At 73.5% G+C, this 55,979-nt stretch carries 53 protein-coding genes (1 of these 53 running past the window's edge); 21 read left to right on the top strand and 32 right to left on the bottom strand.

Features of this window, described 5'->3' with window-relative positions; genetic code table 11:
- Positions 1-167: 167 nt before the first annotated feature.
- The 3 genes from ACFWPT_RS17885 to ACFWPT_RS17895 form a co-directional block, all read right to left on the bottom strand.
- Entirely contained in the window at positions 168-695 is a 528-nt protein-coding gene (locus ACFWPT_RS17885; RefSeq protein WP_063349631.1) for a histidine phosphatase family protein, read from the bottom strand.
- A gap of 159 nt (positions 696-854) precedes the next feature.
- Positions 855-977, bottom strand: a complete 123-nt coding sequence (locus ACFWPT_RS17890) for an SGM_5486 family transporter-associated protein (protein ID WP_279634939.1) — start codon at positions 975-977, stop codon at positions 855-857.
- 67 nt (positions 978-1,044) lie between these two features.
- On the bottom strand, positions 1,045-2,331 hold the full coding sequence (locus ACFWPT_RS17895; RefSeq protein WP_380482671.1) for a CynX/NimT family MFS transporter: 1,287 nt from the start codon (positions 2,329-2,331) through the stop codon (positions 1,045-1,047).
- Between the two features lie 135 nt (positions 2,332-2,466).
- On the opposite strand from ACFWPT_RS17895, the gene ACFWPT_RS17900 reads away from it, so the two are divergent.
- Complete coding sequence (locus ACFWPT_RS17900) at positions 2,467-3,141, top strand: FadR/GntR family transcriptional regulator (RefSeq protein WP_371519514.1); 675 nt, start codon at positions 2,467-2,469, stop codon at positions 3,139-3,141.
- 77 nt (positions 3,142-3,218) lie between these two features.
- On the opposite strand, the gene fabI is transcribed toward ACFWPT_RS17900, so the two are convergent.
- Both fabI and fabG read right to left on the bottom strand, forming a co-directional pair.
- Positions 3,219-3,986, bottom strand: coding sequence for an enoyl-ACP reductase FabI (gene fabI, locus ACFWPT_RS17905; RefSeq protein ID WP_371519511.1), 768 nt, complete (start codon positions 3,984-3,986; stop codon positions 3,219-3,221).
- 2 nt (positions 3,987-3,988) lie between these two features.
- A complete protein-coding gene (gene fabG, locus ACFWPT_RS17910; protein ID WP_063349627.1) occupies positions 3,989-4,708 on the bottom strand; it encodes a 3-oxoacyl-[acyl-carrier-protein] reductase in 720 nt (239 codons plus the stop codon).
- A gap of 314 nt (positions 4,709-5,022) precedes the next feature.
- Between fabG and ACFWPT_RS17915 the strand changes: the two genes are divergently transcribed.
- From ACFWPT_RS17915 to ACFWPT_RS17940, 6 genes are all read left to right on the top strand, one after another.
- The gene (locus tag ACFWPT_RS17915) at positions 5,023-6,168 is read left to right on the top strand and encodes an MBL fold metallo-hydrolase (protein ID WP_380482674.1); all 1,146 of its coding nucleotides are present in this window, start codon (positions 5,023-5,025) and stop codon (positions 6,166-6,168) included.
- Between the two features lie 127 nt (positions 6,169-6,295).
- Entirely contained in the window at positions 6,296-7,897 is a 1,602-nt protein-coding gene (locus tag ACFWPT_RS17920) for a TldD/PmbA family protein (RefSeq protein WP_380376491.1), read from the top strand.
- The gene (locus tag ACFWPT_RS17925) at positions 7,897-9,294 is read left to right on the top strand and encodes a metallopeptidase TldD-related protein (RefSeq protein ID WP_380482676.1); all 1,398 of its coding nucleotides are present in this window, start codon (positions 7,897-7,899) and stop codon (positions 9,292-9,294) included. Before ACFWPT_RS17920 ends, ACFWPT_RS17925 begins: the two co-directional genes overlap by 1 nt.
- A 32-nt stretch (positions 9,295-9,326) precedes the next feature.
- A complete protein-coding gene (locus ACFWPT_RS17930; protein ID WP_380482741.1) occupies positions 9,327-9,875 on the top strand; it encodes an RNA 2'-phosphotransferase in 549 nt (182 codons plus the stop codon).
- Between the two features lie 209 nt (positions 9,876-10,084).
- Complete coding sequence (locus tag ACFWPT_RS17935; RefSeq protein ID WP_380482678.1) at positions 10,085-10,480, top strand: DUF3099 domain-containing protein; 396 nt, start codon at positions 10,085-10,087, stop codon at positions 10,478-10,480.
- A 277-nt stretch (positions 10,481-10,757) separates the two neighbouring features.
- Positions 10,758-10,994, top strand: coding sequence for a hypothetical protein (locus ACFWPT_RS17940; protein WP_380376486.1), 237 nt, complete (start codon positions 10,758-10,760; stop codon positions 10,992-10,994).
- A 60-nt stretch (positions 10,995-11,054) separates the two neighbouring features.
- On the opposite strand, the gene moaA is transcribed toward ACFWPT_RS17940, so the two are convergent.
- From moaA to ACFWPT_RS17960, 4 genes are all read right to left on the bottom strand, one after another.
- Positions 11,055-12,044, bottom strand: a complete 990-nt coding sequence (gene moaA, locus ACFWPT_RS17945; protein WP_380482680.1) for a GTP 3',8-cyclase MoaA — start codon at positions 12,042-12,044, stop codon at positions 11,055-11,057.
- A 92-nt stretch (positions 12,045-12,136) separates the two neighbouring features.
- Complete coding sequence (locus ACFWPT_RS17950) at positions 12,137-13,747, bottom strand: cation acetate symporter (RefSeq protein WP_063349621.1); 1,611 nt, start codon at positions 13,745-13,747, stop codon at positions 12,137-12,139.
- On the bottom strand, positions 13,744-14,100 hold the full coding sequence (locus ACFWPT_RS17955; RefSeq protein WP_063349620.1) for a DUF485 domain-containing protein: 357 nt from the start codon (positions 14,098-14,100) through the stop codon (positions 13,744-13,746). Before ACFWPT_RS17955 ends, ACFWPT_RS17950 begins: the two co-directional genes overlap by 4 nt.
- A 261-nt stretch (positions 14,101-14,361) precedes the next feature.
- Positions 14,362-15,405, bottom strand: coding sequence for a zinc-dependent alcohol dehydrogenase family protein (locus ACFWPT_RS17960; RefSeq protein WP_380376478.1), 1,044 nt, complete (start codon positions 15,403-15,405; stop codon positions 14,362-14,364).
- A gap of 158 nt (positions 15,406-15,563) precedes the next feature.
- On the opposite strand from ACFWPT_RS17960, the gene ACFWPT_RS17965 reads away from it, so the two are divergent.
- Positions 15,564-16,559, top strand: coding sequence for a DEDDh family exonuclease (locus tag ACFWPT_RS17965; RefSeq protein WP_380376475.1), 996 nt, complete (start codon positions 15,564-15,566; stop codon positions 16,557-16,559).
- Positions 16,560-16,590: 31 nt separating this feature from the next.
- Positions 16,591-17,397 (top strand): SURF1 family protein, encoded by an 807-nt coding sequence (locus ACFWPT_RS17970; protein WP_063349618.1) that lies wholly within the window; start codon positions 16,591-16,593, stop codon positions 17,395-17,397.
- 47 nt (positions 17,398-17,444) lie between these two features.
- On the opposite strand, the gene trxA is transcribed toward ACFWPT_RS17970, so the two are convergent.
- Both trxA and ACFWPT_RS17980 read right to left on the bottom strand, forming a co-directional pair.
- A complete protein-coding gene (trxA, locus tag ACFWPT_RS17975; protein WP_063349617.1) occupies positions 17,445-17,777 on the bottom strand; it encodes a thioredoxin in 333 nt (110 codons plus the stop codon).
- A gap of 3 nt (positions 17,778-17,780) precedes the next feature.
- Positions 17,781-18,206, bottom strand: coding sequence for a MerR family transcriptional regulator (locus ACFWPT_RS17980; RefSeq protein ID WP_063349616.1), 426 nt, complete (start codon positions 18,204-18,206; stop codon positions 17,781-17,783).
- Positions 18,207-18,384: 178 nt separating this feature from the next.
- On the opposite strand from ACFWPT_RS17980, the gene ACFWPT_RS17985 reads away from it, so the two are divergent.
- Positions 18,385-19,155, top strand: a complete 771-nt coding sequence (locus tag ACFWPT_RS17985) for an SDR family oxidoreductase (RefSeq protein WP_063349615.1) — start codon at positions 18,385-18,387, stop codon at positions 19,153-19,155.
- Positions 19,156-19,197: 42 nt separating this feature from the next.
- Here the strand turns inward: ACFWPT_RS17985 and ACFWPT_RS17990 are convergent, their stop codons facing one another.
- The 9 genes from ACFWPT_RS17990 to ACFWPT_RS18030 all read right to left on the bottom strand — a co-directional run bounded on the left by ACFWPT_RS17990 (position 19,198) and on the right by ACFWPT_RS18030 (position 26,189).
- Complete coding sequence (locus ACFWPT_RS17990) at positions 19,198-19,839, bottom strand: alkaline shock response membrane anchor protein AmaP (protein ID WP_380482683.1); 642 nt, start codon at positions 19,837-19,839, stop codon at positions 19,198-19,200.
- Positions 19,836-20,432, bottom strand: coding sequence for a DUF6286 domain-containing protein (locus ACFWPT_RS17995; protein WP_380376468.1), 597 nt, complete (start codon positions 20,430-20,432; stop codon positions 19,836-19,838). The genes ACFWPT_RS17990 and ACFWPT_RS17995 overlap by 4 nt, the downstream gene beginning before the upstream one ends.
- The gene (locus ACFWPT_RS18000; protein ID WP_380376466.1) at positions 20,429-20,776 is read right to left on the bottom strand and encodes an Asp23/Gls24 family envelope stress response protein; all 348 of its coding nucleotides are present in this window, start codon (positions 20,774-20,776) and stop codon (positions 20,429-20,431) included. The genes ACFWPT_RS17995 and ACFWPT_RS18000 overlap by 4 nt, the downstream gene beginning before the upstream one ends.
- Positions 20,776-20,967 (bottom strand): hypothetical protein, encoded by a 192-nt coding sequence (locus ACFWPT_RS18005; RefSeq protein ID WP_063349611.1) that lies wholly within the window; start codon positions 20,965-20,967, stop codon positions 20,776-20,778. Before ACFWPT_RS18005 ends, ACFWPT_RS18000 begins: the two co-directional genes overlap by 1 nt.
- A 52-nt stretch (positions 20,968-21,019) precedes the next feature.
- The gene (locus ACFWPT_RS18010; RefSeq protein WP_380482743.1) at positions 21,020-21,535 is read right to left on the bottom strand and encodes an Asp23/Gls24 family envelope stress response protein; all 516 of its coding nucleotides are present in this window, start codon (positions 21,533-21,535) and stop codon (positions 21,020-21,022) included.
- Positions 21,536-21,752: 217 nt separating this feature from the next.
- Entirely contained in the window at positions 21,753-22,559 is an 807-nt protein-coding gene (locus tag ACFWPT_RS18015; RefSeq protein ID WP_380376463.1) for an enoyl-CoA hydratase/isomerase family protein, read from the bottom strand.
- Positions 22,560-22,791: 232 nt separating this feature from the next.
- The gene (locus tag ACFWPT_RS18020; protein WP_030059940.1) at positions 22,792-23,025 is read right to left on the bottom strand and encodes a helix-turn-helix domain-containing protein; all 234 of its coding nucleotides are present in this window, start codon (positions 23,023-23,025) and stop codon (positions 22,792-22,794) included.
- A 327-nt stretch (positions 23,026-23,352) separates the two neighbouring features.
- Entirely contained in the window at positions 23,353-24,951 is a 1,599-nt protein-coding gene (gene abc-f, locus ACFWPT_RS18025; protein WP_063349609.1) for a ribosomal protection-like ABC-F family protein, read from the bottom strand.
- Between the two features lie 206 nt (positions 24,952-25,157).
- Positions 25,158-26,189 carry a hypothetical protein gene (locus tag ACFWPT_RS18030; RefSeq protein ID WP_380482685.1) on the bottom strand — a complete coding sequence of 344 codons (1,032 nt, stop codon included), beginning with the start codon at positions 26,187-26,189 and terminating at the stop codon, positions 25,158-25,160.
- Between the two features lie 360 nt (positions 26,190-26,549).
- Here ACFWPT_RS18030 and ACFWPT_RS18035 point away from each other — a divergent pair, with 360 nt between their 5' ends.
- Positions 26,550-27,830: a glycoside hydrolase family 26 protein gene (locus tag ACFWPT_RS18035; RefSeq protein ID WP_380482687.1), complete on the top strand. Its 1,281-nt coding sequence runs from the start codon at positions 26,550-26,552 to the stop codon at positions 27,828-27,830.
- A gap of 22 nt (positions 27,831-27,852) precedes the next feature.
- On the opposite strand, the gene ACFWPT_RS18040 is transcribed toward ACFWPT_RS18035, so the two are convergent.
- The 9 genes from ACFWPT_RS18040 to ACFWPT_RS18080 all read right to left on the bottom strand — a co-directional run bounded on the left by ACFWPT_RS18040 (position 27,853) and on the right by ACFWPT_RS18080 (position 38,718).
- On the bottom strand, positions 27,853-29,013 hold the full coding sequence (locus tag ACFWPT_RS18040) for a GNAT family N-acetyltransferase (RefSeq protein WP_380376453.1): 1,161 nt from the start codon (positions 29,011-29,013) through the stop codon (positions 27,853-27,855).
- Positions 29,010-29,879 (bottom strand): Wzz/FepE/Etk N-terminal domain-containing protein, encoded by an 870-nt coding sequence (locus ACFWPT_RS18045; protein WP_380482689.1) that lies wholly within the window; start codon positions 29,877-29,879, stop codon positions 29,010-29,012. Before ACFWPT_RS18045 ends, ACFWPT_RS18040 begins: the two co-directional genes overlap by 4 nt.
- Before the next feature lie 49 nt (positions 29,880-29,928).
- The gene (locus tag ACFWPT_RS18050; RefSeq protein ID WP_063349605.1) at positions 29,929-31,044 is read right to left on the bottom strand and encodes a glycosyltransferase; all 1,116 of its coding nucleotides are present in this window, start codon (positions 31,042-31,044) and stop codon (positions 29,929-29,931) included.
- Positions 31,041-31,955, bottom strand: a complete 915-nt coding sequence (locus ACFWPT_RS18055; protein WP_380482691.1) for a polysaccharide deacetylase family protein — start codon at positions 31,953-31,955, stop codon at positions 31,041-31,043. The genes ACFWPT_RS18050 and ACFWPT_RS18055 overlap by 4 nt, the downstream gene beginning before the upstream one ends.
- Positions 31,945-33,684, bottom strand: coding sequence for a lipid II flippase MurJ (locus ACFWPT_RS18060; RefSeq protein WP_380482693.1), 1,740 nt, complete (start codon positions 33,682-33,684; stop codon positions 31,945-31,947). The genes ACFWPT_RS18055 and ACFWPT_RS18060 overlap by 11 nt, the downstream gene beginning before the upstream one ends.
- A complete protein-coding gene (locus ACFWPT_RS18065) occupies positions 33,681-34,994 on the bottom strand; it encodes an O-antigen ligase family protein (RefSeq protein ID WP_380482695.1) in 1,314 nt (437 codons plus the stop codon). The genes ACFWPT_RS18060 and ACFWPT_RS18065 overlap by 4 nt, the downstream gene beginning before the upstream one ends.
- Positions 34,995-34,999: 5 nt before the next feature.
- Positions 35,000-36,523 carry a sugar transferase gene (locus tag ACFWPT_RS18070; protein ID WP_363369067.1) on the bottom strand — a complete coding sequence of 508 codons (1,524 nt, stop codon included), beginning with the start codon at positions 36,521-36,523 and terminating at the stop codon, positions 35,000-35,002.
- 378 nt (positions 36,524-36,901) lie between these two features.
- Positions 36,902-38,056: a glycosyltransferase gene (locus tag ACFWPT_RS18075; RefSeq protein ID WP_380482697.1), complete on the bottom strand. Its 1,155-nt coding sequence runs from the start codon at positions 38,054-38,056 to the stop codon at positions 36,902-36,904.
- A 221-nt stretch (positions 38,057-38,277) separates the two neighbouring features.
- Positions 38,278-38,718, bottom strand: coding sequence for an SRPBCC family protein (locus ACFWPT_RS18080; RefSeq protein ID WP_063349600.1), 441 nt, complete (start codon positions 38,716-38,718; stop codon positions 38,278-38,280).
- A gap of 123 nt (positions 38,719-38,841) precedes the next feature.
- Between ACFWPT_RS18080 and ACFWPT_RS18085 the strand changes: the two genes are divergently transcribed.
- Complete coding sequence (locus ACFWPT_RS18085) at positions 38,842-39,735, top strand: HipA family kinase (protein ID WP_380482699.1); 894 nt, start codon at positions 38,842-38,844, stop codon at positions 39,733-39,735.
- A gap of 130 nt (positions 39,736-39,865) precedes the next feature.
- On the opposite strand, the gene ACFWPT_RS18090 is transcribed toward ACFWPT_RS18085, so the two are convergent.
- The 3 genes from ACFWPT_RS18090 to ACFWPT_RS18100 form a co-directional block, all read right to left on the bottom strand.
- Entirely contained in the window at positions 39,866-41,353 is a 1,488-nt protein-coding gene (locus ACFWPT_RS18090) for a S8 family serine peptidase (protein WP_380376432.1), read from the bottom strand.
- A 208-nt stretch (positions 41,354-41,561) separates the two neighbouring features.
- Positions 41,562-42,698: an amidohydrolase family protein gene (locus ACFWPT_RS18095; protein WP_380482701.1), complete on the bottom strand. Its 1,137-nt coding sequence runs from the start codon at positions 42,696-42,698 to the stop codon at positions 41,562-41,564.
- Positions 42,699-42,701: 3 nt separating this feature from the next.
- On the bottom strand, positions 42,702-44,156 hold the full coding sequence (locus ACFWPT_RS18100; protein ID WP_380482703.1) for a glutamine synthetase: 1,455 nt from the start codon (positions 44,154-44,156) through the stop codon (positions 42,702-42,704).
- 530 nt (positions 44,157-44,686) lie between these two features.
- On the opposite strand from ACFWPT_RS18100, the gene ACFWPT_RS18105 reads away from it, so the two are divergent.
- The 9 genes from ACFWPT_RS18105 to ACFWPT_RS18145 all read left to right on the top strand — a co-directional run.
- Positions 44,687-46,462, top strand: a complete 1,776-nt coding sequence (locus ACFWPT_RS18105) for a 3-hydroxyacyl-CoA dehydrogenase family protein (protein WP_380482705.1) — start codon at positions 44,687-44,689, stop codon at positions 46,460-46,462.
- A 209-nt stretch (positions 46,463-46,671) separates the two neighbouring features.
- Complete coding sequence (locus ACFWPT_RS18110) at positions 46,672-47,592, top strand: TetR family transcriptional regulator (protein ID WP_371519426.1); 921 nt, start codon at positions 46,672-46,674, stop codon at positions 47,590-47,592.
- A gap of 366 nt (positions 47,593-47,958) precedes the next feature.
- Complete coding sequence (ccrA, locus tag ACFWPT_RS18115; protein WP_380376421.1) at positions 47,959-49,296, top strand: crotonyl-CoA carboxylase/reductase; 1,338 nt, start codon at positions 47,959-47,961, stop codon at positions 49,294-49,296.
- A 10-nt stretch (positions 49,297-49,306) separates the two neighbouring features.
- Positions 49,307-51,334 carry a protein meaA gene (locus ACFWPT_RS18120; protein WP_063349594.1) on the top strand — a complete coding sequence of 676 codons (2,028 nt, stop codon included), beginning with the start codon at positions 49,307-49,309 and terminating at the stop codon, positions 51,332-51,334.
- A gap of 27 nt (positions 51,335-51,361) precedes the next feature.
- The gene (locus ACFWPT_RS18125; protein WP_363369053.1) at positions 51,362-52,324 is read left to right on the top strand and encodes a CoA ester lyase; all 963 of its coding nucleotides are present in this window, start codon (positions 51,362-51,364) and stop codon (positions 52,322-52,324) included.
- Between the two features lie 11 nt (positions 52,325-52,335).
- The gene (locus tag ACFWPT_RS18130) at positions 52,336-52,839 is read left to right on the top strand and encodes a MaoC family dehydratase (protein WP_380376418.1); all 504 of its coding nucleotides are present in this window, start codon (positions 52,336-52,338) and stop codon (positions 52,837-52,839) included.
- Between the two features lie 165 nt (positions 52,840-53,004).
- Positions 53,005-54,207: an acyl-CoA dehydrogenase family protein gene (locus tag ACFWPT_RS18135; RefSeq protein ID WP_063349591.1), complete on the top strand. Its 1,203-nt coding sequence runs from the start codon at positions 53,005-53,007 to the stop codon at positions 54,205-54,207.
- 535 nt (positions 54,208-54,742) lie between these two features.
- Positions 54,743-55,435, top strand: coding sequence for a phosphatidylserine decarboxylase (locus tag ACFWPT_RS18140; RefSeq protein WP_371519410.1), 693 nt, complete (start codon positions 54,743-54,745; stop codon positions 55,433-55,435).
- Positions 55,422-55,979 carry the 5' portion of a CDP-alcohol phosphatidyltransferase family protein gene (locus ACFWPT_RS18145; RefSeq protein ID WP_030059975.1) on the top strand. Its footprint extends 321 nt past the window's final position, so 558 of the gene's 879 nt are visible here — the first part of the coding sequence; the start codon lies at positions 55,422-55,424; its stop codon lies beyond the right edge, outside the window. The genes ACFWPT_RS18140 and ACFWPT_RS18145 overlap by 14 nt, the downstream gene beginning before the upstream one ends.

Consider the following 55,979-nt stretch of genomic DNA (forward strand, 5'->3'; position numbering starts at 1 on the left):
GGCGGCGGCCGTGGTGCCGGGCTGATGTAGCTCTTATGGCCTTATGCCCCTGTGGGGGGGCGCGGGGCCGTGGCCCCCCCGCCCCTCGTCGTCATCGAAGCCCGAAGCCCGGAGCAACGGAGCCCGGAGCAACGGAGCCCGTACGGAACCCGGAGCTCCGTACCGGGTCAGTCCTGCGGCGTGTAGTACGAGACCAGCGCGGCCGCGCCCGGCTCGACGCCCTTCCACGAGCCGCTGAAGCTGAGCACCGCGATCGCCGCCGTCGGGAAGCCGCCGAGCCGCAGCCGCTCCAGCGCGTCCCGGTCGCCCGCGTCCCCGGCCAGCACCTGGGTCAGGCCCAGCACGCCGGGGTTGTGCCCGACCAGCACCACGTCCGCGTACTCCTCCGGGGTCTCCTGGAGGACGGCGATGATCTCGCCGGGGCTGGCCTCGTAGATCCGGTCCTCGTACACGGTCTTGCGGGCCCGCTTCGGCAGCTCGTGCGCCGCCAGCTTCCACGTCTCGCGGGTGCGCAGCGCGGTGGAGCAGAGCACGTACTCGGGGTTGATGCCGGAGTCGACCAGCCAGCGGCCGGCGTCCGGGGCCTGGTGACGGCCCCGGTCGGCCAGCGGCCGCTCGTGGTCGTCCACGCCGTTGGGCCAGTCGGCCTTGGCATGGCGGAGAACGATGATCCTGCGGGACGTGTCGGCGCTCATACCCAGCAAGCTTGGCAGAAAAGCCGCTCCGGGGCGCGATGCTCCCGGATGCCGCCACTCGCAGGGGTGGCGGGTGTCATCATCCGCCGTTCGTCCGGCCCTTCCGATAAACGGGGGTGGCCGGTGAGCGGCGGTCGTGCGGGGGGGGGATGGACCGGATCAGCCTATGGCGGCGGCGACGGAGGCGATGATCGCCACCAGCACCACGATGCCGGCGATCGCCAGGGCGATCTGACCGAGCTGCTTGCGGCCGTCGGTCGGGTTGGGATCGAGAACGGGCATGTCCGGGATTCTTCCACCCCGAACACGCCCGTCGGTCACCGACCCCTCGGCGTTGGCCGGCCCTTGGTCAGGCCTTGACCTGCGCCACGGGGTGGACCGCCTCGTCCTCGATGTGCCGGGCCATCGCGGCCCGCAGGCCGAACAGCATCTGCGGCACCAGCAGCAGCGCCAGGAAGCCCAGCGGGCCGTACCACTCACCGGTCATCTGGTAGATCCGGCCGATCAGGATCGGGCCGGGGATGGAGATCAGGTAGCCGACGCCCTGGGCGAAGGCGGAGAGCTGGGCGACCCCGCCGGCGGTGCGGGCGCGCAGCCCGATCATCGTCAGCACCAGCGGGAAGGCGCAGTTGGACAGGCCCACCAGGACCGCCCAGAGCCACGGCGCGCCGGCCGGGGCCAGCGCCAGCCCGGCGTACCCGGCGATGCCGCAGGCGGCCAGCACGACGACGAACAGCCGCTGGTCGCCGCGGCGGGCGGCCAGGTTGGGCAGCACGAAGGAGACCGGCACGCCGATCACCATGGTCACCGCGAGCAGCACCCCGGAGGTGCCCTTGTCGACGCCGGCGTCCTGGAAGATCTTCGGCATCCAGCCCATCACCACGTAGGCGCCGGTGGCCTGGAGGCCGAAGAAGCAGGCCATCGCCCAGGCCGTCCGGCTGCGGGTGATCGGCAGCCTGGCGGCGGCCGCCCCGCCCGCGCGCTCGCCGCGCTCGCGCTTGGTCAGCAGCACCGGGAGCCAGAGCAGCAGCGCCAGCGCGGCGAGGCCGGCCCAGACGCCCAGGCCGTAGCGCCAGTCGCCGCCGAGCGCGCTGGTCATCGGCACGGTGACGGCGGCGGCCAGCGCGGTGCCGGCCGACAGCGCCATCGAGTACAGGCCGATCATCGGACCGACCTTGTCCGGGAAGTAGCGCTTGATCACCACCGGGATCAGCACGTTGGAGACCGCCACGCCGGCCAGCGCGAGCGCAGTCAGCAGCAGGAACACCGCGGTGCCGCCGGCGAAGGAGCGGGACAGCACGCCCAGGGTGATCGCGCCCATGCCGGCGGTGATCACGGCGATCGGGCCGATCCGCCGGGCCATCGAGGGCGCGGCGAAGCCGAACAGGCCGAAGCAGAGCGACGGGACGGCGGTGAGCAGCCCGGCGAGCGTCGGGTTCATCCCGAGGCCGGCGCGGACCTGGTCGAGCAGCGGTCCGAGGCTGGTGACCACGGGGCGCAGGTTGAAGGCGGCGGCGGCGATCGCGACGGCGAACAGCCAGCCCAGGTGCTTGCCGGAGGAGGGCGTGGAGGGCCGCTCGGTCTGCGGCCGGGCCTCGGTTCGTGGGGAGGCGGTGGTGTCTGCTGCGGGAGGCATGGGCACCATCATAGAATGATGGGATGAATCGGCGCACCTTCGAATTGGCATGATGTGCCGACCCGCACCCCCACCGGACGCCGGCCCTCCCACCCGCCGGCCCCGTCCATCGAACCGTAGCCGCAAGGAGTACCCGTGGCGCTGTCCTCGCCGAGGCGCACCCCGCTGTCCGACCAGGTGATCGCGCAGCTGCGCGCCCAGATCACCTCCGGGGAGTGGCCCGTCGGCTCACGCATCCCCACCGAGGCCGCACTCGTCGAACAGCTCGGCGTCGCCCGCAACACCGTCCGCGAGGCCGTCCGCGCCCTCGCCCACAACGGGCTGCTCGACATCCGCCAGGGCTCCGGCACCTACGTGCTCGCCACCAGCGAGCTGGCCGGGGTCATGCACCGCCGCTTCGCCGACGCCGACCAGGCGCAGGTCGCCGAGCTGCGGGCCGCCCTGGAGACCTCCGCGGCCGGCCTCGCCGCGGCCCGCCGCACCGACCGCGACCTCGGCCTGCTGGACGCCGCGCTGGGCCGCCGCGAGAGCGCCTGGCACTCCGGCGACGCCGAGGACTTCATCCAGGCCGACGCCGCGTTCCACCAGGCCGTCGTCGCCGCCGCCCACAACGACGTGCTGGCCGCCGTCTACGCCGACCTCGGCGAGGTCACCCGCGCCCACCTGCGGCACGACGTCGGCCCCGAGCTGGTCGCCGAGCGCTACATCGGCCACGCCACCATCCTCGACGCCATCCGGGCCGGCGACGCCCAGCGCGCCTCCGTCGAGGCCGGCCGCGCCATCGGCGCGTGCACCCCCGCCGACGCCTGAGGCGCCCCGGCACGTCCTGGAACGCCGCTGCCCGGCACCCCCACGAGGGTGCCGGGCAGCGGCGTGCGGCGAAGCGGTCAGGCGCCGATGGCGTGCAGACCGCCGTCGACGTGGATGATCTCGCCGGTGGTCTTCGGGAACCAGTCCGACAGCAGCGCGACGATGCCGCGGCCGGCCGGCTCCGGGTCGGTCAGGTCCCACTTCAGCGGGGAGCGGTGGTTCCAGGTGTCCGCGAGGTCGCCGAAGCCCGGGATGGACTTGGCGGCCATCGAGCCGAGCGGGCCGGCCGAGATCAGGTTGCAGCGGATGTCCCGCTCGCCCAGGTAGCGCGCCAGGTAGCGGTTGGTCGACTCCAGGGCGGCCTTGGCCGGGCCCATCCAGTCGTACTGCGGCCAGGCGAACTGCGCGTCGAAGGTGAGGCCGACGACCGAGCCGCCGTCCTGCATCAGCGGCAGCAGCGCCATGGTCAGCGACTTCAGCGAGAAGGCCGAGACGTTCATCGCGGTGGCCACGGACTCCCACGGGGTGTCCAGGAAGTTGCCGCCCAGGGCGTCCTGCGGGGCGAAGCCGATCGAGTGGACGATGCCGTCCAGGGTCGGCAGGTGCTCGCGGACCGTGTCGGCGATGCCCGCCAGCTCCTCCGCGCTGGAGACGTCCAGCGGCAGCACGGTGACCGGCTTCGGCAGCTTCTTGGCGATCCGCTCGGTCAGGCTCGGGCGCGGGAACGCGGTGAGGATGATCTCCGCACCCTGCTCCTGGGCGAGCTTGGCGGCGTGGAAGGCGATGGAGGACTCCATCAGCACACCCGTGATCAGGATGCGCTTGCCCTCAAGGATTCCAGTCATGCTCAGTGACCCATGCCCAATCCGCCGTCCACGGGAATGACGGCTCCGGTGATGTACGCGGCCTCGTCCGAACCGAGGAACCGCACGGTGGACGCGACCTCGGCGGGCGACGCGTAGCGGCCCAGCGGCACGCCCGAGACGATGTCCGCGCGGCGCTCGTCGCTGAGCACAGCGGTCATGTCGGTGTCGACGAAGCCGGGGGCGACCACGTTGACGGTGATGTTGCGCGGGCCCAGCTCGCGCGCCAGCGACCGGGCGAAGCCGACCAGGCCCGCCTTGGACGCGGCGTAGTTCGACTGGCCCGGCGAGCCGGACAGGCCCACCACGGACGAGATCAGCACGACGCGGCCCTTGCGGGCGCGCATCATCAGCTTCGAGGCGCGCTTGACCACCCGGAAGGCCCCGGTCAGGTTGGTGTCCAGGACGGAGGTGAAGTCCTCCTCGGACATGCGCAGCAGCAGGGTGTCGTTGGTGATGCCCGCGTTGGCGACCAGCACCTGGACCGCGCCGTGCTTCTCCTCGATCTCGGTGAAGGCGGCGTCGACCTGCGCGGCGTCCGTGATGTCGCAGCGCACCGCGAGGACGTCGTACTTCTGCAGGGCCTCCGGCACCTCGCCCGAGCGGCTGGTGATGGCGACCTTGTCACCCGCCTCGGCGAAGGCCTGGGCGATCGCGAGGCCGATGCCCCGGTTTCCTCCGGTGACGAGAACCGAGCGGCTCAACGATCCACCTCTCTCCGTGTGTGCGGACGTACGTCGGAACGCGTACGCAGTGTGACGCTATCGGGCGGTCGGCGGTGTCGGCGCATCGGGCTCCCACAGCGCCGCACCGGAGGAACTGTCGCAATCCGACAATCCGTACCCGCAGCGCCCCGCACCTGCTCAGCCGCCCTGACCGAACCACGGCCGGAGCCCAGCCGGCGCCGCCGTACGGGAACAACACGGCCCCGCGCACCCGTTGCCCCCGTGGTGCGGGCCGACCCGGGACCGGCCGTACCGATCCCCGAAGGGTCCCGCGAGGAACGAAGGCAGGGCGCATGACCAAGGCACGGCCCAGGAGCACCCACCGGAACGGACGGCTGCTGGCCCTGACCGCCCTCGCGGCCGGCCTGGGAGCGGCCGCCTGGTCGCTGCGCGACCTGCCGGCGGCGTTCGGCCGGCGGCCGGACGGCGAGCACGAGGAGCGGGTGCGCGACTCGCCGCAGTACCGCGACGGCGTCTTCCACAACGCCCCCTCCACCCTGGCCCGGGCCACCACCGCCCCGGACATCGACCGCGGCACCATCCGCCGGATGCTGTTCGAACGCGAGGGCCGCGTCCCCGCCCACCCCGTGCCGACCGTCCGCCCCGCCGGCGGCCCCGGCCCGGCCGCCGAGGGCGTGGCGATCACCTGGTACGGGCACGCCTCCGCGCTGGTGGAGATCGAGGGCTCCCGGGTGCTGCTCGACCCGATCTGGAGCGAGCGCTGCTCCCCCGCCGCGCACGTCGGCCCCAAGCGGCTGCACCCGGTGCCGGTGGAACTGGAGGAGCTGCCGCAGGTCGACGCCGTGCTGATCTCGCACGACCACTACGACCACCTGGACATGGCGACGGTCAAGCGCCTGGTGCGCAGCCAGTCCGCGCCGTTCGCGGTACCGCTGGGCATCGGCGGCCACCTGCGCCGCTGGGGCGTCCCGGAGCACCGCATCATCGAGCTGGACTGGGACGAGACCTGCACCCTCGGCGACCTGGTGCTCACCCTCACCTCGGCGCACCACTTCTCCGGCCGCGGCCTGACCCGCAACACCACCCTGTGGGGCTCCTGGGTGATCGCCGGCCCCGACCGCAAGGTCTTCTACACCGGTGACTCCGGCTACTTCGAGGGCTACGCCCGGATCGGCGACCGGCACGGCCCCTTCGACGCCGCGCTGGTGCAGATCGGCGCCTACGACGCCGCCTGGGCCGACATCCACATGACCCCCGAGGACGCCGTGCGCGCCCACCGCGACCTCCAGGCGGGCCTGCTGGTGCCGGTGCACTGGTGCACCTTCAACCTGGGCCTGCACCCGTGGGCCGAGCCGATCGAGCGGGTGCTGGCCGAGGCCAAGGCGCAGGCCGTCCCGCTGGCCGTGCCGCGCCCCGGCGAGCGGGTCGACGTGGACAACCCGCCGGAGCTGGACGGCTGGTGGGAGAGCGTCGGCTGACCGACCGGCCACCACGGCGGCGCACCGGCCGAAATGCGCTGGCCGAAACCCCCTGGACCAGCCATGATGCGGTGCGGGCGCCCCTGTGCGGCGCCGCACCGCCACCCTCCGCGACCAGGGAGCACGATTGCCTCCGATCCCTCCGGCCGACAGCGTCGGCGCCCCGCACGGGCGCGCCGTCGACCCGCTGTTCCTCGCCTTCCCGCTGCGCACCCTCGCCGACGCCGCCCTCACCCGGGCCCGCGAACTCGGCGCCGCCCACGCCGACTTCCGCCTGGAGCGGGTCCGCAGCGCCTCCTGGCGGCTGCGCGACGCCCGCCCGGCCGGCACCTCCGACAGCGTGCAACTCGGCTTCGCCGTCCGGGTGCTGCTGGACGGCGCCTGGGGCTTCGCCGCCGGGGTGGACCTCACCGCCGACGCGGCGGCGCGGGTCGCCGAGCAGGCCGTCGCGGTGGCCCGCCTGTCCGGCGGGATCAGCCGGGCCGCCGGCTCCGCCGAACGGGTCGAGCTGGCCGACGAGCCGGTGTACCGGGACGCCACCTGGGTCTCCTCCTACGAGGTGAACCCCTTCGAGGTGCCGGACGCGGAGAAGACCGCACTGCTCGCCGAGTGGAGTTCGCGGCTGCTGGCCGCCGAGGGCGTCTCGCACGTCCAGGCGAGCCTGCTGACCGTCCAGGAGAACAAGTTCTACGCGGACACCGCGGGCACCGTCACCACCCAGCAGCGGATCCGGCTGCACCCCACGCTGGAGGCCACCTCGGTGGACGAGCGCACCGGGGCCTTCGACTCGATGCGCACGCTGGCCCCGCCGGTCGGACGCGGCTTCGAGTACCTCACGGGGGTCCGGGGGCCGTCCCCCGACGGCCGGGGCCTGCCCGCGACGGGCTGGGACTGGGACGCCGAACTCGCCGAACTGCCCACCCTGCTCGCCGAGAAGATGAAGGCGCCGAGCGTCCGGGCCGGCCGCTACGACCTGGTCATCGACCCGTCCAACCTCTGGCTGACCATCCACGAGTCGATCGGCCACGCCACCGAGCTGGACCGCGCCCTCGGCTACGAGGCCGCCTACGCCGGCACCTCCTTCGCCACCTTCGACCGGCTCGGCTCGCTCAGGTACGGCTCCGAACTGATGCACGTCACCGGCGACCGCACCGCCGAGCACGGCCTGTCCACGATCGGCTACGACGACGAGGGCGTCGCCACCCAGTCCTGGGACCTGGTCAAGGACGGCACCCTGGTCGGGTACCAACTCGACCGCGGCATGGCCAAGCTGAAGGGCTTCGAGCGCTCCAACGGCTGCGCCTTCGCGGACTCCCCGGCCCACGTGCCGGTGCAGCGGATGGCCAACGTCTCGCTCCAGCCCGCCGCCGACGGCCCGGACACCGAGGGCCTGTTCGCCGGGGTGGAGAACGGCCTGTACATCGTCGGCGACCGCTCCTGGTCGATCGACATGCAGCGCTACAACTTCCAGTTCACCGGCCAGCGCGCCTACGCCATCAAGAACGGCGAACTCGCCGGCCAGGTCAAGGACTTCGCCTACCAGGCGACCACCACCGACTTCTGGGGCTCGATGACGGCGGTCGGCGGCCCGCAGACCTACGTCCTCGGCGGCGCCTTCAACTGCGGCAAGGCGCAGCCCGGCCAGATCGCGGCGGTCAGCCACGGCTGCCCGTCGGCGCTGTTCCGCAACGTCAACGTGCTCAACACCCAGCAGGAGGCGGGTCACTGATGACCGCGATGCAGCCCCACGAACTGGTCGAGCTGGCACTCGGCCTCGCCCGCGCCGACGGCTGCGTGGTGATCGCCGACGAGGAGTCCACCGCCAACCTGCGCTGGGCCGGCAACTCGCTGACCACCAACGGCGTCACCCGCGGCCGCCGCCTCACCGTGATCGCCACCGTGGCCGGGGCCGAGGGCACCGCCTCCGGCGTGGTCTCCCGCGAGGCCGTCACCCCGGACGAGGTGGAGGGCCTGGTCCGCGCCGCCGAGGAGGCCGCCCGCGCGGCCGGCCCGGCCGAGGACGCCCAGCCGCTGGTGGCCGACCGGCCGTCCTCCCCGGACTTCACCCGGCCGCCCGCCGAGACCTCGATCGCGGTGTTCGACGCCTTCGGCCCGGCTCTCGGCGAGGCCTTCGCCCGGGCCGCCGCGCAGGGCGAACTGCTGTACGGCTTCGCCCGGCACGAGGTGGTCAGCAGCTACCTGGGCACCTCCACCGGCCTGCGGCTGCGCCACGACCAGCCGACCGGAATGGTCGAGATCAACGCCAAGACCGCCGACCTGTCCGGCTCCGCGTGGGCCGGCGCCGCCACCCGGGACTTCTCCGACGTGGACGTCACCGCCCTGCACACCGAGCTGACCAAGCGCCTCGGCTGGGGCGCCCGCAAGGTGGACCTGCCGGCCGGCCGGTACGAGACGCTGCTGCCGCCCTCGGCCGTCGCCGACCTGATGCTCTGCCTCGCCTGGTCCGCCGTCGGCCGCGACGCCCACGAGGGCCGCACCGTCTTCTCCAAGCCCGGCGGCGGCACCCGGATCGGCGACAAGCTCGCCGGGCTGCCGCTCACGCTGCGCACGGACCCGGCCGAACCCGGCCTGGAGTCGGAGCCGTTCGTCCTCGCGCACTCGACCGGCGGGGACATCTCGGTCTTCGACAACGGCCTGCCGATCGACGCCACCGAGTGGATCCGCGAGGGCGTGCTGGCCGACCTGGTCACCAGCCGCCACTCCGCCGGCCTCACCGGCCTGCCGCTGCGCCCGTTCGGCGACAACCTGGTGCTGGAGACGGCCGAGCAGGACAGCGCGCCGACCCTGGACGAGATGATCGCCCGCACCGAGCGCGGCCTGCTGCTCACCTGCCTCTGGTACATCCGCGAGGTGGACCCGGCGACGCTGCTGCTCACCGGTCTGACCCGGGACGGCGTCTACCTGGTCGAGAACGGCGAAGTCGTCGGCGCGGTCAACAACTTCCGGTTCAACGAGTCCCCGGTGGACCTGCTGGACCGGATCACCGAGGCGGGCCGCACCGAGCGCTGCCTGCCCCGCGAGTGGAGCGACTACTTCACCCGCACCGCGATGCCACCCGTGCGTGTCGCGGACTTCAACATGAGTTCGGTCAGCCAGGCCTCATAGCCACTGACCAACGGGGGGATACGAGAGACATGATGGACGAGAAGCGGCTGGTCAAGACGAGCAAGATGCTGTCGCGCATCCTGCGGCACGAACCGGAGCGGGTGGGCGTCACGCTGGACGAGTCCGGCTGGATCCGGATCGACGTGCTCCTCACCGCCCTCGCGGCGAAGGGCAACCGGCTGACCAGGGCCGATCTGGACCACGTGGTGGCGGCCAACAACAAGCGCCGCTTCGGCTACTCCGCGGACGGTCTCTCGATCCGCGCCAACCAGGGCCACACGGTGGCGGTCGACCTCGGCCTGGCCGCCACCGTGCCGCCCCCGGTGCTCTACCACGGCACCGCCGACCGCCACCTGGCGTCGATCTTCCGGGAGGGCCTGCGCCCGATGGCCCGGCAGGACGTCCACCTGTCCGCGGACACCGAGACCGCGGTCCGGGTCGGCGCCCGGCACGGCCGCCCGGTGGTGCTCACCGTGAACGCGGCCGCGATGGCGGCGGCCGGCCACGAGTTCCGGATCAGCGACAACGGCGTCTGGCTCACCGACGCCGTCCCGCCGCAGTTCCTCTCCCGGCGGTCGTGAGGCCCCTCGCCCCGCCGTTCCGCTTGCCCGTCCCGATTGCCCGTCCCGATTGCCCGTCCCGATTGCCCGTCCCGATCGGCCGGACAGTCCCTTCGCACACCCGACCGGGTGGGTCCGCCCCACCCGGTCTCGTCGTCCCCGCTGCCCAGGCGTACCGTGAGGAGGCCGCGCGGCGAGTCGCGCGGGAGCGTGGACGAGGGCGGTAGGACATGGGCAAGAGCGCCGACGGTGGACAGCAGGTCCACCGGATCACGGGAGCGCGGAGCAGCCTCACCGAGGACGTCCGCGGGCGGCAGCGCCGCTACGTGGTCTCGATGCTGCTCCGGACGGTCTGCGTGCTGCTCGCCGTGGTGCTGTGGGACGTCCAGCGGTGGCTGGCGTTCGCGGCGCTGGCCGGCGCCGTGCTGCTGCCGTACTTCGCCGTCCTGATCGCCAACGCGGGCCGGGAGCGGGCGCCGGGACTGCCGAGCACCTTCGACATCCCGCTGGACACCCCGCTGATGCTCGGCCCCGGTGGGACGGGTGGGAGGGGTGGGGCAGCTGGGGCCCCCGGTACAGGAGGGGCAAAGACCGCTGCCACCGATCCTTCACAGGGCCAGAACTGACCGTCCGTTTCGCGACGTTTCGAGAGAATCCGGCTCGAAGAAAGCTCAGAAGAAGCTCAGATTAATCATGCAAGACCTCCCCATCCGAGGCCCCTGGCGTGACATACTGCGTACGCGCTCCGCATCCCCCGTCGGAGCGACGGACCGACGCCGGGCGGCTCCCCCCGTGGCTGCCCGGCGTCGCCATGCCCGGATCCGGGCGGGCTCCCTCCGGGCCGCGCGGAGCGCGTGAAACACTGGCGGTGCAGACCACCCGCCTAGCGCTGAGGACGACCCGATGGACACCCCGCAGACGCCGATCTGCTCCGCCAAGGGCTGCCGGGCGGACGCCCGTTGGGTACTGGTGTGGAACAACCCCAAGCTGCACACCCCGGACCGCCGCAAGACCTGGCTCGCCTGCGACGAGCACCGTGAGCACCTGTCCCAGTTCCTCGGCGTGCGCGGCTTCCTCAAGGAGGTCGTCGCCTTCGCCGACTGGACCCCGGACCCGTCCGAGTCGTCCGAGACGCCCTGACCGCCCGAGACACCCTGGCCGCCCGGGGCGCTCCTGGCCTCCCACGCCGTCCGAGGCCCGCTAGCCGCCGATCGCCGACATCGGTCGCTCGGGCTGGTGGAACTCCGGGTCGTCGATCCCGGCCCCGGCCTTCTTGCCCCACATCGCCGCCCGCCACAGCGCGCCCAGCTCGGCGTCGTCCGCGCCCGAGCGCAGGGCGGTGCGCAGGTCCGTCTCCCCGGTCGCGAACAGGCAGTTGCGCACCTGCCCGTCGGCGGTCAGCCTGGTCCGGTCGCAGGCCCGGCAGAACGGGCGGGTGACGGAGGCGATCACGCCCACCTGGGCCGGGCCGCCGTCCACCAGCCAGCGTTCGGCGGGCGCCGCGCCCCGGCGGGCGGACGGCTCCGGGGTGAGCGCGAACCGCGCGCGGAGCAGGTCGAGGATCTCCTCGGCGGTGACCATCGCGGAGCGGTCCCAGCCGTGCTGGGCGTCCAGCGGCATCTGCTCGATGAAGCGCAGCTCGTAGCCGTGCTCCAGGCACCAGGCCAGCAGGTCGGGCGCCTCGTGGTCGTTGACCCCGCGCATCAGCACCGCGTTCAGCTTGACCGGCGTCAGCCCGGCGGCCTCGGCGGCGGCCAGCCCGGCCAGCACGTCCTGGTGGCGGTGGCGGCGGGTGAGGGTGTGGAACACCTCGGGGTCGAGGGTGTCCAGCGAGACGTTGACCCGGTCGAGCCCGGCCTCGCGCAGCGCCGTCGCGGTACGGGCCAGCCCGATGCCGTTGGTGGTGAGGGACAGCTCGGGGCGCGGATCCAGCTCCGAGCAGGCGGCGACGATGGCGACCAGGCCGGGGCGCAGCAGCGGCTCGCCGCCGGTGAAGCGGACCTCCCGGACGCCCAGGTCGCGCACCGCGAGGGTGACCAGCCGGACGATCTCCTCGTCGGTCAGCAGCTCGGGCTTGGCCAGCCAGCGCAGGCCCTCTTCCGGCATGCAGTAGGTGCAGCGGAGGTTGCACCGGTCGGTGAGGGATACCCGCAGGTCGACGGCCTGGCGTCCGAAGGTGTCGAGCAGCACGTGCGTCCCTTCCCGAGAATGCGGCCGGCCCGGCCACCGTCACGGCGGGCCGGGCCAGCATAGTCATCGCCGGTCGGTCGGTGGGCGCCCGGTCAGTGGGCGCCCAGCCCGGTCAGCGCCCGAACCTCCAGTTCAGCGTACTTCGCCGGGTCGGGTCGGTCCTTGGACAGCAGGGTGGCGATCCACCCGGCCAGGAAGCCGATCGGGATGGAGACCAGGCCCGGGTTCTCCAGCGGGAACCAGTGGAAGTCGGTGTCCGGGAACAGCGAGGTCTTCGCGCCGGAGACCACCGGGGAGAAGACCACCAGCACCACCGAGCTGATCAGGCCGGCGTAGACCGAGCTGACCGCGCCGGAGGTGGTGAAGCGCTTCCAGAACAGCGAGTAGAGCAGGGTGGGCAGGTTCGCCGAGGCGGCCACCGCGAAGGCCAGGGCGACCAGGGCGGCGGTGTTGAGCTTGCCCGCGAAGAGGCTGAGCACGATGGCCACCGCGCCGATCGCGACGGCGGCCCACTTCGCCGAGAGCACCTCCTGCTTCTCGGTGGCCTTGCCGCGCCGGATCACGTTGGCGTACAGGTCGTGCGCGAAGGAGGCGGAGGACGCGAGGGTGAGTCCGGCGACCACGGCCAGGATGGTGGCGAAGGCGACGGCGGAGATCACCGCGAGCAGGATCGCGCCGCCGGTGGTGCCGGAGCCTCCGCCGAGCACCTCGGCCAGCTGCGGGGCCGCCGTGTTGCCGGAGGCGTTGGCCGCCTTGATCGCCTTGGGGCCGACCAGCGCCGCCGCGCCGAAGCCGAGCGCCAGGGTCATCAGGTAGAAGACGCCGATGATGCCGATCGCCCAGAGCACCGACTTCCGGGCCGCCTTGGCGGTGGGCACGGTGTAGAAGCGGACCAGGATGTGCGGCAGGCCGGCGGTGCCGAGCACCAGCGCGATCCCGAGGCTGATGAAGTCGAGTTTGCTGGTGTCGCTGGCCCCGTACTTCAGCCCCGGTTCGAGGAAGGCCGCGCCCTTGCCGCTCGCACTGGCGGCGGCGCCGAGCAGTTCCGAGGGGTTGAAGTGGTACTTGGCGAGCACCAGGACGGTCATCAGCGCGGTGCCGGCGATCAGCAGCACGGCCTTGACGATCTGCACCCAGGTGGTGCCCTTCATGCCCCCTATCACCACGTAGACGACCATCAGCGCGCCGACCGCGACGATGGTCCAGCGCTTGGCGGCGTCCCCGTTGACCCCGAGCAGCAGGGCGACCAGCGTCCCGGCGCCGACCATCTGGGCGAGCAGGTAGAAGATCGACACCACGATGGTGGAGACGCCCGCCGCGGTGCGCACCGGGCGCTGGCGCATCCGGAACGCGAGGACGTCCGCCATGGTGAAGCGGCCGGAGTTGCGCAGCGGTTCGGCGATCAGCAGCAGCGCGACCAGCCAGGCGACCAGGAAGCCGATCGAGTAGAGGAAGCCGTCGTAGCCGGAGAGCGCGATGGCGCCGGCGATGCCGAGGAAGGACGCGGCGGACATGTAGTCGCCGGAGATGGCCAGGCCGTTCTGGAATCCGGTGAAGCCGCGGCCGCCGGCGTAGAAGTCGGCCGCGTCCTTGGTCTGCCGCCCGGCCCAGACGGTGATCGCGAGGGTGGCCAGCACGAACAACCCGAAGAGGGTCATCGTGATGCCGCGGTGCTCCGTGGCGGAGCTGGCGAGCAGGGTCATTCGGCGGACTCCCGGGGAGCGTGGACGACGGCGCCGTGGGCCTCGCGGATCGCGGCGGCGGTCGGGTCGATCCGCCGGTCGGCGTAGCGGGCGTACCAGGCGGCGATGGCGAAGGTGGTGACGAACTGCAGCAGCCCCAGCACCAGGGCCACGTTGATGTGCCCGACGACCTTGGCGCCCATCAGGCCGGGCGCGTAGCAGGAGAGCAGCACGTAGAGCAGGTACCAGAGCACGAAGCCGATGGTGACCGGGAAGGCGAAGCTCCGGAACGAGCGCCTCAGGGTACGGAACTCCTCGCTCTCATCGATGAGTTGGACTTCCGTAGGGGTAGTGGTGATCGGCGGCGAATCCACTCTGTCTCTCCTCACTCCTTCGGCGTAGCGGTCGCACACGGGGAACGATCGGACGTGAGGGGCGTCACAATCCGTGTGCGCGCCGCGCAATGCTAGGAGCGTCGCGTCCGCCCCGAAAGGGGTTGACCGCGATCAGCCAGTCGTTCACCCTCTCGCACTATCCAATTGGCCGAAAACCACCACTCGCGCCACTTCACGACACCGCCGCCACATGCCGAAGGGGCGGCACCGTCCAACAGTGCCGCCCCTTCTGACGCATCGTCAGAAAGTGATCCGGACCTTCAGCGCCGAGCGGTCGTCCATCGCCCGGTACCCGTCCGGGACACCGTCCAGGCCCACCGTGCGGTCGAACACCAGACCCGGCTCGATGGCCCCGGAGAGGACGTCCGGCAGCAGGTCGGGGATGTAGGCGCGGGCCGGGGCGACGCCGCCGTTGAGCGAAACGTTTCGGCCGAACATCTGACCGATGTCGACGCCCGCACTGCCGCCGTGCGGAACGCCGACGTAGCCCACCGCGCCGCCGTCCCGGGCGATCGAGACGGCCGTACGCATCGACTCCTCGGTCCCGACCGCCTCCAGGACCGCGTGCGCACCCTGGCCGCCGGTCAGCTCCTTCACCGCCTCGATCCCGGCCTCGCCGCGCTCGGCCACCACGTCGGTCGCGCCGAAGCGCCGGGCCAGGTCGGTGCGGGCGGTGTGCCGGCCCAGCGCGATGATGCGGTCCGCGCCCAGCCGGTGCGCCGCCAGCACGCCGCACAGGCCCACCGCGCCGTCGCCGACCACGGCGACCGTCACGCCCGGGCGCACCCGCGCCGACACGGCGGCATGGTGCCCGGTGGCCATCACGTCGGACAGCGCCAGCAGCCCCGGCAGCAGCTTCTCGTCGCCCGCGGCCTCCTTCGGCAGCTTCACCAGCGTGCCGTCCGCGAACGGCACCCGCACCGCCTCGCCCTGACCGCCGTCGGAGCCGACCTCGCCCCAGAACCCGCCGTGCGGGCAGGAGGTCTGCAGGCCCTCCCGGCAGAAGTCGCAGCTGCCGTCCGACCAGACGAACGGCGCCACCACCAGGTCGCCGGGCGCGAAGCCGCGCACCTCGGCGCCCGCCTCCTCGACCACGCCCAGGAACTCGTGCCCGATCCGCTGCCCGGCCACCCGCTGGGCCACCCCGCGGTACGCCCACAGGTCGCTGCCGCAGATGCAGGCGTTCACCACCCGCACCACGACGTCCGTCGGGTGCTGGATCACCGGGTCCGGGACCTCTTCGATCCGGATGTCATTGGGGCCGTGGATCACGGTGGCGCGCATGGGAGTTCGTCCTTACGGAGTCGGCCGCCGGGGGGTGTCGGCAGCCGGTTGACGGCGTCGACCGGCTAGGCGACGCCTATGCGGAATACTCTATTCCGGTCGCTCGGCCGGAACATTTCGACCGGACGCGGGCCCGACGGCGCTTATCCTGTTGGACCATGCACCCGATCCAGCCCGAGACGTACGGCGCGCCGCGGACCGTCCAGGTCCCCGCCCAGCGCACCGCCGCCCCCGCCGAGGGCTTCGCGGTGGTCGACGTCGAGACCACCGGCCTCGGCCGCTCGGACCGCGTCATCTCGGCGGGCGTCTACCAGCTGGACCCGGACGGCGAGGTCACCGACCACTGGTACACCCTGGTCAACCCCCAGCGGGACCCGGGCCCGGTCTGGATCCACGGCCTCACGTCGGAGCTGCTCTCCGGCGCCCCGACCTTCCCGCAGATCGCCGACGAGTTCGCCGACCGGCTGAACGGCCGGGTCCTGGTCGCCCACAACGCGCTCTTCGACTGGAACATGATCTCGCGCGAGTTCTCCCGGGCCGGCCTGCGCGCCCCGGTCGAGCAGCGGATCTGCACCATGGTGCTCTCCCGCGACCTGCGGCTGCCGCTGCCCAACGGCAAGCTGTCCTCGCTCGCCGCCCACTTCGGCGTCCGCCAGCAGCACGCCCACAACGCCCTGGACGACGCCCGGGTGCTCGCCGAGGCGTTCCGCCCCAGCCTGCACCTGGCCCGCCAGGGCGGCGTCCCGCTGCCGGTGCAGGCCTGCGTGGCCGTCACCGACCTCGGCGAGGACGAGCCCGCCACCCCCGGCCGCGCCTCCTGGACCGGCGCCGCCTACCGCCAGGCCAAGAAGCGCCCGCCCTGCCCGTACCCCAACCCGGGACGCTGGGAGGACGGCAAGCCGCTGGTGCAGGGCATGCGGGTGGCCTTCACCGGCGACACCGCCACCGACCGGGAGCTGCTGGAGGACCGCGCCGCCGAGGCCGGCCTGCACATCGCCACCTCGGTGAGCCGGCTCACCAGCCTGCTGGTCACCAACGAGCCGGGCAGTTGGAGCGGCAAGGCCCGCCGGGCCCGCGAGGTCGGCACGCCGGTGGTCGGCGAGGACGCCTTCCTCCAACTGCTCCGCGAGGTCGCCCCGCACCCCGGTGCGTGAGCCGGATGTGAAGTCGGCGTACCGTGCCCATGTGTACCGTTTTCTGCTGACCCGCCAGTGGCTGATCACCATGCTGATCGCGCTGCTGCTGATCCCCGCGACGATCGAGCTGGGCTTCTGGCAGCTGCACCGCCACGAGTCGCGGGTGGCCCGGAACGACCTGATCGGCAAGGCCCTCACCGTCGCCCCCGTGCCGTTCGACACGGTGTCGTCGGCCCCCGGCTTCGCGGTGCCCAAGGACCTCATCTGGCACCCGGTGACGGCCACCGGGCAGTACGACACGGCGCACGAGTTCGTCGTCCGCAAGCGGACCGACTCCAGCGGGGACACGATCGGCTACTTCGTCATCACCCCGCTCAAGCTCTCCGACGGCAGGGGCAGCATCCTGGTCAACCGCGGCTGGGTGGCCGGCGACGGCGGCGCCACCGCCTACCCGACCGTCCCGGCCGCCCCGACCGGCGAGGTCTCCCTCACCGGTCGGATGCGCGCCGACGAGACCACGGGCAGCAGCGGCATCAAGGACCGCGCCGGCCTGCCCGACCGGCAGTTCAACCTGATCAACACCGAGCAGCAGGCCAAGGAGACCGGCGTCACCACCGTGCTCGGCGGCTACCTGGAGCTCACCGCCACCACCCCGGCCCCCGCCGACCAGCCCGAGCTGATCCCCGAGCCCAACCACTCCGACATCGGCCCGCACATGGCGTACGCGATCCAGTGGTGGCTGTTCACCGCGATGATCCCGGTCGGGGTCGGGGTGCTGGCCCGCCGCGAGGCCAAGGACCGGGCCAAGCAGGCCGCCGAGGCCGAGGTGCCGGTCGAGGCCGTACCGGCGGCCTGAGGCCCCGGCCCGAGGCCCCTACCCGGGGGAACGCCCCGGAGAACCGCCTACAGCACGTCCTCCAGCTCGCGCAGCAGCCGCGCCTTGGCCCGGGCGCCGACCACCGAACGCACCGGCTCGCCGCCGCGGAACACCATCAGCGTCGGCATCGACAGCACCCCGTACGCCGCCTGGGTGCGCGGATTGCGGTCCACGTCCACGCTGACCACCCGCAGCCGGTGCGCCTCCTCACGGGCGACGTCCGCCAGCACCGGCGCCATCATCCGGCACGGCGGGCACCAGTCCGCCGTGAAGTCCACCAGCACCGGCCCTTCGGCCGCCAGCACCTCCGCGGCGAACGTGTCGTCCGTCACCGCGGGCACCCCTGGGATCTGCACCATCGTCTACTCCTTCGCCCATTCGTTCGCCAGTTCACAGCGCGGCGGCTGTCCGGAGGGCTCGGCCGCCAGCCCGTCCCGGGCCCGTACCGCCCGGTCGAACTGCCCGGCCACCTGGGCCCGGACGTCCTGCAGCCGGGCGATGCACTCGTCCAGTTCGGCGAGCTTGCGCCGGTACACCTCCAGCGAGGCCGGGCAGGAGTCGCCCTCGGGGTGGCCCGCCTGGAGGCACTCCACGAACGGGCGGGTCTCCTCCAGGCCGAACCCGAAGTCCTGCAGCGTCCGGATCTGCCGCAGCAGCCGCAGGTCCTCCTCGTCGTACGCCCGGTAGCCGTTGCCCGCCCGGCGGGCCGGCAGCAGGCCGAGCTGCTCGTAGTACCGCAGCGCCCGGGTGGTCGTCCCCGCCCGCTCCGCCAGCTCCCCGATCCGCATCCCCGCACCCGCTCTCCCGGCCCGCCTCCGCACGCCGCCGGGACCGACGGTAGACCTTGACCCGGACGTCAACGCCAGCCCGTACACCGCCCGCCCTCCACCACCCCCCGGCGCCACGTCACCCCGCCCCAGCCCCCGGCCCTCCCCCTCGCGCCCGCCACCCGGCAGGATGGTCCCCATGGATCTTGGACTGAAGGACAAGGTGTACGTGGCCACCGGCGCCACCCGGGGCCTCGGCTTCGCCGCCGCCCGGGAGCTGGCCGCCGACGGAGCACGGGTGCTGGTCAGCGGGCGCGGCAAGGAGTCCGTGGCCGCCGCCGTCGCCGAGCTGGACGCCATCGGCGGCGCCGGGACGGCCCACGGCCTGGCCGCCGACAACGCCGACCCGGCGACCGCCGAACGGCTGATCGCCGAGGCGACCGGGCACTTCGGCCGGCTCGACGGCGTGCTGATCAGCGTCGGCGGCCCCCAGGCCGGCCCGGTGGCCACCGCCCCCGAGGAGGCCTGGCGCGACGCGTTCGAGTCGGTCTTCCTCGGCGCGCTGCGGCTCGCCCGCGCCGCCGCCGCAGCCCTCGGCGAGGGCGGCGTGATCGGCTTCGTGCTCTCCGGCTCGGTGCGCCAGCCGATCCCCGGCCTGGGCATCTCCAACGGCCTGCGCCCGGGGCTGGCGATGGCCGCCAAGTCCCTCGCCGACGAGCTCGGCCCGCGCGGCATCCGGGTGGTGGGCCTGCTCCCGGCCCGGATCGACACCGACCGGGTGCGCGAGCTGGACTCCCTGGGCGGCGACCCGGACGCCGCCCGCGCCCAGGCCGCCGCGACCATCCCGCTCGGCCGCTACGGCACCCCGGAGGAGTTCGGCAAGGTCGCGGCCTTCCTGCTCTCCCCCGCCGCCTCCTACCTGACCGGTGTGATGATCCCCGTCGACGGCGGCGCCCTGCGCCCCCTCTAGGACGCACACGGGGGCGGGCGTCGGGCTCCGCCCGCCCCTGGTTCACTCCACCCGCGGGGGCCTGCGCCGCCCGCGGCGCCGTCGCGACTCGGGCCGGGCGGCCTGGAGGATCCGGATCCGCAGGTCGGCGGGGAGTTCCGGGAGGCCCAGGCTGGTCCGGGCGTCGGTTCGCGGGCCGGTGTCGAAGTGCTCCACCAGGGCCGCCGGATCGCCACCGGGAGTGAGCCGGACGGCGCACCGCAGCCGCGGGTGCCCGGGTGCGCGCACCAGGCGTACGCCCGCGCGCTCGACTTCGGGGAGCGTGGCAGTCCCGGTCTCCAGCGCCTCTTCCAGCGCCCGGGTGCGGACCCGCAGCCGGAGTCCGGTGGCACCGGGCGTCGGCACGACGAGGCCGGCCGGGCCGCTGCGCCGCAGCTGCGCCACCAGCCACCAGGCCGTGCCCGCGACCACCACGGCCAGCCCGCCGATGATGGTGGGCCACCACCAGGCCGAATCCGCCCAGCGGGTGCGCGAGCGGGCACTGAGCACCGGCTGGTCCGGGGAGGTGAGCGGCCACCAGCCCGGCGGGTCGGCGCCGAGGCGCCGGTACAGGTCGAGCCCGCCGGCCAGCACCAGCACGCCGGCGGCCAGCAGCACCGCCCCGACCACACCCAGCAGCACCCGGTTGACGGCCGTCCGCCTCATCCCGCCGCCCCCACCCCGGGCGCCGCCCGCACGTCCAGGCGCAGCGGCCGGGCCAGCGTCACCCGTGCCAGCTCGTCGCGCAGTTGGCGCTGGACCGACACCGGGTCCGCCGCCCCGATGAGGGTGACCCGGACGCGCCGGCGGCTGATCCGGATCCGCAGCTGGTCGATGCCCTGGAGTCCGGCGGCGCGGTCGGCGAGCAGGTGCCCGATGCCGGCCCGGTCGATGACGGCGCCGGTGTCGCCGTGCCGGCGCAGCGGGAGCCAGCGGCCGAGACCGGGGGCGAGGGCCAGCCAGAGCAGCACCCCGCCGAGGAGGACGGCGGCGCCGGCACCCACTAGCGCCCACAGGTAGTCGAGGTGACGGGTGGCCAGTTCGTCAGCGATCCGGGCGCGCCACCGGCGGGTCGGGTACCCGGCGCGGACGGCGATCACGTCGTACAGCAGCGCGCCCGCGAGCACCAGCAGCACGGTGGCGACGAGCGCCGCGACGACGGCCCGCGGCGCCCGCGGCCGCCGTACCTTCTCCGGCGGGGGCCCGTCCCCGGCCGCCGTCGCCTCCTCCCCGGGCACCGGTTCGCCCCCCGCACTCATGACACTCCCCCGGTCACCAGCCGCTCCACGACGACGACCACCTCGGACACCCTGGTCCCGGTGAACCCGGCGACCTGCGCGGCGACGCGTTCGCGGACGGCCCGGGCGAGCGCCGCGAGGTCGGCGGGGAAGGGCAGTGCGACGGCGACCCGGACGGTCACGGTGCTGCCGGGCGTGGCCACCGAGACGGCGGGCGGTGCGCCCTGGGCGGTGCGGCCGGTCCAGGCGTCGGCGAGGGCCTCGCGGGCGGCCCGGGCCGCGATGCGGGCGTAGACGCGGTCGGCGATCCGGAGTCGGCCCCGGGCGGCGGGTTCGCGGCGGGCACTGGTGGTGGGAGCCGCCATCAACGGCGCCGGTCGCGGCCGCGGAGCAGGTCGCCGAGGTCGCCCAGCTCGATGTCGCCCTCCAGCAGGCGGCCGGCCACGAAGCCGACCAGCCCGAGCGCGGCGACCAGCAGGAACGCCGCGAAGCCGCCGAAGTACCCGGCGAAGCCGAGGGCCATGCCCACCACCAGGCCGACGATGGCCAGGTTCATCCGCTACTCCTCGTCCTCGCTGCCGCCCGCCGCCGGGCGCTTCGTGGGCTCGCTACTTGAGCTTGGGCCGCTGCCCCGCGACGACCGTCTCCTCTTCCTCCTCCTCGACGTCCGGCTCGTCGGGGAGGTGGACGTCGTTGACCGCGATGTTGACCTCGACGACTTCCAGGCCGGTCATCCGCTCGACCGCGTCGATGATGTTCTCCCGCACCTGCCGGGCGAGTTCGGGGATGACCACGCCGTACTCGACGACCAGGGCGATGTCGATGGCGGTCTGCTTCTCGCCGACCTCGGCCTTGATGCCGCGCCCGACGCCGGACTTGCCGCCCGGCACCCGGTCGCGCATCGCGCCGAAGGTGCGGGCGAGGCCGGAGCCGAGGGCGTGGATGCCGTTGACCTCGCGGGCGGCCATCCCGGCGATCTTCTCGACCACGCCGACGGCCAGCGCCGTGCGGCCGCGCTCGCCGGTCGGCTTGCCGGCGTCGGTCGCGGCGGAGGCGGCGGACGCCGAGGACGGCGCGTGGACGGCGGAGCCGGCGGCCGCGACGTGGCCGGGGTTCTTGTGCATGGTGGCGGGGGTCGGAGTGTCAGGCATGGGGGCGCATCTCCCGTCGTACGGCTCCAGCTATATCGCAAATCCCCATAACTCTGGCATTTCGCCACGTTCCGCGCCCGCCGGGGAGGGCCGCCGGGACGCCACCGGGACGCTTCCGGGAACGTCGAGGGCCCGGCCCGGGGAGCACACCCCGGGCCGGGCCCGTTCACACGACGCAGCCGGACAGGTCCTAGTCGCCGATCCCGGCGAGGTCCCGAAGGCGGCGGGCCTGCGCCGCCCGTTCGGCCGAGCGCTGCTCGTCGAAGGAGCGGCCGGCGGCGCCCTGGAGCAGGGCCTTGGTCTCGATGACGGCGTTGCGCGGCGCGGCCAGCAGGGCGGCGGCGAGGTCGCGGGCGGCGGCGTCCAGTTCCGCACCGGGGACGGCCAGGTTGGCCAGCCCGATGGCGGCGGCCTCCTCGGCGCCGATCCAGCGGCCGGTGGCGCAGATCTCCAGCGCCCGGGCGTAGCCGACGAGTTCGGTGAGCGGCTTGGTGCCGGCCAGGTCGGGGACGAGGCCGAGCGAGGTCTCCTTCATGGCGAACTGGACGTCGTCGGCGACGACGCGCAGGTCGCAGCCGAGGGCGAGCTGGAAGCCGGCGCCGACGGCATGGCCCTGGACGGCGGCGATGGAGACCAGGTCGGGGCGGCGCCACCAGGTGAAGGCCTGCTGGTAGGAGGCGATGGTGTCGTCGAGCTCCTGGTCGGGGGCGCCGGCGAGCTGGAGGAAGGTGGGCTCGCCGGGGATGCCCTCGGGGGTGAACATGGCCCGGTCCAGGCCCGCCGAGAAGGAGACGCCCTCCGCGCGCAGCAGGACCACCCGGACGCCGCCGGGCAGGTCGCGGCCGGCGGCGGCGAGGGCGCGCCACAGGGCGGGCGACTGGGCGTTGCGCCGCTTGGGCTGACACAGGGTGACGACGGCGAGCTCACCGTCGATCTCCAGGCGGACGCCGTCCTGCTCCCAGCTCGGGGCCTGCGGGTCGGTGGCGGGGGCGGTCATGCGGGGACCTCCGGTGGCGAGGGGCTTGGCTACCGGAGAGTAACAAACCTGGGCGCGCGGCGGCAGGGCGCCGGCCCGGAAAGATCGACGGAAGGGGGGCGCCCGGGGGTGGACGACACCCCGGACATGACGATCGGCGGCCGGTCCACTCGACCCGAGGGCGGACGATCGGTTCTCGTCTCCCCGGTCGGCGCCCTGCCGCCGCGCCATTCAGCCATAAGCTGACGGACCGTCAGGAACCGGCCCCGGCGGTCGCCTTGTTCTTGCCACGCGTGGCACCACCGCGGCCCCGGAGAATGACTCCGGACTCGCTCAGCATCCGGTGCACAAAGCCGTACGAACGACCGGTCTCCTCCGCGAGAGCGCGAATGCTCGCCCCGGAGTCGTACTTCTTCTTGAGATCGGCCGCGAGCTTCTCACGCGCGGCACCGGTTACCCGGCTGCCCTTTTTCAGAGTCTCGGCCACCCGTGCCTCCTCGTAGCGTTGCTCGGTCAGATTCCCATGATCACCCATCCACCGCGTCCTGGCCACCCATTCGGCAAGGTCGATGTCGGGAATGCGTGGTCCTGCGGTGGTGATCCGAGCGCATCAGGGCGCTCACGTAGAGTGCGCGCCCCCAGGCGGATTCCGCCGTCCGCCGAGAAAGGGCTGATCAGCAGTGTCGGCCCGACCACGATCGAGTGGCGGGCCGACAGGAAGTCCTTAAACGGAATCCAGGCTTTCTTCATTCCCGGACACGCCGTAAGTACTAGTTTTTCTGGTCCTAAAAGCGGAGATCGCGTCTACACCCGGTCAGGCCAGCGAGACCAGATCGGCGTACGCCGGGCTCCAGAGGTCCTCGACCCCGTCCGGCAGCAGGATGATCCGTTCCGGCTGGAGCGCCTCGACGGCGCCCTCGTCGTGGGTGACCAGCACGACCGCGCCGCTGAACTCGCGCAGCGCGCCGAGGATCTCCTCACGGCTGGCCGGGTCGAGGTTGTTGGTGGGCTCGTCGAGCAGCAGCACGTTGGCGCTGGAGACCACCAGCGAGGCCAGCGCGAGCCGGGTCTTCTCACCACCGGAGAGCACCCCGGCCGGCTTGTCGACGTCGTCGCCGGAGAACAGGAAGGAACCGAGGATCTTGCGGATCTGCACCAGGTCGGTGTCCGGCGCGGAGGAACGCATGTTCTCCAGCACCGTGCGGTCCGGGTCCAGGGTCTCGTGCTCCTGGGCGTAGTAGCCGATCTTCAGGCCGTGGCCCGGGATCACCTCGCCGGTGTCCGGCTGCTCCACCCCGGCGAGCATCCGCAGCAGGGTGGTCTTGCCCGCGCCGTTGAAGCCGAGGATGACGACCCGCGAGCCGCGGTCGATGGCCAGGCCGACGTCGGTGAAGATCTCCAGCGAACCGTAGGACTTGGAGAGCCCGCTGGCCGTCAGCGGGGTCTTGCCGCAGGGCGCCGGGTCCGGGAAGCGCAGCTTGGCGACCTTGTCGTTCTGGCGCACCTGCTCCAGGCCGGAGAGCAGCTTCTCGGCGCGGCGGGCCATGTTCTGCGCGGCGACCGTCTTGGTCGCCTTGGCCCGCATCTTGTCGGCCTGGGAGTTGAGGGTCGCGGCCTTCTTCTCGGCGTTGGCCCGCTCGCGCTTGCGGCGCTTCTCGTCGTCCTCGCGCTGCTGCTGGTACTGCTTCCAGCCCATGTTGTAGACGTCGATGGCGGAGCGGTTGGCGTCCAGGTAGAAGACCTTGTTGACGACCGTCTCGACCAGGTCGACGTCGTGCGAGATGACGATGAAGCCACCCTTGTAGGTCTTCAGGAAGTCCCGCAGCCAGACGATCGAGTCGGCGTCGAGGTGGTTGGTGGGCTCGTCGAGCAGCAGCACGTCGGAGTCCGAGAACAGGATCCGGGCCAGCTCGACGCGGCGGCGCTGACCACCGGAGAGGGTGTGCAGCTCCTGGTTCAGGATGCGGTCCGGCAGGCCCAGGGCGGCCGCGATGGTGGCGGCCTCGGCCTCGGCGGCGTACCCGCCCTTGGTGAGGAACTCGGTCTCCAGGCGCGCGTACTTCTTCATCGCGTTGTCCCGGGTGGCGCCCTGGCCGTTGGCCATCCGGTCCTCGTTCTCGCGCATCTTCCTGAGCACGGTGTCGAGGCCGCGGGCGGAGAGGATGCGGTCCTTGGCGAGGACGTCCAGGTCGCCGGTGCGCGGGTCCTGCGGGAGGTAGCCGACCTCGCCGGAGCGGGTCACCGTGCCCGAGGCCGGCATGCCCTCGCCGGCCAGCACCTTGGTCAGTGTGGTCTTGCCGGCGCCGTTGCGCCCGACCAGGCCGATCCGGTCGCCGGCGGCGACCTTGAAGTTCGCGGACTCGATCAGGATCCGGGCACCGGCGCGCAGCTCAAGGGCGTTGGCGGAAATCATGGCGGAAACTACTCCTGGGACGTGGGCGGGCGGCCGGACGGGGCCCGGGGCCGGGCATCGGGAAGGGGCGTCGTCGGTGGTCGGCACAGCGCACGGGGCGGTGCCGCGCGCCCGCTATTGCCCGGAGAAGTCAGCCATGACGGCAAGTCTACCGGGCCGCGCGGGAACCCCCGGGGCTACCGCCCGGGGGTACCGGCGGTCCGGCGTTACTGCTGGGACTGCTGGGACTGCTGGGACTGCTGAGGCTGCTGCGCCTCGGGCTGCGCGGGCGGCTGGTCGCCCGCCGGGGCGTCCTGACCCACCGGGGCGTCCTGGGCCGGACTCGCCGCCGGGTCGGTGCAGCCGCCCTGCGGACGGACCGCCGCGAACGCGGACGGGCTGCCGCAGGCCGCCTCGGGGGCGGCCGCCTTGGTGTCGAACACCCGGGCCGGAACGATCGGGCCGTCGGTGATCAGCACCCGGCTGCCGTCCAGCGCCTTGATCGAGGCGCTCGGGCCGGTGTTCAGCTGCCAGCCGGTGCTGTCCAGCCGGTACCCGTTGATGCCGCCGGAGACGGCCTGCCCGGCACTGTTGGTGCAGCCGCGCGGGACGAGCACGGCGTACTCGGTGCCGACCGTGCGCAGCGGGTCGTAGACGCAGCCGCCGGGCGGCTTGGAGTTGTAGCGCAGGTCGCCGTCGGCGTCGCGCAGGCCCATGGTCAGGTTCGGGGTCACCACGGCCACCCAGGCGGAGGCTCCCTGCGGGACGGTGTGCAGGGCCGCCGCGGCCCGCTCCTGGGCCAGCTCCTTGCGCTGCGCGTCGGTGCGCTTGTCGGCGCCGGGCTCGCCGTCGCCGCGCAGCCAGTCCGCCAGGCCGGGCACCGCCCGGTGCCAGCGCACCTCGTGGTCGCCCGGGCGCACCGAGGTGACCAGGCCGTCGTCCCAGACCACGATGGCGTTGTCCCCCGCCATCGACAGGTACAGCGCGGTGGCGCCCTCGCGGCGGTAGGACCAGGCCTGCTCGCCGCTCTGCCGGTGGAAGGCCTCCAGTCCGGGGCCGACCTTCAGGTCCAGGTCGGCCGTGCTCAGCGACTGTGTGCTGACCGGCGTGGCCTCCGCCTCGCCCGGCCCCGCCACCCGGTCGCCGAACGGCACCGGCTTGTTGGCGTGCGCCGCCGCACCGGCCGCAAGGACCAGCATCACCGCCAGGGCAGGCAGGATCGAGCGGGGGGTCAGTACACGCAGCGGCTTCCAGGACACGGCCGGAGCGTACCTTTCACCGGGCACGCGAGTCAGCCTGGAATTGCCCCCGCCCCACCCCTCGGACCGCGCGTCCGGCCGCGCGCGCCCTCCCCGCGCACCCGCCCGCCCACCTGCACCGTCGGTGCCGAGGCCGGGCCGCCGCCCGCTCCGGGGCCGGGCGCCGGGGCCCGGCCGGACCGTTACAGAGCTGATACACGCGGCAAGACCCGGCCGGGCGTTGCGGCAGACGGCGTTCGAATACCGCCCACTTTAGGGTGACATTCGGCTTTTCCGACGCCCGCCGGGCCTACTGTCGGCGAGCGGAGCGCCACGGTCCGTCCAGCGCGCCCCCGCCCCTCGACGCCCGGAGGAGAGACCATGCGAATCGGCCGCCTGACGCTGGCCGCCGCCGCCCTGCTGCTGATGGCCACGGCCAGCGTCCCGGCCGGGTCGCCGCTCAGCCAGACCGAACGGCACTCCCTCTCCTCGGACGCCTTCGAGCCGCGCGGCGCCGCCCCCCGCCCGCCCGTCCAGCGGCCCAAGCACGAGCCGCCGTTCGGCGCCTTCGTCGGCTCCTGGGACGACTACATCCCGCAGATCGGCCGGTACGCGCAGTGGCTGGGCGACGCCAACCTGCAAGTCGGCCACACCTACCTGGCGGGCAACGGCTGGGCCGACGTCGAGGGCGAGCTGATGGTGCTCGGCATGTGGTCGCAGTGGCGGCTGGCCGACCCGTCCCGGACGCTCGTCCTCGGCGTGCCGATGCTGGTGCCCAACGAGGCGAACGTGCCGGACGGCGAGGTCGCCAAGCTGCTCGCCCAGGGCGCGCGCGGGGACTTCGACCGGCACTTCCTGCGGCTCGCCCACCGGCTGGTCGCCCTCGGCGGCGCGGACACCGTGCTCACCCTCGGCTGGGAGATGAACGGCGTCACCTACACGCACCGCTGCAAGCCCGACCCGTCCGCGTGGAAGGCGTACTGGCGACGGATCGTCGGTGTGATGCGCTCGGTGCCGGGGCAGCGGTTCCGCTTCGACTTCACCCCGAACCGGGGCCTGGACGCCATCCCGTGGACCAAGTGCTACCCCGGCGACGACGTGGTCGACATCATCGGCATGGACAACTACGACCAGCCCGCCGGGGGCACCTTCGACGACTACGTGCGCGAGCCGTACGGGCTGCAGGACCAGGTGGAGTTCGCCGCCAAGCGCGGCAAGCCGGTCTCCTACCCGGAGTGGGGGCTGTTCCGCAACGGCGACAACCCGGAGTTCGTGCAGCGGATGGTCGAGTGGATGCGCACCCACGACACCGCCTACCAGACCGTCACCGACTACTGCCCGCACGGCTTCTTCGAGTGCGACCGCAACCCGCGCTCCGCCGCCCGGTTCAAGCAGCTGATGTCCGGGTCGAAGGGGGCGCCGGCGGTGGTGCCGCCGGCGCCCCAGGCCCCCGTCCAGCCGATCGTCCCGCCGGTGGCGCCGCGCCCGCCCGCGCCGCCGACCGGGCCCGGGGCCCCGAACGTGGTGCCCGGCCCGTCCGCGAGCCCGTCGCCGGGCCCCTCGGCCACCGCGTCGGCGAGCCCCTCCCCGAGCCCCTTCGCGAGCCCCTTCGCGAGCCCCTTCGCGAGCCCCTCGGCGGCCCGGACACCCGCCCGGCGCTGAGCCCGGGCGGGGGCGGACGCGGTCAGCCGCGGCGGCGGGCCAGCAGGGCCTCCTTGAGCCGCGGGAAGCGGGTCCGCAGCACGTGCGCCGCCTGCTGGCGGACGCGCACCGCGCCGGACCGGGCGATGGCCGCCGGCGCGGGCCCGGGCGGACCGAACAGCAGGCGCTGGTTGGACAGCTGGTCCGGCCGCCAGCGCTGCTTGTACGGCTCCTGGCCGCGCAGCAGGCCGAGCAGCGGGACGCCCGCGCCGACCGTCTCGTCCAGGGCCGCGCTGAACAGCAGCCCCGCGATGTCCAGCCGCTCGCGCAGCACCGGGTGCGCGCCGTACATGTACAGGCCGCCGAATGAGGGGCAGAGCAGCAGCAGGTTCACCGCGACCAGTTCGCCGTTCAGCCGGAACTGGTGGACGGTCGCCCTGCCGGTGGCGACCAGGCCGACGGTGGACTCGGTCAGGTGGCGGGCGAAGCGCTCGGTGCGGTGCTCCGGGGTGACGCCGCGCTGCTGCCACTGCAGGAAGTGCAGCCGCAGCAGGCCCTCCAGCGCCGCCGGCACCTCGGCCGCCGACGTCGAGCTGACCTGCACCCCGGCCTCGGCGATCTTGCGCAGCTTCACCCGGCTGCGTTGCGCGGTCTTGCCGGGCACCCGCTTGAGCAGCCGGTCCATCGGGACGGCCGGCAGGTACTGGCAGAGCGAGTCCTGGTAGCGGCGGCGCCGGCCGTGCCAGTGCTCGTACACCCGCTGCACCGCCGCCTCGGGGTGCACCTCGCGCAGCTCCAGGGAGTGCCACGGGCGGGTGAGCGGGAGGGCGGCGGCGAACTCGGCGGCGGCCCGGTCGGCGCAGTCGTCGTCGAGCAGCACGTCCGAGTAGTCGACCAGCCCGGCGCCCAGGGCGGTCAGCCCGCCGAGCGGGCCGCCGCGGCGTCTGAAGGCACCCGCGCCGACCAGCAGGCCGTCCCGGCGGACGAGCACCACCAGCAGGTCGCCCGGACTGCCGTAGTGGCGCCACCAGGAGCGCTGCCAGTCGGCGGCCTGGAAGAAGGTGGCGGTCCGGCAGCGGGCGGCCAGGTCGTCCCACTCCTCGGCGAGGGTGTCCAGGGCGTCGTCCTCGCGGCGCAGCTCGGTGGTCCAGCCCGGCGCCGCCGGCTGGGCCGGGAGGCCGGTGTGCCGGGTCTCAGTGCTCATCGCCCGCTCCCGGCCGCGGCCTTCTCCTTGGCCGGGGGCTCCTCGGCGCTGTTCTTCGCGGCGGCGGGCTTCCCGGGCTGCCCTTCCGCCTCCTCGGCCTTCTCCGCCTCCTCGACCTTCTCCGCCTTCTCCATCTTCTCCGTCTCCTCCGCCTGGCCGGTCCTGCCGGCCTCGTCGGCCTGCCCGGCCCGGTCGGCGGCGGGCGGCTCCTCGCCGCGCGGGCGGGGGGTGGCCGGCGTCGTCGGCTCCACCGGGGCCTCTGCGGGCTCTGCGGCCTCGGCGGCCTCGGCGGACTCCGGCGGGGCGGCCTCGCCCCGGCGGCGGGTCATCATCACCAGGGCCCCCACCAGCAGCCCGGCCGCGCCGCCGACCGCGACGTCCAGCGCGGCGGACGGGGTGGTCGGCTTGTCCGGCTCGGCGGCCGGCGCCAGCGTCACCAGCCGGACGCTGGTGTCCTTGCTGCTCGTGTTGGCGAAGGAGACCAGCGAGCGGGCCACCGCGTCGGCGGTCTGGGCCGCCTCCTGGGGGCGCGTCCCGGTGCCGGTGATCTCGATCATCGGGGCGTCCGGGGAGGTGGTCCCGTGCACCAGGGACTCCAGCTGGGCACGGGTGTGGCCGGTCTCGACGGCCGCCACCGCGAGCACCTGCGGCTGGCCCGCCAACCGCCCGTACGCCTGCGCGAAGTTGGTCGCGGTGGCGGCCTCCCCCGGATTCTGCGGCACCACGAGGACGTAGGCGCTGGCGGCGTACGAGGGGTGCGAAACGACGGCGTACCCGGCGCCGGCCGCGGCGCCCAGCGGCACCGCGAGCGCCACCGGCCACCAGCGGCGGACCAGGTGGCGGGCCCTTCGGCGCGGTGTGGTCATGGGTGTGACTCCTTGGGTATGTGACGGCGGTTCCGGCGGCGGCGGGCGGTCAAGCGCGGGCCAGCCGGTCGTAGAGGGCGCCCAGGTCGGCGGCGACCCGGGCGATGTCGTAGTGGCCGACCGCAGGGGGGTGCGGCAGCGGGTCGGCGTTGTGGTCGTTCAGGTGCCGCAGGTCGCGCAGCGCGGCGGCGTACGCGGCGCCCTCGGAGGGGATCCGGCGGGCCTGCGGGGCGGCGCTGGGCGGCAGTTCGTCGAGCGCCGGGCAGGCGCTGTGCCGCACCGGCAGGCCGGCCGCGAGGCCCTCCAGGATGCCGAGGCCGAAGGTCTCCGCGGTGGAGGGGGCGGCCAGCACGTCCAGGGCGGTCAGCAGGTCGGGCACGTCGTCGCGCTCGCCGGTGAGCACCAGCCGTTCCCGGACGCCGAGTTCGGCGGCCCGGTGCTCCAGCGCGGCGCGCTCCGGGCCCGCGCCGACCAGCACCAGCCGGGCGGCCGGGTCGAGTGCGGCGAGGGCCTCCAGCAGCACCTCGAAGCGCTTGCCGGGGACCAGCCGGCCGACTCCGCCGACCACCCAGCTCCCCTCCGGCAGGCCGAGTTCGGCCCGCAGCCGGCGGCGGGTGGCGGCCCGGTCGGCGGCCGGGCGGCGGTAGCGGGCGGTGTCGATGCCGTTGGGGATCAGCTCGACCCGGGCCGGCGGGACGCCCCAGGAGTGCAGCGTCTGGGCGACCTGCCGGGAGACCGCGACGGTGGTGCTGCCGAGCCGTTCGGCCGCCAGGTAGAGGCCCTTGACGCCGCGGGTGACCGGGCGGCCCTCGATCACCCCGGCGTGCAGCGAGTGCTCGGTGGAGACCACCGCGCGGACCCCGGCGAGCCGGGCCGCCAGCCGGCCGTACAGCTGCGCCCGGTACAGGTGGGTGTGCACCAGGTCGTAGCGGCCGGAGCGGACCAGCCGGACCAACCGGGGCAGCGCACCCAGGTCGCGGTTGCCGCGCATGCCGAGGTGGTGGACGGTCACCCCGTCGCCGCGCAGCGCGGCGGCGACCGTGCCGGGGTTGGTCAGTGCGACCACCTCGCACTGCTGGTGTGCGGGCAAGTGCCGTAGCAGCAACTGGAGCTGGCGCTCGGCGCCGCCCGAGGCGAGGCCGGTGACGATGTGCAGGACCCTCACGGCCGGGCCCCCCGCCGGGCGACCAGGGGGCTTCGGCGCAGCTCGGTGACGGTGTCGCGCAGCCGCTGCCGACCGCGTTTGGCGCGCAGCCGCCAGCCGCCGTCGCGGTCGCCGACGTAGCAGCGGGGCAGCGCGAAGCGGCCGGTGAGCGGGGAGTGCGCGATGGCGCAGGCGTAGTCGTAGCCGGCGTCGCGGACGGCCTGGGTGGCGGGCAGATCGACGGCGCCGTACGGGTAGCAGAAGCCGGTGACCGGGCCGCCGACCACCTCCTCCAGGAGGCGCCGGCTCTCCCGGGTCTGCACCGCCAGGACGTCGGCCGGCAGGCCGGGCAGCGCCTGGTGGCCGAGGCCGTGCGAGCCGATCTCCCAACCGGCGGCGGCGAGTTCGGTGACCTCCTGGACGGTGAGCAGCTGCTTGCGCGGCCCCTCGGTGTCCCAGCCGTTGTCCCGGCCGAGCAGGTCGGCGACCACGTACGCGGTGGCGGTGAAGCCGTACGCCTGGAGGATCGGCACGGCGTGGCGCGCGAAGTCCGCGTAGCCGTCGTCGAAGCTCAGCCCGACCAGCCTGTCGTCCCGGCCGGCGGCCCGGGCCCGCATCAGCTCGCGCACGGAGACGCCGCGCCGCCCGCGCCGGTGCAGCCAGGCGACCTGCTCGGCGAACCGCTCGGGGCTGACGGTCAGCTGGTACGGGTCCTCCTTCTCGACCGCCACCGAGTGGTACATCAGGATCCACGGCGAGGAGGAAGCGGGGCCGGACGGTTCGCCGAGCGGGCGGCGGCTCCTGGACAGCCGCGCCTTCGGCCCGGCGGAGTCGGTGTACGGGAGGTCGCCACGTGGTGCGGCTGCGGCCGGTACGGCCTGGCGGCGGACGCCCGCCTGGGTCGAACGGACGGTTCCCCGTTCATTGTCCATGGGGAAGCTTCCCTTCATCGGCGACGGTTGGCGGGTTCAGGGCCCGGGCCACGGCGAGGACCGGACCGCGCACCTCACGCGCGCCGAGGCCGGTGCCGAGGACGGCGAAGGCCAACGCCACGGTGAGGCCCCCGAGGAGGGTCGAGAGCAGGGGGCCGGTGGCCAGCCCGGCGACGGCGGCGCCGAGGGCGGTGGCGCCACCGGCGGCGGCCAGCAGCCGGGCGTGGCCGCCGAGCACCCGGCGCAGCCGCAGCGGGATGCCGCGCAGCACCAGGCCGTGCAGCAGCAGCGCGGCGGCGACGGTGATGCCGGCCGCGTTCCCGGCGGCGAGCCCGAGGGCGCCGAAGCGGGGGGTGGCGAGCAGGCTGACCACGACGGTGACACCGAGGCCGAGCAGCATCGCGGCGACCGGGAACCAGTCCAGCAGCCGGCGGCCGCCGTCCTCGGTTCCCGGATCGTCGGCCCGGCGGACCACCGGGCGCAGCGAGAAGTACGGGCGGATCATCACGCCGATCAGCGCCTGGGCGGGCAGGCCGAAGCTGTAGACCCGGATGACGGCGGCGGTGGCGGCGGTGTCCCGCGGGCCGAAGGCGCCGCGCTGGAAGAGCAGCGAGACCACCGAGGGGGCGCAGGCCATCAGGAAGGCGGTGCCGACCAGGACGACCGCCGCGGCCTGGCCGAGGTCCTTCTCGACGCGGTCCCGGGCGGCGGTGAGGTCCCCGGCCGCCAGCGCCCGGGCGACCAGCGGGAAGGTGACGGTGCAGATCAGGATGCCGGCCGTCATGGCCAGTTGGGAGACCTTGGCGGCGTAGTTGAGGTGCGAGATGGTGCCGGGCGGCAGCGCCGAGCCGAGGTAGCGCTCGACGAAGACCTGCGACTGCCGGGTCAGGGTGAACGCGGCCACCGGCAGCAGGGCGAACGGCATCAGCACCAGCGCCTTGCGGGAGCGGCGGGCGCGGCCCGCGCCGGGGGGCGATCCCGGGCCCGCGCCCTGGCGCAGCCGGCGCAGGAACGGGGCGACCAGCAGGCCGGCCATCAGCAGGCTGCCGAGCGCGACGCCGAGGGCGGCGGAGCGCACGCCCAGGAAGGACTGGCAGCCGAGCAGCACGGCGAGGATGCCGACGTTGTAGGCGACGTAGATGCCGGCCGGCGCGGTGAAGCAGTGGTGGGCGCGCAGCGCGGCGGCGAGGTAGCCGGCCACGCCGAACGGCAGCACGGTGATCGCGGTGATCCGGGTGCAGGTGACGGCGAGGCCGGGGTTGGCCAGGCCGGGGGCGAGCAGCTCGACCAGCTGCGGGGCGCCGAGGGCGGCGGCCAGCGCGAGCCCGCTGAGCGCGAGCAGCAGCCAGGGCAGGGTGGCGCGGACCAGTTGGCGGACCGGGTCGGGGGCGTCCGGGTCCTCCTCGCGCAGCACCAGGGCGAGCGCGAAGGCGGGCACCATGAGGAAGGACATGGCGTCCTCGATCAGCAGCGGCGCGGCCGTCTCCGGGACGGTCCAGGCGACCAGGAAGGCGTCGGTGCCCTGGTTGGCGCCGAAGTAGCGGGCCAGCAGGAGGTCGCGCAGCAGGCCGAGGCCGGAGCCGGCGGCGCTGAGGACGGCGGTGATGCCGAAGGCCTTGGCGAGGAAGCCGCGCCGGGGGGCCGGATCGGGCCCGGACGGCCGGCCGCCGGCGCGGACGCCGCGCGGGGCGGGCACGGCGGAGGCGAGGGCCGGCTGGTCGGTGGTCATCGCGGGTCGGCCTCCGCGACGCAGGCCCGGGCCGCGAGGCCGAGGACGACGGAGGTCAGCACGGTGGTGGTGCCACCGATGTCCGCGTACAGGAAGTCGACCAGCACCCAGGTGAGCAGGGCCAGGGCGGCGAGGGCCGGGCCGCGGGAGTGGCGCAGGCAGCCGAGCAGCAGGCCGAGGAAGAGCGCGGCGTAGGCGACGATGCCGATCAGGCCCTGCTCGCTGAGCACCAGGAAGTACATGTTGTGCGGGGAGAGCAGCGGTTCGCGCTGGAAGCCGATGGTGGAGTCGGCGGCGTCGCTGCCGGAGGAGAGCCGCAGCGGGGCGTGGCTGTCGCGCAGTTGCTGGAAGGCCTTGGGGCCGGCGCCGTGGACGGGGTGGTCCTGCCAGATCCGCCCGGCGGTGGACCACAGGTCGTAGCGGTCGGAGACGGACTGGTCGGGGGCCGCGGAGACGGAGCCGATCGAGCCGAGCCGCGCGGTGACGCCGGAGGCGCCGAGGCCGAGGCCGCCGACCAGGACGACCGCGCCGGCCAGGCCGAGGACGGCTCCGCGGACGGCGAGCCGGGCGTCGGCGCGCAGCAGCAGCACGGTGGCCGCGGCGGCGGTGGCGATCCAGCTGCCGCGGCTGAACGAGACGGCGAGCGGGAAGGCCAGGAAGGCGGCGGCCGCGAACATGGCGCGGCGCAGCCGGACGTCGCCGCCGGGGCGGCGCTCGGCGAGCGCCAGGGCCAGGGCGGCGAGCAGCCCGTAGCTGACGACCGTGGACATCGCCATGATGTCGAGGGCGCCGAAGGTGCCGACGGCCCGGATCGGCTGGCCGGTGTAGGAGGCGCCGGTCCGGGTGAGGTACTGGTGCGCGCCGACCACGCCCTGGATCAGCGCGGCGAGCACGAAGGAGCCGAGGACCAGCCGCTGGTCGACGCGGTCGCGCAGCGAGCAGAGCACCCCGGCCGGCACCAGGACGAACACCTGGGTGAGCCGGACGAAGCCGGTGAGGCTGGTGGCCGGGTCGATCGAGCCGACGGTGGCGACGGCGGCGGCGACCACGATGCCGCCGAACAGCACGCAGGTGGCGCGGCTGACGGCGGGCAGCCGCCCGCGCAGCAGGTTGAGCGCGGTGAGCGCGACCAGGGCCAGCGAGGCCACGTCGGCGGCGGTGACGTGAACGGCGGCGGCGACGTCCTTCTCGCCGGTGGGCACGCAGACCAGCAGGACGGTCGCCGCGGCGAGCAGGCTGGGCCGGTCCGCGAGCGCGGGCAGCGCCTTGCGTAACGCGAGCCGGGGGACGGCGGGAAGGGTCAGGGCCACGCGGGTCAGCTCCCGTCCGGGTGGAGCATCAGGACCGCGGTGCGGCACAGGATCTTGACGTCCTGCCAGAGGCTCCAGCTCTCGATGTAGCGGTTGTCGAACCGGGCCCGGTCCTCGATCGAGGTGTCCCCGCGCAGGCCGTTGACCTGGGCGAGGCCGGTCAGGCCGACCGGGACGCGGTGGCGGTCGGCGTACTCGGGGTAGGCCTGGCCGAACCGCATGACGAAGTAGGGGCGTTCCGGGCGCGGGCCGACCAGGCTCATGTCGCCGCACAGCACGTTCCACAGCTGCGGCAGCTCGTCCAGCGAGCTGCGGCGCAGCAGTCGGCCGACGGCGCCCATCCGGTGGTCCTGGGAGATGTTCCAGCGGGTCGCCGACTCGTGTTCGTTGCTCGGGCGCAGGGTGCGGAACTTGAGGACGGTGAAGACCTTGCCGTCCAGCCCGGTGCGCTGCTGGCGGAAGAGCACGCCGGGGCCGGTGTCGAAGCGGACGGCCAGCGCGCAGAGCACCAGGACGGGGGCGAGCAGCAGCAGGCCGAGCCCGGCGGCGGTGACGTCCAGGGCGCGCTTGGCGGCCCAGCCGGGGCGGCGCATCGCCGGGCTGCCGACCCGCAGGCAGGGGAAGCCCCACAGGTGGTCGGCTCCGGACAGCGGGCCGGCGGGCAGCGAGCCGTGCTCGCGCAGCGCGGGCACCAGCCAGACCTGGCAGCCGAGCCGGGCGGCGTCGCGCAGGGCGGCGGCGGTCTCGGCCTCGTCGGCGGCGCCGGCGGTGGCGACCACGTGGTGGATCCGGTGCCGGCGGACCTCGCGCTCCAGCACCTCGCGGCCGCCGAGGACGGGCAGGTCGGTGTCGCCGGCGAGCAGCGGCGGGTCGGCGTCGAGGAAGCCGACCGGGCGCATCCCGTACTCGCCGCGCTCGCTGAGGGCGGCGGCGACCCGGCGGCCGAGCCGGCCGGCGCCGAGCACCAGGACGGGGTTGGGGCGGCTGCGGCGGATCCGCCGGACCAGGTGGTAGAGCACGGCGCGGCCGACGGCGGCGATCAGCAGCTGGACGCCGAGCAGGACGGTGAGCCGGGCCGGGGTGGCCGGGCCGCAGTCGGGCCAGCGGCCGTCCAGACAGCCGGCCAGGGTGACGGCGAAGGCGGTGGCGACGACGGCCCGGACGGCCAGCGCGGGCAGTTCGTCCAGGACGGAGAGGGTGAGCCGGGTGCGGTAGAGGCCGCCGACCAGGTTGAGCACGAGCAGCAGGGGCAGGACGGCGGCGGCACCGAGCAGCGGCGCGAGCGGGACGGCGGGGTCGACGGCCCGGTTGGCGAGGCCGGTGGCGGTGCACAGCGCGATCGCGTCGACCTGGACCAGCGCGAGCGGCAGGGCGAGCCGGGAACGGACCGCCCCGCGGGGCCGGCGGGGCGGCGGCACCGTCCGGGTCCGGGCGGATCCGGCCGGACGGTCGAGCAGCCCGGTGCCGGGCCGCCGCGGGCCGGACAGGGACCGACCCGCTCGCGGCACGCTGTCGTGGTCAATGGTCATCAGCGCACGAACTCCCCTGCTGTGTGCCCGGGGTGACGGCGCCCCGGCACCGGATGGCGCGGAGCGGCCGTCCCGGCCCGGTGGGCGCGGTCCTGACAGCACCTGCTACCGCTGGCGGCTTTCGGTCCTCTCGCACCGGGCCCGGCCGCGCGGGGCGCGGCCATGAAGGGCTCAGTCGCGAATTCCCGGCGTGAAATCGAAACGAAGCAGGCGAAATCCGACAATACATAACCGGGCTGCGCAGGCTGGAAGTTGACTTGCCGTTTCATTCCAGCCGCCCATTAATAGGTATTTCGGATTTGACGCCTCGTCCCTATCCGGTTGAGGGTGCGAATACGACGGCGCCGGATCGGCGGGCATTCACGGCATGTGAAACGATCAGATCCGCTCTGGGACACGGGCCCGGCGCCGCCCGGCCGCCGGACCGGCACCCAGCAGATGGCGGTACAGCGCGTCCACCTGTTCGACCACCGTGCGGACGTCATGCCGGGCGACCACGTGATCGCGCAGCCGCGCCCCGCGCCGCTCACACTCGATCGAATCGGACAGCGCTTCCGCCATTCGGGTGGCGAGCGCGGTCACGTCCTCGGACGGCACCACCGCCCGCTCCCGCTCGGCCTGGGGCAGGCACTCCCGGGCGCCCGGCACGTCGGTCAGCAGCACCGGACGGGCCACCGCCATCGCCTCCAGCGGGGCCAGCGCCATGCCCTCCCAGCGCGAGGGCAGCACCACCAGGTCGGCCGCCGCCAGCCACGGCCTCGGATCCGGCACGTCCCCGACCAGCCGGACCCGGGACGGCTCGGCCGACTCCCGGACCAGATCCGCCAGCCGGTTCCCCTCGGGGCCGCCGCCGACCAGCGCCAGCCGGGCCTGCGGCACCGCCCGCAGCACCTCCGGCCAGGCCGCCAGCAGCACGTCCTGCCCCTTCTGCCGGCACAGCCGGCCGACGCAGACCGCGAGCGGGGCGTCCAGGTCCAGGCCCAGCGCGATCCGGGCCGCCCGGCGGTCGGCGGGTGCGTAGTGGCGGACGTCCACGCCGTTGGGCACCACCGCCCAGTCCGCGCTCACCCCGGCGGCGACGCCGTCGGCCCGCTCCTGGACGCTGACGCAGAGCAGGCGGTGCGCCCAGCGGCTGGCGAAGCGCTCCCAGTGCAGGGTGGCGGTGGCCAGCGGGCCCTCGACGGCGGCGAAGGACCAGGCGTGCGGCTGGAAGACGGTCGGCACCGCGCCGCGTACCGCCAGGCGGCCGGCCAGCCCGGCCTTGGCACTGTGCAGGTGGACCACGTCGGGCGCGGCCGCCCGGACGATCCGGCGCAGCCGCCACGCCTCGGCGGCGGTGCCCGGGCCCGGCGAGCGCCCGGCGGGCCAGTCATGGACCAACGCGCCCACGGCGGCGGCCTCCTCGGCCAGCCGGCCGCCGCCCGGGCAGGCGACCAGCACCCGGTGACCGGCCTCGCGCTGCCCCCGGACCAGATCGGCGACGACGCGGGCGACTCCGCCGTCCACGGGCTGTGAAATGTGAAGGATCGTCATATGCACGGCGGCGAGCCTAGGGTGGCTCGCCCGCGCCGGGCGGCCCTCGTCACCCGCAGGTGGCGGGCCGTCCACCCGTACGGCTTTCCGCTCGTACGGGTGGACGGGCCGCTCGAATTCCCGGGCGAATTGCCGCGGGAAAGGCGAACCCGGTGAACCCGGTGAACCCGGTGGACTCGCTGAACCCGGTGAACCCGGTGGACTCGCTGAACTCCGCGGACTCAGCGGACCTCGGCGGCCAGGTTGGCCAGCACCTGGTCGTGGATCCGGTTCAGGCCCTTCGGGGCGAAGGTCCGCTCGAAGAAGCCGCCGATGCCGCTCGCGCCCTGCCAGGTGGCCGAGACGGTGACCTTCGACCGGCCCTCGCCGGCCGCCGAGACGGTCCAGGTGATCACCATGCTGGAGTTGGCGTCCTTCTCCACCAGTTGGTCGGGCGAGGGCGCCGAGACGGTGAACAGGCAGTCCCGCACGCGCTTCTCGGTGGCCTGCAGCTTCCAGTGCACCTGGGTGCCGGCGCCGGTGCCGCCGACCCGGACCTCGTACTCGCTGTACTGCGGGGGCAGCAGCTTCGGGCGGGTCACCTGGTAGTCGGCCAGCGCCTCGTACACCCGCTCGGGGGCGGCGTCGTAGTCCCGCTCGGTGGTGGCCTGCACCTGTCCCATGGCCTTGCTCTCCTCGTCCGTTTGGTCTTCCGATTCTCACCGGCAAGCCAATCACAGCGCCGGGGGCGCAGGCCGACCGGACGGCCCGCAGAGGTGGCGGGGCGGCGGGATAGGGTGGCCGGTGTGCTCGATCTGGTGACAGCAGTGCGCTACGTCGACCCGCTGCGGTCCGGCGGTTCCGTCCCCGGTGTGGTGGAGACCGACGACCTGGGAACCTACGTGGTCAAGTTCACCGGCGCCGCGCAGGGCCGCAAGGCGCTGGTCGCGGAGGTGATCGTCGGCGAGCTGGCCCGGCGGCTCGGCCTGCGCGTCCCCGAGCTGCGGCTGGTGGACTTCGATCCGGCCGTCGCCGCGGACGAGCCCGACACCGAGATCCAGGACATGCTCAAGGCCAGCGGCGGCCTCAACCTCGGGATGGACCTGCTGCCCGGCGCGCGGGACTACCGGCCGGGCATGATCCCGGTGGACTCCGCCGAGGCCGGGCGGGTGGTCTGGCTGGACGCCCTCACCGGCAACGTCGACCGCACCGTCCACAACCCCAACCTGGTGGTCTGGCACGGACGGCTCTGGCTGATCGACAACGGCGCCGCGCTGATCTTCCACCACCGCTGGGCCACCGCCGAGGCGGCGGTCGGCAAGCGCTACGACCTCAGCGCGCACGCGCTGGGCGGCGCGGCCCCGGACGTCCGGCTGGCCGACGAGGAGCTCGGCCCGCTGGTCACCGTCGGCCTGCTGGAGGAGGTGCTGGCGCTCGTCCCGGACGAGTGGCTGGCCGACGAGCCCGGCTTCGACTCGGTGGCCGCCGTCCGGCACGCCTACGTGACCCACCTGGCCGCCCGGGTGGTGCTCTCCGCGCAGTGGCTCCCGGAGGGCTTCGCCACCCCCGAGCAGCTGCGCGAGGCCGAACGCCGCCGGGAGGCCCGGACGCGGGCCGGCCGGCCCGCCTGGCTCCGGGAAGTCCCGGACCTGCACGGCAAGCCGTCGGTGGAGACGGGCTGGGACCAGCACGTCGAATGAGTGGGCCGGGGCCCGCCCGTGGAAGTCAGCAGGGCGGGGCCCGGGCACGGAGGCCCGGAAACGACCGGGGAGCGGACCCGGATGGGCCCGCTCCCCGGCTCAGTGTTCAGGTGTCGCCGTGGTCAGCGCGTCAGCGCCACCACTGGACCGCCTTCTCGGCGTTGATGATGCCCGCGCCGTAGAAGCCGTTGTCGTCCGCGCCGCCCTCGCAGGTGGCCTTGTACGCGCCGGTGCCGCCCGGGTTGTACTCGCCGGTCGGGCAGGGGTGCGACTCCGCCTGGTTGGTGAGCAGCTCGGTCAGCTCGTCCGGGTTGGCCCACGGGAAGGTGCTGGCGAGCAGCGCGACCACGCCGACGACGTGCGGGGTGGCCATCGAAGTGCCCTGCATGTAGCCGTACTTGTTGCCCGGGATGGTGGAGAGGATCCGGCCGTCCTTGTCCGGGGTGTCCGGGAGCTGGTAGCGGCGGTCGCCACCCGGCGCGGCGACGGTCACGACGCCCTTGCCGTAGCTGGAGTAGTACGCCTTGTCGCCCTTGACGCCCACCGAGGAGACGGCGATGACGCCGGGCAGCTCGGTCGGCAGCGACAGGCAGTCGTTGGTGACCGGGCGGGTCACCTTGGTGGTGTCGTCCGGGCTGGCGACGTCAACGGTCTTGTGCGCCAGGTCGATGTTCTCGTTGCCCGCCGCGGCGACGTTGAGGACGCCCTTGCGCTGCGAGAACGAGACCGCCTTGCGGACGGCGGCGCTGATCGCGGCCTGGTCCTTGTCGTTCGGGCAGTTGAACATCCACGGGTCGACGTAGTAGCTGTTGTTGGTCACCTTGAACTGGTGCTCACCGGCCCACACGAAGCCGCAGATCGCGTACTCGGGGTAGATGAACCCGCCGTCGTCGACGACCTTGACCGCGGCCAGCTTCACGTTCGGGGCGATGCCGACGACGCCCTTGCCGTTCTTGGCGGCGCCGATCGTGCCGGCCACGTGGGTGCCGTGGTCGCTGGTGGTGGGCTGCCAGGACTTCCAGTCGGTGTTCGGCTTGCCGCCGTCGATGCAGGAGACCGACTGCGAGGCGTCCACGTTGGCGGCCAGGTCCTCGTGCGTCGCGTCGATACCGGAGTCCAGCACGCCGACGGTGACGTTGCGGCTGCCGAGCGAGAGCTTGTGCGCCTTGTCGACACCGATCTGGCGCATGTCCCACTGGTTGGCCTCGTACGGCTCCTGACCGGCGGCGGGCGCGGCGGAGGGCTCGGCGGCGACGTCGGCCTTGGCCTGGTCGGCGGCGGTGATGCCCTTGGTGCGGCTGGCACCGACGGAGTCGACGCCCTTGGCCTGACGCAGCTTCTGCGCGAACGCGGTGTCGTCCGAGCGGGCGATGACGACGCCGATCTGCTCGTACGAGTACACCACCGAGCCGCCGAGGGCGGTGATCGCCTTCTCGACCTTCTGCACCTGGCCGTGGTTGGCCTTGGTGTTGACGACGTAGCTGAGCAGCGGACCGGTCGTCGAGCCCGCCGAGGGGGCCGCGACGGCGGTGCCGGCCGGGAGCGCGAGGGCGCCGGCGGTGGCGAGCACGAGGCCCACCGCCGCGAACCGGGTCCGGCTGATCCGAGGAACTCTCATAGGGGTTGGCCCTCCCGAGTCGTCATGCGGCAGCTGCGGTGTGGCAGGTGCGCCTGGAATGATCGGGACGCTAATGAATATTCGCTGATAAGCGCAAGAGGTAGTCATCTAATCGTCACATGTTGGCCAACATCGGAACCGAGGAGTCCGGAGGCCCAACATGTCAACAGAATTGAAGAGTGTTAAAAAGTGATGGTCCGCCGACGTGCTACGGTGCGCCGGGCAGTGAGTACAGCGTCCGGGCGTTGTCGGCGGCGACCAGCCGGGCCAGCCGCTGCGCGTCCGCCGCCGAACAGGCGCCACCCGCCTGCCAGTCGGCCAGCACCGCCCCCAGTCCGTACCGGAACTGGGCGGCGCCCACCAGGTACAACTCGGGCAGCCCGTACGCGTCGGTGGAGAACAACAGCTTGCCGAACGGCGCCAGTTCCAGCATCTCGCCCAGCACCGCAGCCACCCGCGGGCCGGTGTAGGAGGCGGTCAGCCCGAGGTCGGTGTACACCGTCGGGAAGGCCTGGGCCAGCCACCCGGCCTGGCGGTGGTACGGGTAGCAGTGCAGCAGCACCAGCGGGACGCCGCTCGGCTCGGCGCCGCGCACGAAACCGGTCAGCAGCGACGGATCGGCCCGGTGCAGGGTGAGGTCGGGATCGCCGAAGCCGGTGTGGAGTTGGAGCGGCAGGCCCAGCCCGGCACAGACGTCCACGGCCGTCCAGAGCAGGTGGTGCAGCAGCACCGGATCGGCCAGCCGGCCCCGCCCGCCGCGCAGCCAGGCGCCGGCCGCGGCCACCACGGCCGCCCGCGCGGGCCGTTCGGCGGGGGCGGCCAGGCCGTGCCGGTAGGCGAGCACCGACTTGACCGCGACCGCACCCGCGGCGGCCGCCGCCAGCGCCTCCCCGACGGCCTGCGGCCAGGACTCGGCCGGGCCCGCCACCGCCTCGGCCACCGACTCCAGCCGGACCACCTCGTGCACCACCGCCCCGGCGACCGCGGCGAGTTCGCCGAGCGGCAGCAGCGGAAGGCCCGCGGCGGCGGTCAGCCCGGTGTCCACCAGGCAGGTGTCCAGCCCGGCCGCGGCCAGCAGCCGACGGGTGGCCTCGGCGCCGCCCAGCTCCCGCCGCCGGGCCAGGTAGTCGGCGGCCGGGGCGTGCGCGGGCAGGCCGAGGACGGGCGGGCACCAGCGCCGGACGGCCAGGCCGAGCGCGCTGTCGAAGGGCGAACAGCCGGGTGCGGGCGGCCGGTCGGACTCGGTGAGCAGCCCGGCCAGGGCGTCGTCGGCGAGGTCGGCCGCCACCACGCTGTGGCAGTGGTGGTCGACCAGCGCGGGCACCGCCGGGGCCCCGGCGTGCACCGGTCAGTACCGCCAGCGGGTGGCGGCGACCAGTTGCTCGGGGGTGGCGGCGGCGTACTGCTCGCCCTCCGCCCGGCGCACCGCCAGTACCGCCTCGTACAGCGGCCCGCCGAGCGCCTCGCGCAGCACCGACGAGCGCTCGTACGCGGCCAGCGCCTGCGCCGGTCCGGTCGGCAGCCGGGGCACCGCGCCGGGTTCGGCGGCGGCCGGGTCGCCGGTGAACTCCGGTGGCAGCTCCAGGTGTTGGTCGAGGCCGGAGAGACCGGCGGCGAGCACCGCGCCGACCGCCAGGTACGGATTGGCGCTGGCGTCGAAGCACTTGACCTCGGCGTTGGCGGCGTCGGCCCGCTCCCCCGTGGAGCCCGTCACCAGGCGCAGCGCGGCCTCGCGGTTCTCCAGGCCCCAGCACTGGTAGGCGCCGGCCCAGTGCGAGGGCACCAGCCGCAGGTAGCCGGCCGGGCTGGAGCAGCCCAGCACCAGGAGTTCGGGCAGCGCGCCGAGCACCCCGGCGAGGAAGCCCTCGGCCTCGGCGGTCAGGCCGTGCGGGCCGGGGCCGCCGTGGCCGAGGTTGCGGCCGTCCCGCCAGAGGCTCAGGTGCAGGTGCCCGCCGTTGCCGACCGCGCCGGGCTCGACCACGGGGGCGAAGGAGACCCGCAGGCCGTGCCGGGCGGAGACGGCCCGCACGGTGTGCCGGACCAGGACGGAGGTGTCGGCGGCGCCGACCGGGCCCTCGGGGGCCACCGAGACCTCGAACTGGCCCGGGGCGTACTCGGGGTGGATCTGCAGGACGGTCAGCCCCTGCTCGCCGAGGGCGCGCAGGACGTCCCGCAGGTAGTCGGTGAGGTCGGTGAGCCGGTGCATCCCGTACGCGGGGCCGTGCGTCGGGTACTGCGGCTCGTCCTGCGGGCCGCCGGCGAGGGCGACCACCCACTCGACCTCGATGCCGGCCCGCAGGGTCAGCCCGCGCTCGGCGGCCGCGGCCTCCATCCGGCGGGCGAACAGCCGCTGGCAGCCGGGGTGCGGGGTGCCGGCCTGGGTGTGCCGGTCCCCCGGGGCCCAGGCCCAGCCGGGCTGGGCGGCCAGCGGGACGACCCGGTCGAGGTCGGGGTAGAGCCGCAGGTCCCCGGTGGGGCCGCCGGTGCTCGGGCTGGTGGTGATGCCGTCGTCGGCGAGGAAGACGTCGAAGCAGGGTGCGGTACCGACGCCCCACTGCGCGGCGTGCACCAGGGCGCCCAGCGGGACGGCCTTGACCCGGGTGATGCCCGCGTTGTCCACCCAGGTGACGGCCACCGCGTCGACGGCGGCGGTGCGCAGCCGGTCGACGGCGGCCTCGGCCTGTTCGACGCGCGCGGCGCGCGGGGGCAGCGTGACGGCGGCGAGGTGCCCGCCGAGGCCTCCGGCCGGGCCGGTGGAGCCGGAGGCGGACGCGGCGGGGCCGGCGGCGGTTCCGAGGGTCATGCCCCCATGCTGCCCCGCCCGCCGCGGCCGGGTAACTCCCCTATCGGGTGGTCCCCGTGGACGCCCGTCCGCCCGTTCACCCGTTCGGGCCGCCGCCGGACCCCGCCCCGCCGTCCGGATGCCTTTTGTGACGCCCGCACCCCTTCCTACTCGCGGGTAGCTTCGCTACAGTGGCCGGACGCACCACCGCCGGGCTACGGGAGCCGCACCGGCGGGGGCCTGCGGTCGCCGTGTCCACGGCGGGCGCGCGGTGCGTCATTCACCGGCCGGCGCCGCGAACCGCGGCGGGCCGGGTCTCCTTCCTCGTATCAGAGCCGCTTCCTTTCACCCTTGAGCGCCTGAGCACCACGGCACACCCCTCAGTTCGGCCGGAGCGGACCGGCCGCCGGGGCCGTGTGCCGGAACCCGTCATCTCCCCAGCCCCGCGCGCGGACCCTCCCCCGGCGGCGGCCGCCCCCGCCGCACGCGCGGGCGCGGCGGCCCGCCCGCCGGGGCGTGCGCGGGCCCTTCAGGACTAGGAGTCAGGACAGATGGAGCGTCCCTTTTCCACGGTCGCCGTCGTCGGCCTCGGCACGATGGGTGCCGGTGTCGCGGTGGCCGTCGCCAGGAGCGGCCGCCGGGTGATCGGCATCGAGGCCACCGAGGACTCTGCCGCCCGGGCACTGGCCCGGATCGAGGAGGCGACCGCGCACGCGGTCGACCGGGAGCGGATCACCGCCGGGGAGCGCACCGCGCTGCTGGCGCTGATCTCGGTCGGCCACGAGCTGTCGGCCGCCGCCGGGGCCGAGCTGGTGGTCGAGGAGGTGCCCGAGCAGCTGGAGCTGAAGCGGGAGCTCTTCGCCGAGCTGGACCGGATCTGCCCGGCGGGGACGGTGCTGGCCACCGGCACCACCGCGCTCTCGGTGACCCGGATCGCCGCCGCGACCGCCCGCCCGGAGCGGGTGCTGGGCCTGCACTTCTTCAACCCGGTGCACAGCATGAAGCTGGTCGAGGTGGTCCGCACGGTGCTGACCTCCCCGCAGGTCGCCGAGGACGCCGCCGCGTTCGCCCGGGACCTCGGCAAGGAGCCGGTGGCGGCCGGCGACCGGGCCGGCTTCGTGGTCAACGGCCTGCTGTTCGCGTACCTGAACCAGGCCGCCGCGATGTACGAGTCCAAGTACGCCTCCCGGGAGGACATCGACGCCGCGATGCGGCTCGGCTGCGGCCTGCCGATGGGCCCGCTGGCGCTGCTCGACCTGATCGGCGTGGACACCGCGCGGACCGTCCTGGAGGCGATGTACGAGCAGTCCCGGGACCGCCTGCACGCGCCCGCCCCGATCCTCGGCCAGCTGGTCGCGGCCGGGCTGCTGGGCCGCAAGTCCGGCCGCGGCTTCTACACCTACGAGGCGCCCGGCTCGTCCAGGGCCGTCGACGCGGCGACCGGCCCGGCGCGGCCCGCGGTGGCGGGCCGGGAGGTCCGCACGGTCGGCGTCTGCGGCTCGGGCACCATGGCGACCGGCATCGCCGAGGTCTTCGCCAAGGCCGGCCGCCCGGTGCTGCTGGCCGCCCGCAGCCAGGAGAAGGCCGACCGGGCCAAGGCGCAGCTGGCGAAGTCGCTGGCGCGCGCGGTCGACCGGGGCCGGCTGAGCGCGCAGGCGCGGGACGCCGCGCTGGCGCTGGTCACCCCGGTCGGCCAGTACGCCGAACTGGCCGACGTGGACCTGGTGATCGAGGCGGTGGCCGAGGACCTGGCGGTCAAGCGCGAGCTGTTCGCCACCCTGGACAAGATCGTCAGGCCGGGCGTGGTGCTCGCCACCACCACCTCCTCGCTGCCGGTGATCAGCTGCGCGACCGCCACCTCGCGGCCGCAGGACGTGATCGGCATGCACTTCTTCAACCCGGCGCCGGCCATGAAGCTGGTCGAGGTGGTCTCCACCGTGCTGACCGCGCCGGACGTCACCGCGACCGTGCTGGAGCTGACCGCCGAGGTCCGCAAGCACCCGGTGGAGTGCGGCGACCGGGCCGGCTTCATCGTCAACGCGCTGCTCTTCCCCTACCTGAACGACGCGGTGCGGATGCTCCAGGAGCACTACGCGACGGTGGACGACATCGACACCGCGATGAAGCTGGGCTGCGGCTACCCGATGGGCCCGTTCGAGCTGTTGGACGTGGTCGGCCTGGACGTCTCGCTGACCATCGAGCAGGTGCTGCACCAGGAGTTCCGCGAGCCGGGCCTGGCGGCCGCACCGCTGCTGGAGCACCTGGTCGCCGCCGGCTGCCTGGGCCGCAAGACCGGCCGCGGCTTCCGCGACCACGCGCGCCGGTGACCACGCCAGCTGCCGGGGGCGCCGCCGCGCGCGAGGCGGCGCCGCCCGGGGCCGGGCCGTCCGCGGCCGGGTCGGGCCCGGTCAGACCGGGCTGGAGCCCGGGGACGGTGTCCGCGCGCTGGCCCAGACCGGCCGTCACCGGCCCGGTCGCACCGGTCCGTCGGGGAAGGGCCGCGGCCGAACCGCCGGGGCCGTGTAGCGTTCCGGACATGGATCGGGTTCAGTCAGCCACCCCGCAGCACTCCGCCGGACCGCGCGGCGCCGACCGGACGGCCTCCTCGACCGGGGGCACCGGGCCGGAAGGGGGGCCGGGCAGCCGCCGGGCGGCGGCGCAGCGCCAGCAGATGCGTCAGGACCTGGCCACGGCCGCGATGGAGCTGTTCTCCTCGCAGGGCTACGAGGAGACCACGGTCGACCAGATCGCGGCCGCCGCCGGGGTGGCCCGGCGGACCTTCTTCCGGTACTTCCGGTCGAAGGAGGAGGCGATCTTCCCGGACCACGACGACACCCTCGTCCGGGTGGCCGACCTGCTGGCCAGCGCCGAGCCGGAGGAGCACCCGCTGGACGTGGTCTGCCGCGGCATCAAGGAGGTGCTGCGGATGTACGCCTCGACGCCGGGGGTGTCGGTCGCGCGGTACCAGCTGATCCGTCAGGTCCCGGCGCTGCGCGAGCGGGAGATCGCCGTGGTGGCCCGGTACGAGCGGCTGTTCACCCGGTACCTGCTGGGCCGCTTCGACACCGGCGAGTCCATCCCGTCGGGCTGGCAGCGCGGCGGCGAGGACGACTCGATGCTGGCCGAGGTGTCGGCGGCGGCGGTCGTCGCGGCGCACAACCACGTGCTGCGGCGCTGGCTGCGGGCCGGCGGGCGCGGGGACGTGGAGGCGCAGCTGGACCACTCCTTCGAGGTGATCCGGCGGACCTTCTGGGCCGCCAGCACGCCGGGTGCCAGACGCCGCGGCTCCCTGGTGGCACCGGGTGCCAATGGGGCTCCCGGTGACGTGCTGGCCGAGAGCGCACTGAGTGCCAGTCCTGGAGGTGAGGTGCTCATCACAGTCGCCCGGACGGACGCTCCGCTAGACGTGGTGGTGGACAGCATCCGGGCCGCACTGAGTGGCGCCAGGGAGTCCTGAGGTCACCATCTAGCCAGGTCAGAGCGATATCGAGGGCCCGCGTCGAGCAGTCGGCGCGGGCCCTTTCGGCGTCCGCCGCAGCGCGTTCGAGGGCCGCTCCAGGGCGCCGGAATTCGTGACACCCGGTGTCTTTACGAGTGGCACAGGGTGCCACTACCTTGTTACTCACCAGTCGCGGCGCCGCGGCTCCCCACCTCGGCGCGCCGTCGTCCGGCGTTCCCACACCCCGGGAGCAGTGCGCGTTCGGCCCGGTCCACCCCGGGCGCCCAGCCCGACCACCACCACCCACCTCAGCGAAGCCGGTGTCCGCTCCCGGCTACCCCAGACGCCCTGTGCCCTCACACAGGTACGCCTTCGGAGGCAGCCATGCAGGAAATCCTCGACGCGATCCTCAGCAACGACGCCACGTCGGAGGACTTCGCCGCCGTCAAGCTTCCCGAGTCCTACCGAGCGGTGACGCTCCACAAGGACGAGGAGCAGCTGTTCGCGGGCCTCGACAGCCGCGACAAGGACCCCCGCAAGTCCCTTCACCTCGACGAGGTCGCCCTGCCCGAGCTGGGCCCCGGCGAGGCCCTGGTCGCCGTCATGGCCAGCGCGGTGAACTACAACACCGTCTGGAGCTCGATCTTCGAGCCGGTCTCCACCTTCTCCTTCCTGGAGCGCTACGGCCGACTGTCGCCGCTCACCAAGCGCCACGACCTGCCGTACCACGTCCTCGGCTCCGACCTCGCGGGCGTGGTGCTGCGCACCGGCGCCGGCGTCAACGCCTGGAAGCCCGGCGACGAGGTCGTCGCGCACTGCCTCTCCGTCGAGCTGGAGTCCCCGGACGGCCACAACGACACGATGATGGACCCGGAGCAGCGCATCTGGGGCTTCGAGACCAACTTCGGCGGGCTGGCCCAGATCGCCCTGGTGAAGACCAACCAGCTGCTGCCCAAGCCCAAGCACCTCACCTGGGAGGAGGCCGCCTCCCCCGGCCTGGTCAACTCCACCGCGTACCGCCAGCTGGTCTCGCGCAACGGCGCCGGCATGAAGCAGGGCGACAACGTGCTGATCTGGGGCGCCAGCGGCGGCCTCGGCTCGTACGCCACCCAGTACGCGCTGGCCGGCGGCGCCACCCCGATCTGCGTGGTCTCCAACGACCAGAAGGCCGGGATCTGCCGCGCCATGGGCGCCGAGGCGATCATCGACCGCTCCGCCGAGGGCTACCGGTTCTGGAAGGACGAGCACACCCAGGACCCGCGCGAGTGGAAGCGCCTGGGCGCGAAGATCCGCGAGTTCACCGGCGGCGAGGACGTCGACATCGTCTTCGAGCACCCGGGCCGGGAGACCTTCGGCGCCTCGGTGTACGTCACCCGCAAGGGCGGCACCATCGTCACCTGCGCCTCCACCTCCGGCTTCATGCACCAGTACGACAACCGCTACCTGTGGATGTCGCTCAAGCGCATCGTCGGCTCGCACTTCGCCAACTACCGCGAGGCCTTCGAGGCCAACCGCCTGATCGCCAAGGGCAAGATCCACCCGACCCTGTCCAAGGTCTACTCCCTGGAGGAGACCGGCCAGGCCGCCCTCGACGTGCACCACAACAAGCACCAGGGCAAGGTCGGCGTGCTCTGCCTGGCGCCGGAGGAGGGCCTGGGCGTGCGCGACCACGCGCTGCGCGAGCTGCACCTGCCGGCGATCAACCGCTTCCGGAACGTCTGAGGCCCATCCGATGACCGATCAGCACGAGCGCGACCGCCCCTGGCTGATGCGCACCTACGCCGGGCACTCCACCGCGAGCGACTCCAACGCGCTCTACCGGCGGAACCTGGCGAAGGGCCAGACGGGCCTGTCCGTCGCCTTCGACCTGCCGACCCAGACCGGCTACGACTCCGACCACCTCCTCGCCCGCGGCGAGGTGGGCCGGGTCGGCGTCCCGGTCGGCCACGTCGGCGACATGCGCACCCTGTTCGACGGCATCCCGCTCGAACAGACCAACACCTCCATGACGATCAACGCCACCGCGATGTGGCTGCTGGCGCTCTACCAGGTGGTCGCCGAGGAGCAGGGCGCCGACATCGCCAAGCTCACCGGCACCACCCAGAACGACATCGTCAAGGAGTACCTGTCGCGCGGGACGCACGTCTTCCCGCCCGGCCCCTCGGTGCGCCTGATCACCGACATGATCGCCTACACCGTCGGCCGCATCCCCAAGTGGAACCCGATCAACATCTGCAGCTACCACCTGCAGGAGGCCGGGGCCACGCCCGTCCAGGAGATCGCCTACGCGATGTGCACCGCCATCTCGGTGCTCGACGCCGTCCGCGACTCCGGCCAGGTGCCGGCCGAGCGGATGGGCGAGGTGGTCGCCCGGATCTCCTTCTTCGTCAACGCCGGCGTGCGCTTCGTCGAGGAGATGTGCAAGATGCGCGCCTTCGCCCAGCTGTGGGAGAAGGTCACGCTGGAGCGCTACGGCGTCCAGGACCCGAAGCAGCGCCGCTTCCGCTACGGCGTCCAGGTCAACTCGCTCGGCCTGACCGAGGCCCAGCCGGAGAACAACGTCCAGCGGATCGTCCTGGAGATGCTGGCCGTCACCCTCTCCAAGGACGCCCGCGCCCGCGCCGTCCAACTGCCCGCCTGGAACGAGGCGCTGGGCCTGCCCCGGCCCTGGGACCAGCAGTGGTCGCTGCGGATCCAGCAGGTGCTGGCCTACGAGTCGGACCTGCTGGAGTACGGCGACCTCTTCAACGGCTCCGAGGTGATCGAGGCCAAGACCGCCGACCTGCTGGCCGGCGCCGAGGCGGAGATCGCCAAGGTGCTGGCGATGGGCGGGGTCATTCCCGCCGTGGAGTCCGGCTACCTGAAGTCCAACCTGGTCTCCTCGCACGCCGCGCGGCGGGCCCGGATCGAGTCCGGCGAGGACAAGATCGTCGGCGTCAACTGCTTCGACACCACCGAGGAGAGCCCGCTCACGGCCGACCTCGACACCGCCATCATGGTCGTCGACCCGGCCTCCGAGCAGTCCGTGCTCGCCGCCCTGGAGGCCTGGCGCGGACAGCGCGACGAGGCCGCCGTCCAGACCGCGCTGGCCGAGCTCAAGGCCACCGCGGCCACCGACGCCAACCTGGTGCCGGCCACGCTCGCCTGCGCCCGGGCCGGCGTCACCACCGGCGAGTGGGCCTTCGCCCTGCGCGAGGTCTTCGGCGAGTACCGCGCGCCCACCGGCGTCGGCGGCGCCCCGGTCGCGGTGGCCGCCGAACCCGGCGGGGAACTGGCCGCGGTGCGCGCCGCCGTCGCCGCCACCGCCGAGGAACTGGGCTCCGGCAAACTGCGCCTGCTGGTCGGCAAGCCCGGCCTGGACGGACACTCCAACGGCGCCGAGCAGATCGCCGTCCGGGCCCGCGACGCCGGGTTCGAGGTGGTCTACCAGGGCATCCGGCTGACCCCCGAGCAGATCGTCTCCGCCGCCGTCGCGGAGGACGTGCACTGCGTGGGCCTGTCGATCCTCTCCGGCGCCCACTGCGAGCTGGTGCCCGACGTCCTGCGCCGGCTGCGCCGGGCCGGGGTGCAGGATGTCCCGGTGATCGTGGGTGGCATCATCCCGGCAGCGGACGGCGAGGCCCTCAAGGCCGCCGGCGTCGCCGCCGTGTTCACCCCGAAGGACTTCGGCATCACCACCATCATCGGCCGGATCGTGGACGAGATCCGGCTCGCCAACAAGCTCCAGCCCTGGACGCCCGCACCCGCGCCCACCAGCTGACCACTGGGAAGGAACCGACCCACCCTCATGGCTACCGTCAACCGTCTGCGCCCGCGCCGCTCCTGCCTCGCCGTGCCCGGCAGCAACCCGCGCTTCCTGGAGAAGGCCCAGGGCCTCCCCGCCGACCAGGTCTTCCTCGACCTGGAGGACGCCTGCGCCCCCCTCGTCAAGGAGAGCGCCCGCCACCACATCGTCGACGCGCTCAACAACGGCGACTGGGGCGGCAAGACCCGCGTCGTCCGGGTCAACGACTGGACCACCCACTGGACCTACCGCGACGTGATCACCGTCGTCGAGGGCGCCGGCCCCAACCTCGACTGCATCATGCTGCCCAAGGTCCAGGACGCCGAGCAGGTCAAGGCGCTCGACCTGCTGCTCACCCAGATCGAGAAGACCATGGGCTTCGAGGTCGGCCGGATCGGCATCGAGGCACAGATCGAGAACGCCAAGGGCCTGGTCAACGTCGACGCCATCGCCGAGGCCTCGCCCCGGCTGGAGACCATCATCTTCGGCCCCGCCGACTTCATGGCCTCCATCAACATGAAGTCCCTGGTGGTCGGCGAGCAGCCGGCCGGCTACCCGGCCGACGCCTACCACTACATCCTGATGCGCATCCTGATGGCCGCCCGCGCCAACGACCTCCAGGCCATCGACGGCCCGTACCTGCAGATCCGCAACCAGGAGGGCTACCGCGAGGTCGCCCGGCGCGCCGCCGCCCTCGGCTTCGACGGCAAGTGGGTGCTCCACCCCGACCAGGTCGGCGCCGCGAACGAGATCTTCTCGCCCTCCCAGGAGGACTACGACCACGCCGAGCTGATCCTCGACGCCTACGACTGGTGCACCTCCGAGGCGGGCGGCGCCAAGGGCTCCGCGATGCTCGGCGACGAGATGATCGACGAGGCCAGCCGCAAGATGGCCCTGGTCATCGCCGGCAAGGGCCGGGCCGCCGGCCTGGAGCGCACCACCAAGTTCGAGATCCCGGAAAGCTGAGGCCCGCCGCGATGCAGTTCGGACGCACCTACGAGGAGTTCGAGGTCGGCGCGGTCTACAAGCACTGGCCCGGCAAGACCGTCACCGAGTACGACGACCACCTCTTCTGCCTGCTCACCATGAACCACCACCCGCTCCACCTGGACACCAACTACGCCGAGCGGACGACGGACTTCGGCAGGAACGTGGTGGTGGGCAACTACATCTACTCGCTGCTGCTGGGCATGTCCGTCCCGGACGTCTCCGGCAAGGCCATCGCCAACCTGGAGATCGAGTCGCTGCGGCACGTCGCACCGACCTTCCACGGCGACACCCTCTACGGCGAGACCACCGTGCTCGACAAGTGGCCGTCCAAGTCCAAGGACGACCGCGGCATCGTGTACGTCGAGACCAAGGGGTACAAGCAGGACGGCACGGTCGTCTGCATCTTCCGCCGCAAGGTGATGGTGCCGACCGGGACGTACATCAAGGAGCGCGGCGGCGAGCAGCCCGGCCGCCCGACTCCCCTTTCCTAGGGCCCCGGATTCCCTAGGCCCCGGGATCTCCCCAGACCCCGGAGGGGCCGGCCGCCGTCATCGGCCGACCCCCACCCGGAACGGGGGCCCTGCTGCCGCAGCCACGCCGGCAGGGCCCCCGGCAATCCCCCCCCCCCGCCCCCTCAAACCTTTCGGAGCCGCACGATGGGACGCCTGGCACAGACCGACGGCCTCACCGAGATCCAGCGGGACATCCTCGCCACCGTGCGGGATTTCGTCGACAAGGAGATCATTCCGGTCGCGACCGAGCTGGAACACAAGGACGAGTACCCGACCGCCATCGTCGAGGGGATGAAGCAGCTCGGCCTCTTCGGCCTCACCATCCCCGAGGAGTACGGCGGCCTCGGCGAGTCGCTGCTCACCTACGCCCTGGTGGTCGAGGAGATCGCCCGCGGCTGGATGAGCGTGTCCGGCATCGTCAACACCCACTTCATCGTGGCGCACATGATCAACGCCCACGGCACCCAGGAACAGAAGGACCACTTCCTGCCGAAGATGGCCGCCGGGGAAATCCGCGGCGCGTTCTCGATGTCCGAGCCCGGCCTCGGCTCCGACGTTTCGGCCATCTCCACCAAGGGCGTCAAGGACGGGGAGTTCTACGTCCTCAACGGCCAGAAGATGTGGCTCACCAACGGCGGCACCTCCACCCTCGTCGCGGTCCTGTGCAAGACCGACGAGGGCGGCAGCACCCCGTACAAGAACATGACCACCTTCCTGATCGAGAAGACCCCCGGATTCGGCCCGAACCCGACCGTCCCCGGCCTCACCGTGCCCGGGAAGATCGAGAAGATGGGCTACAAGGGCGTCGACACCACCGAACTGGTCCTCCAGGACGTCCGGATCCCGGCCGACCGCATCCTCGGCGGCGTCCCCGGGCGCGGCTTCTACCAGATGATGGACGGCGTCGAGGTCGGCCGCGTCAACGTCGCCGCCCGCGGCTGCGGCGTCGCCCGCCGCGCCTTCGAACTCGGCATCTCCTACGCCCAGCAGCGCTCCACCTTCGGCAAGAAGATCGCCGAGCACCAGGCCATCCAGTTCAAGCTCGCCGAGATGGCCACCAAGGTCGAGGCCGCCCACCAGATGATGGTCATGGCCGCCCGCAAGAAGGACGGCGGCGAGCGCAACGACCTCGAGGCCGGCATGGCCAAGTACCTCGCCTCCGAGTACTGCAAGGAGGTCGTCGAGGACGCCTTCCGCATCCACGGCGGCTACGGCTTCTCCAAGGAGTACGAGATCGAACGGCTCTACCGCGAGGCCCCGATGCTGCTCATCGGTGAAGGAACTGCGGAGATCCAGAAGATGATCGTCGGACGCCGGCTCCTGGAGGAGTACCGGATCGCGGAGTGAGCACCGGGTCACCCCGGCTCGACGAGCGGCCCCCGGGGCGCTCCGGGCCGGCTGGACGACCCCTTCCGAACCGCCGGTCGACGGGCGTGCGGGCCCGTCCCGGCCACCCGCCGTGCCCATCACGACCCCGGCCTGGTCCGCCTGGGTCCGGCACGGCCCTCCGGGAGCGGCCGCGGGGCGTACAGCTGCAACGACACGCCCCGCGGCCGCTTCCGCACACCCTCGACAGGCCGTGTCCCGCGCCCCCGGCGGACCGCGAACGGCCCGTTCCGCCCACCGGGTTCCGCCGACGGGCCTGTTGAGACAAGTGTCACCAGCCCCGTCCGGTCCCTTGGGAACCGGACCGGGGCGAGCTACGGTCGTAGAGGTGGGACGCGCACACGCGCTTCCACCGGACACGTGAACGAGCAGGCGGGTTGCCCACCCACCGTGTGCTCCCGATAGCATCCACCGGGACAGCAAGCCGTCCCTCTATTACCCGATCCCGCGGTGGCCCCCGTCCAGCGGCCATGATCCCCCGCGACAAAGGTCTTCGATGCCCATCAGCCCGTCCCCTCACACCTCCGTCACGGACCGCGATGCCCTCGCAGCCACGACGGCCGGTCGGCGACCCCGCGTGACCATCGCGCGCGGAGCCACCCCCTGGTTCGTCCCCACCCTCGCCACGGCCGCCGTGACCACCGCCCTCACCCGGCGCAGCGGCAAGTGGGCCCTGGCAGCGGTACCCGCCTGTGCGCTCAGCGCAGGCATGCTGTGGTTCTTCCGCGACCCCGAGCGTGAGATCGGCGCGGGCAGAGTGATCTCCCCCGCCGACGGCGTGGTGCAGAGCATCGACGCCTGGCCGGACGGCCGCACCCGGGTCGCGATCTTCATGAGCCCGCTCAACGTCCACGTCAACCGCGCGCCCCTGCCCGGCACGGTGACGTCGGTCGAGCACGTCGCGGGCGGCTTCGTCCCCGCGTTCAACAAGGACAGCGACCAGAACGAGCGGGTCGTCTGGCACTTCGACACCGAGCTCGGCGACATCGAGATGGTGCAGATCGCGGGGGCCGTGGCCCGTCGCATCGTGCCGTACGTCGCCGCCGGTACCAAGGTCGAGCAGGGCGACCGGATCGGTCTGATCCGGTTCGGCTCCCGGGTCGACACCTACCTGCCGGCCGGCGTCGAGGTCGGCGTCGAGGTCGGCCAGAAGACCACAGCCGGGGTGACGCGCCTTGACCGTGACTGATCCTGAGACAATCGTCGGCCTGGACGACGAGGAGACGGCCCTGCGCCGTCGCCGCTGGGCGCGCGACCGCGAGCTGCGCGCCCCGCGCTCTCCCCAGCACCTGTCCACCGCCGACTTCCTGACCCTGGGGAACGCCGTCTGCGGCTTCCTGGCGATCTACTCGATCACCACCGGGGTCCTCGTCCCGCACATCACCAACCCGGACGCCGCACCCGACCGGCACAGCGCCGCCACCGCGGTCACGCTGCTGCTCATCGGCTCCATGTGCGACCTCTTCGACGGGCTGGTGGCGCGCAAGCTCCGCTCCTCCGCCCTCGGAGCGGAACTGGACAACCTGGCCGACCTGATCAGCTTCGGCATCGCACCGGCCTACTTCGTCGCCGTCTGGGGCATGGTCTCCCAGGGCTCCAACAGCAAGCTCTCGGCGCTCATCGCGATCACCGTCCTGCTCGCGGTCGTCCTGCGGCTCGCCCGCTTCTCCGCCGTCAAGATGCGACCCGGGGTGTTCCAGGGCATGCCCTGCCCGATGGGCGCGATGACGGTG

Origin of the sequence: Kitasatospora sp. NPDC058478, assembly GCF_042720345.1 — a bacterium.
GTDB lineage: Bacteria > Actinomycetota > Actinomycetes > Streptomycetales > Streptomycetaceae > Kitasatospora.

Coding starts and splice junctions, on each gene's coding strand:
- ACFWPT_RS18120 (WP_063349594.1), top strand. CDS start 49,307: ATGACCGATCAGCACGAGCGCGACCGCCCCTGGCTGATGCGCACCTAC.
- ACFWPT_RS18140 (WP_371519410.1), top strand. CDS start 54,743: ATGCCCATCAGCCCGTCCCCTCACACCTCCGTCACGGACCGCGATGCC.
- ACFWPT_RS18010 (WP_380482743.1), bottom strand. CDS start 21,535: ATGCACAAGAACCCCGGCCACGTCGCGGCCGCCGGCTCCGCCGTCCAC.
- ACFWPT_RS17940 (WP_380376486.1), top strand. CDS start 10,758: ATGGACACCCCGCAGACGCCGATCTGCTCCGCCAAGGGCTGCCGGGCG.
- ACFWPT_RS17985 (WP_063349615.1), top strand. CDS start 18,385: ATGGATCTTGGACTGAAGGACAAGGTGTACGTGGCCACCGGCGCCACC.
- ACFWPT_RS18090 (WP_380376432.1), bottom strand. CDS start 41,353: ATGAGAGTTCCTCGGATCAGCCGGACCCGGTTCGCGGCGGTGGGCCTC.
- ACFWPT_RS18045 (WP_380482689.1), bottom strand. CDS start 29,879: ATGACCACACCGCGCCGAAGGGCCCGCCACCTGGTCCGCCGCTGGTGG.
- ACFWPT_RS17995 (WP_380376468.1), bottom strand. CDS start 20,432: ATGAGTGCGGGGGGCGAACCGGTGCCCGGGGAGGAGGCGACGGCGGCC.
- ACFWPT_RS18035 (WP_380482687.1), top strand. CDS start 26,550: ATGCGAATCGGCCGCCTGACGCTGGCCGCCGCCGCCCTGCTGCTGATG.
- ACFWPT_RS18040 (WP_380376453.1), bottom strand. CDS start 29,013: ATGAGCACTGAGACCCGGCACACCGGCCTCCCGGCCCAGCCGGCGGCG.
- ACFWPT_RS18135 (WP_063349591.1), top strand. CDS start 53,005: ATGGGACGCCTGGCACAGACCGACGGCCTCACCGAGATCCAGCGGGAC.
- ACFWPT_RS18100 (WP_380482703.1), bottom strand. CDS start 44,156: ATGACCCTCGGAACCGCCGCCGGCCCCGCCGCGTCCGCCTCCGGCTCC.
- ACFWPT_RS17925 (WP_380482676.1), top strand. CDS start 7,897: ATGACCGCGATGCAGCCCCACGAACTGGTCGAGCTGGCACTCGGCCTC.
- ACFWPT_RS18060 (WP_380482693.1), bottom strand. CDS start 33,684: ATGACCACCGACCAGCCGGCCCTCGCCTCCGCCGTGCCCGCCCCGCGC.
- ACFWPT_RS18055 (WP_380482691.1), bottom strand. CDS start 31,955: ATGGACAATGAACGGGGAACCGTCCGTTCGACCCAGGCGGGCGTCCGC.
- ACFWPT_RS18130 (WP_380376418.1), top strand. CDS start 52,336: ATGCAGTTCGGACGCACCTACGAGGAGTTCGAGGTCGGCGCGGTCTAC.
- abc-f (WP_063349609.1), bottom strand. CDS start 24,951: ATGATTTCCGCCAACGCCCTTGAGCTGCGCGCCGGTGCCCGGATCCTG.
- ACFWPT_RS17895 (WP_380482671.1), bottom strand. CDS start 2,331: ATGCCTCCCGCAGCAGACACCACCGCCTCCCCACGAACCGAGGCCCGG.
- ccrA (WP_380376421.1), top strand. CDS start 47,959: ATGCAGGAAATCCTCGACGCGATCCTCAGCAACGACGCCACGTCGGAG.
- ACFWPT_RS18070 (WP_363369067.1), bottom strand. CDS start 36,523: ATGACCATTGACCACGACAGCGTGCCGCGAGCGGGTCGGTCCCTGTCC.
- ACFWPT_RS18080 (WP_063349600.1), bottom strand. CDS start 38,718: ATGGGACAGGTGCAGGCCACCACCGAGCGGGACTACGACGCCGCCCCC.
- fabI (WP_371519511.1), bottom strand. CDS start 3,986: ATGACTGGAATCCTTGAGGGCAAGCGCATCCTGATCACGGGTGTGCTG.
- ACFWPT_RS17885 (WP_063349631.1), bottom strand. CDS start 695: ATGAGCGCCGACACGTCCCGCAGGATCATCGTTCTCCGCCATGCCAAG.
- ACFWPT_RS17915 (WP_380482674.1), top strand. CDS start 5,023: ATGACCAAGGCACGGCCCAGGAGCACCCACCGGAACGGACGGCTGCTG.
- ACFWPT_RS17980 (WP_063349616.1), bottom strand. CDS start 18,206: ATGCGGATCGGGGAGCTGGCGGAGCGGGCGGGGACGACCACCCGGGCG.
- ACFWPT_RS17965 (WP_380376475.1), top strand. CDS start 15,564: ATGCACCCGATCCAGCCCGAGACGTACGGCGCGCCGCGGACCGTCCAG.
- ACFWPT_RS17930 (WP_380482741.1), top strand. CDS start 9,327: ATGGACGAGAAGCGGCTGGTCAAGACGAGCAAGATGCTGTCGCGCATC.
- ACFWPT_RS17935 (WP_380482678.1), top strand. CDS start 10,085: ATGGGCAAGAGCGCCGACGGTGGACAGCAGGTCCACCGGATCACGGGA.
- ACFWPT_RS18110 (WP_371519426.1), top strand. CDS start 46,672: ATGGATCGGGTTCAGTCAGCCACCCCGCAGCACTCCGCCGGACCGCGC.
- ACFWPT_RS18005 (WP_063349611.1), bottom strand. CDS start 20,967: ATGAACCTGGCCATCGTCGGCCTGGTGGTGGGCATGGCCCTCGGCTTC.
- ACFWPT_RS17950 (WP_063349621.1), bottom strand. CDS start 13,747: ATGACCCTGCTCGCCAGCTCCGCCACGGAGCACCGCGGCATCACGATG.
- ACFWPT_RS18015 (WP_380376463.1), bottom strand. CDS start 22,559: ATGACCGCCCCCGCCACCGACCCGCAGGCCCCGAGCTGGGAGCAGGAC.
- ACFWPT_RS18125 (WP_363369053.1), top strand. CDS start 51,362: ATGGCTACCGTCAACCGTCTGCGCCCGCGCCGCTCCTGCCTCGCCGTG.
- ACFWPT_RS17960 (WP_380376478.1), bottom strand. CDS start 15,405: ATGCGCGCCACCGTGATCCACGGCCCCAATGACATCCGGATCGAAGAG.
- trxA (WP_063349617.1), bottom strand. CDS start 17,777: ATGGTGCAGATCCCAGGGGTGCCCGCGGTGACGGACGACACGTTCGCC.
- ACFWPT_RS18000 (WP_380376466.1), bottom strand. CDS start 20,776: ATGGCGGCTCCCACCACCAGTGCCCGCCGCGAACCCGCCGCCCGGGGC.
- ACFWPT_RS18105 (WP_380482705.1), top strand. CDS start 44,687: ATGGAGCGTCCCTTTTCCACGGTCGCCGTCGTCGGCCTCGGCACGATG.
- ACFWPT_RS17890 (WP_279634939.1), bottom strand. CDS start 977: ATGCCCGTTCTCGATCCCAACCCGACCGACGGCCGCAAGCAGCTCGGT.
- ACFWPT_RS18075 (WP_380482697.1), bottom strand. CDS start 38,056: ATGACGATCCTTCACATTTCACAGCCCGTGGACGGCGGAGTCGCCCGC.
- ACFWPT_RS17990 (WP_380482683.1), bottom strand. CDS start 19,839: ATGAGGCGGACGGCCGTCAACCGGGTGCTGCTGGGTGTGGTCGGGGCG.